49 protein-coding genes (1 of these 49 running past the window's edge) are annotated in these 57,671 nt (G+C 61.9%); 23 read left to right on the top strand and 26 right to left on the bottom strand.

All coding sequences use genetic code 11. The annotated features are described in order from the left end of the window. Together waaC and PQR54_RS25740 are read left to right on the top strand one after the other, a co-directional pair. Positions 1–757, top strand: the 3' portion of a protein-coding gene (gene waaC / locus PQR54_RS25745; RefSeq protein WP_408250624.1) for a lipopolysaccharide heptosyltransferase I. 248 nt of this gene lie to the left of the window's left edge; the window shows 757 of its 1,005 coding nt (coding positions 249–1,005); its start codon lies off the left edge, out of view; its stop codon occupies positions 755–757. A gap of 702 nt (positions 758–1,459) precedes the next feature. Continuing rightward, positions 1,460–1,594: a hypothetical protein gene (locus tag PQR54_RS25740; RefSeq protein ID WP_012432108.1), complete on the top strand. Its 135-nt coding sequence runs from the start codon at positions 1,460–1,462 to the stop codon at positions 1,592–1,594. Positions 1,595–1,647: 53 nt separating this feature from the next. Here PQR54_RS25740 and PQR54_RS25735 read toward each other — a convergent pair whose 3' ends face one another. From PQR54_RS25735 to PQR54_RS25715, 5 genes are all read right to left on the bottom strand, one after another. Continuing rightward, positions 1,648–1,827, bottom strand: coding sequence for a hypothetical protein (locus PQR54_RS25735; protein WP_408250622.1), 180 nt, complete (start codon positions 1,825–1,827; stop codon positions 1,648–1,650). A gap of 219 nt (positions 1,828–2,046) precedes the next feature. Next, complete coding sequence (locus tag PQR54_RS25730) at positions 2,047–3,354, bottom strand: MFS transporter (protein ID WP_408250620.1); 1,308 nt, start codon at positions 3,352–3,354, stop codon at positions 2,047–2,049. A gap of 514 nt (positions 3,355–3,868) precedes the next feature. After that, a complete protein-coding gene (gene tolA / locus PQR54_RS25725) occupies positions 3,869–4,321 on the bottom strand; it encodes a cell envelope integrity protein TolA (RefSeq protein ID WP_408250618.1) in 453 nt (150 codons plus the stop codon). Between the two features lie 450 nt (positions 4,322–4,771). Further along, positions 4,772–6,178 (bottom strand): argininosuccinate lyase, encoded by a 1,407-nt coding sequence (gene argH, locus PQR54_RS25720; RefSeq protein ID WP_408250616.1) that lies wholly within the window; start codon positions 6,176–6,178, stop codon positions 4,772–4,774. Positions 6,179–6,337: 159 nt separating this feature from the next. Continuing rightward, the gene (locus tag PQR54_RS25715) at positions 6,338–7,150 is read right to left on the bottom strand and encodes a helix-turn-helix transcriptional regulator (RefSeq protein WP_408250614.1); all 813 of its coding nucleotides are present in this window, start codon (positions 7,148–7,150) and stop codon (positions 6,338–6,340) included. 154 nt (positions 7,151–7,304) lie between these two features. Here PQR54_RS25715 and PQR54_RS25710 point away from each other — a divergent pair, with 154 nt between their 5' ends. Continuing rightward, the gene (locus tag PQR54_RS25710) at positions 7,305–8,057 is read left to right on the top strand and encodes a class I SAM-dependent methyltransferase (protein WP_408250612.1); all 753 of its coding nucleotides are present in this window, start codon (positions 7,305–7,307) and stop codon (positions 8,055–8,057) included. Between the two features lie 74 nt (positions 8,058–8,131). On the opposite strand, the gene ppc is transcribed toward PQR54_RS25710, so the two are convergent. Beyond that, entirely contained in the window at positions 8,132–11,341 is a 3,210-nt protein-coding gene (gene ppc / locus PQR54_RS25705) for a phosphoenolpyruvate carboxylase (RefSeq protein WP_408250610.1), read from the bottom strand. A gap of 413 nt (positions 11,342–11,754) precedes the next feature. Between ppc and hemC the strand changes: the two genes are divergently transcribed. From hemC to PQR54_RS25690, 3 genes are read left to right on the top strand one after another with little or no spacing between them, the layout of a single operon-like run. Then, positions 11,755–12,783 carry a hydroxymethylbilane synthase gene (hemC, locus tag PQR54_RS25700; protein ID WP_408250608.1) on the top strand — a complete coding sequence of 343 codons (1,029 nt, stop codon included), beginning with the start codon at positions 11,755–11,757 and terminating at the stop codon, positions 12,781–12,783. After that, positions 12,783–14,801 (top strand): fused uroporphyrinogen-III synthase HemD/membrane protein HemX, encoded by a 2,019-nt coding sequence (hemDX, locus tag PQR54_RS25695; protein WP_408250606.1) that lies wholly within the window; start codon positions 12,783–12,785, stop codon positions 14,799–14,801. Before hemC ends, hemDX begins: the two co-directional genes overlap by 1 nt. Positions 14,802–14,803: 2 nt before the next feature. Next, positions 14,804–15,994, top strand: a complete 1,191-nt coding sequence (locus PQR54_RS25690) for a heme biosynthesis protein HemY (RefSeq protein WP_408250605.1) — start codon at positions 14,804–14,806, stop codon at positions 15,992–15,994. Positions 15,995–16,168: 174 nt separating this feature from the next. Here PQR54_RS25690 and PQR54_RS25685 read toward each other — a convergent pair whose 3' ends face one another. Continuing rightward, on the bottom strand, positions 16,169–16,633 hold the full coding sequence (locus PQR54_RS25685; protein WP_408250604.1) for a hypothetical protein: 465 nt from the start codon (positions 16,631–16,633) through the stop codon (positions 16,169–16,171). A 686-nt stretch (positions 16,634–17,319) separates the two neighbouring features. On the opposite strand from PQR54_RS25685, the gene PQR54_RS25680 reads away from it, so the two are divergent. After that, the gene (locus tag PQR54_RS25680) at positions 17,320–17,889 is read left to right on the top strand and encodes a hypothetical protein (RefSeq protein WP_408250602.1); all 570 of its coding nucleotides are present in this window, start codon (positions 17,320–17,322) and stop codon (positions 17,887–17,889) included. Positions 17,890–19,055: 1,166 nt separating this feature from the next. Here the strand turns inward: PQR54_RS25680 and PQR54_RS25675 are convergent. From PQR54_RS25675 to PQR54_RS25665, 3 genes are all read right to left on the bottom strand, one after another. Continuing rightward, positions 19,056–19,973, bottom strand: a complete 918-nt coding sequence (locus tag PQR54_RS25675) for a hypothetical protein (protein WP_408250600.1) — start codon at positions 19,971–19,973, stop codon at positions 19,056–19,058. A 68-nt stretch (positions 19,974–20,041) separates the two neighbouring features. Continuing rightward, entirely contained in the window at positions 20,042–20,908 is an 867-nt protein-coding gene (locus tag PQR54_RS25670) for an SIR2 family protein (protein ID WP_408250598.1), read from the bottom strand. Then, positions 20,905–21,897, bottom strand: a complete 993-nt coding sequence (locus tag PQR54_RS25665) for a ParA family protein (protein ID WP_408250596.1) — start codon at positions 21,895–21,897, stop codon at positions 20,905–20,907. Before PQR54_RS25665 ends, PQR54_RS25670 begins: the two co-directional genes overlap by 4 nt. A gap of 510 nt (positions 21,898–22,407) precedes the next feature. On the opposite strand from PQR54_RS25665, the gene PQR54_RS25660 reads away from it, so the two are divergent. Continuing rightward, on the top strand, positions 22,408–22,731 hold the full coding sequence (locus tag PQR54_RS25660) for a site-specific integrase (protein ID WP_408250594.1): 324 nt from the start codon (positions 22,408–22,410) through the stop codon (positions 22,729–22,731). A 24-nt stretch (positions 22,732–22,755) separates the two neighbouring features. On the opposite strand, the gene PQR54_RS25655 is transcribed toward PQR54_RS25660, so the two are convergent. From PQR54_RS25655 to PQR54_RS25640, 4 genes are all read right to left on the bottom strand, one after another. Continuing rightward, positions 22,756–24,006, bottom strand: coding sequence for a hypothetical protein (locus tag PQR54_RS25655; RefSeq protein WP_408250592.1), 1,251 nt, complete (start codon positions 24,004–24,006; stop codon positions 22,756–22,758). A 465-nt stretch (positions 24,007–24,471) separates the two neighbouring features. Then, complete coding sequence (locus PQR54_RS25650) at positions 24,472–25,791, bottom strand: MFS transporter (protein ID WP_408250590.1); 1,320 nt, start codon at positions 25,789–25,791, stop codon at positions 24,472–24,474. Between the two features lie 155 nt (positions 25,792–25,946). Further along, the gene (locus PQR54_RS25645) at positions 25,947–26,705 is read right to left on the bottom strand and encodes an SDR family oxidoreductase (protein ID WP_408250588.1); all 759 of its coding nucleotides are present in this window, start codon (positions 26,703–26,705) and stop codon (positions 25,947–25,949) included. Between the two features lie 43 nt (positions 26,706–26,748). Continuing rightward, complete coding sequence (locus tag PQR54_RS25640) at positions 26,749–28,188, bottom strand: aldehyde dehydrogenase family protein (RefSeq protein WP_408250586.1); 1,440 nt, start codon at positions 28,186–28,188, stop codon at positions 26,749–26,751. 253 nt (positions 28,189–28,441) lie between these two features. Here PQR54_RS25640 and ppa point away from each other — a divergent pair, with 253 nt between their 5' ends. After that, positions 28,442–28,969: an inorganic diphosphatase gene (ppa, locus tag PQR54_RS25635; RefSeq protein WP_408250584.1), complete on the top strand. Its 528-nt coding sequence runs from the start codon at positions 28,442–28,444 to the stop codon at positions 28,967–28,969. A gap of 271 nt (positions 28,970–29,240) precedes the next feature. After that, positions 29,241–31,340, top strand: coding sequence for an FUSC family protein (locus tag PQR54_RS25630; RefSeq protein WP_408250583.1), 2,100 nt, complete (start codon positions 29,241–29,243; stop codon positions 31,338–31,340). 42 nt (positions 31,341–31,382) lie between these two features. On the opposite strand, the gene PQR54_RS25625 is transcribed toward PQR54_RS25630, so the two are convergent. Both PQR54_RS25625 and PQR54_RS25620 read right to left on the bottom strand, forming a co-directional pair. Continuing rightward, positions 31,383–31,712, bottom strand: a complete 330-nt coding sequence (locus tag PQR54_RS25625) for a GIY-YIG nuclease family protein (RefSeq protein ID WP_408250581.1) — start codon at positions 31,710–31,712, stop codon at positions 31,383–31,385. Positions 31,713–31,721: 9 nt separating this feature from the next. Beyond that, positions 31,722–32,891, bottom strand: a complete 1,170-nt coding sequence (locus tag PQR54_RS25620; RefSeq protein WP_408250579.1) for a GNAT family N-acetyltransferase — start codon at positions 32,889–32,891, stop codon at positions 31,722–31,724. Between the two features lie 133 nt (positions 32,892–33,024). Here PQR54_RS25620 and PQR54_RS25615 point away from each other — a divergent pair, with 133 nt between their 5' ends. Together PQR54_RS25615 and glnK are read left to right on the top strand one after the other, a co-directional pair. Continuing rightward, the gene (locus tag PQR54_RS25615) at positions 33,025–34,725 is read left to right on the top strand and encodes an NAD+ synthase (protein WP_408250577.1); all 1,701 of its coding nucleotides are present in this window, start codon (positions 33,025–33,027) and stop codon (positions 34,723–34,725) included. Positions 34,726–34,851: 126 nt separating this feature from the next. Further along, entirely contained in the window at positions 34,852–35,190 is a 339-nt protein-coding gene (gene glnK / locus PQR54_RS25610; protein WP_006048444.1) for a P-II family nitrogen regulator, read from the top strand. A gap of 258 nt (positions 35,191–35,448) precedes the next feature. On the opposite strand, the gene PQR54_RS25605 is transcribed toward glnK, so the two are convergent. The 4 genes from PQR54_RS25605 to PQR54_RS25590 all read right to left on the bottom strand — a co-directional run bounded on the left by PQR54_RS25605 (position 35,449) and on the right by PQR54_RS25590 (position 39,428). Beyond that, positions 35,449–36,600 (bottom strand): porin, encoded by a 1,152-nt coding sequence (locus tag PQR54_RS25605; RefSeq protein WP_408250575.1) that lies wholly within the window; start codon positions 36,598–36,600, stop codon positions 35,449–35,451. A gap of 602 nt (positions 36,601–37,202) precedes the next feature. Next, entirely contained in the window at positions 37,203–37,982 is a 780-nt protein-coding gene (locus PQR54_RS25600; protein ID WP_408250573.1) for an ABC transporter ATP-binding protein, read from the bottom strand. A 46-nt stretch (positions 37,983–38,028) separates the two neighbouring features. Continuing rightward, on the bottom strand, positions 38,029–38,742 hold the full coding sequence (locus PQR54_RS25595) for an ABC transporter permease (RefSeq protein WP_408250571.1): 714 nt from the start codon (positions 38,740–38,742) through the stop codon (positions 38,029–38,031). After that, the gene (locus PQR54_RS25590; protein ID WP_012432163.1) at positions 38,739–39,428 is read right to left on the bottom strand and encodes an ABC transporter permease; all 690 of its coding nucleotides are present in this window, start codon (positions 39,426–39,428) and stop codon (positions 38,739–38,741) included. Before PQR54_RS25590 ends, PQR54_RS25595 begins: the two co-directional genes overlap by 4 nt. A 698-nt stretch (positions 39,429–40,126) precedes the next feature. On the opposite strand from PQR54_RS25590, the gene PQR54_RS25585 reads away from it, so the two are divergent. Beyond that, entirely contained in the window at positions 40,127–40,837 is a 711-nt protein-coding gene (locus PQR54_RS25585; RefSeq protein ID WP_408250569.1) for a pirin family protein, read from the top strand. A gap of 200 nt (positions 40,838–41,037) precedes the next feature. On the opposite strand, the gene PQR54_RS25580 is transcribed toward PQR54_RS25585, so the two are convergent. Then, on the bottom strand, positions 41,038–41,568 hold the full coding sequence (locus tag PQR54_RS25580; RefSeq protein WP_408250567.1) for a Spy/CpxP family protein refolding chaperone: 531 nt from the start codon (positions 41,566–41,568) through the stop codon (positions 41,038–41,040). Positions 41,569–41,788: 220 nt separating this feature from the next. On the opposite strand from PQR54_RS25580, the gene PQR54_RS25575 reads away from it, so the two are divergent. After that, positions 41,789–42,514 carry a response regulator gene (locus PQR54_RS25575; protein ID WP_012432166.1) on the top strand — a complete coding sequence of 242 codons (726 nt, stop codon included), beginning with the start codon at positions 41,789–41,791 and terminating at the stop codon, positions 42,512–42,514. Then, positions 42,498–43,817, top strand: coding sequence for an ATP-binding protein (locus tag PQR54_RS25570; protein WP_408250565.1), 1,320 nt, complete (start codon positions 42,498–42,500; stop codon positions 43,815–43,817). The genes PQR54_RS25575 and PQR54_RS25570 overlap by 17 nt, the downstream gene beginning before the upstream one ends. A 91-nt stretch (positions 43,818–43,908) precedes the next feature. Here PQR54_RS25570 and PQR54_RS25565 read toward each other — a convergent pair whose 3' ends face one another. Together PQR54_RS25565 and PQR54_RS25560 are read right to left on the bottom strand one after the other, a co-directional pair. Further along, the gene (locus PQR54_RS25565) at positions 43,909–44,175 is read right to left on the bottom strand and encodes a double-stranded DNA-specific endonuclease (protein WP_074763386.1); all 267 of its coding nucleotides are present in this window, start codon (positions 44,173–44,175) and stop codon (positions 43,909–43,911) included. Between the two features lie 156 nt (positions 44,176–44,331). Then, complete coding sequence (locus PQR54_RS25560) at positions 44,332–46,023, bottom strand: sensor domain-containing diguanylate cyclase (protein WP_408250563.1); 1,692 nt, start codon at positions 46,021–46,023, stop codon at positions 44,332–44,334. 709 nt (positions 46,024–46,732) lie between these two features. Between PQR54_RS25560 and PQR54_RS25555 the strand changes: the two genes are divergently transcribed. Beyond that, entirely contained in the window at positions 46,733–48,484 is a 1,752-nt protein-coding gene (locus tag PQR54_RS25555) for an ABC transporter permease (protein ID WP_408250561.1), read from the top strand. 20 nt (positions 48,485–48,504) lie between these two features. Continuing rightward, positions 48,505–49,851 (top strand): ABC transporter ATP-binding protein, encoded by a 1,347-nt coding sequence (locus tag PQR54_RS25550; protein WP_408250559.1) that lies wholly within the window; start codon positions 48,505–48,507, stop codon positions 49,849–49,851. Between the two features lie 110 nt (positions 49,852–49,961). Here the strand turns inward: PQR54_RS25550 and PQR54_RS25545 are convergent, their stop codons facing one another. The 3 genes from PQR54_RS25545 to PQR54_RS25535 form a co-directional block, all read right to left on the bottom strand. Next, positions 49,962–50,531: a hypothetical protein gene (locus PQR54_RS25545; RefSeq protein ID WP_408250558.1), complete on the bottom strand. Its 570-nt coding sequence runs from the start codon at positions 50,529–50,531 to the stop codon at positions 49,962–49,964. Then, on the bottom strand, positions 50,528–51,106 hold the full coding sequence (locus PQR54_RS25540; RefSeq protein WP_408250556.1) for a hypothetical protein: 579 nt from the start codon (positions 51,104–51,106) through the stop codon (positions 50,528–50,530). The genes PQR54_RS25545 and PQR54_RS25540 overlap by 4 nt, the downstream gene beginning before the upstream one ends. 362 nt (positions 51,107–51,468) lie before the next feature. Next, entirely contained in the window at positions 51,469–52,527 is a 1,059-nt protein-coding gene (locus tag PQR54_RS25535) for a sigma-54 interaction domain-containing protein (RefSeq protein WP_408250555.1), read from the bottom strand. A 371-nt stretch (positions 52,528–52,898) separates the two neighbouring features. Here PQR54_RS25535 and PQR54_RS25530 point away from each other — a divergent pair, with 371 nt between their 5' ends. The 6 genes from PQR54_RS25530 (at position 52,899) to otsA (ending at position 57,637) form a co-directional block, all read left to right on the top strand. Next, entirely contained in the window at positions 52,899–53,216 is a 318-nt protein-coding gene (locus PQR54_RS25530) for an ElaB/YgaM/YqjD family protein (RefSeq protein ID WP_408251024.1), read from the top strand. A gap of 44 nt (positions 53,217–53,260) precedes the next feature. Then, a complete protein-coding gene (locus tag PQR54_RS25525) occupies positions 53,261–53,536 on the top strand; it encodes a hypothetical protein (RefSeq protein WP_408250553.1) in 276 nt (91 codons plus the stop codon). A gap of 305 nt (positions 53,537–53,841) precedes the next feature. Then, a complete protein-coding gene (locus PQR54_RS25520) occupies positions 53,842–55,242 on the top strand; it encodes a sigma-54-dependent transcriptional regulator (protein ID WP_408250551.1) in 1,401 nt (466 codons plus the stop codon). A gap of 106 nt (positions 55,243–55,348) precedes the next feature. Next, positions 55,349–55,624: a hypothetical protein gene (locus PQR54_RS25515; RefSeq protein WP_408250549.1), complete on the top strand. Its 276-nt coding sequence runs from the start codon at positions 55,349–55,351 to the stop codon at positions 55,622–55,624. Between the two features lie 151 nt (positions 55,625–55,775). After that, positions 55,776–55,988 carry a hypothetical protein gene (locus tag PQR54_RS25510; protein WP_012432178.1) on the top strand — a complete coding sequence of 71 codons (213 nt, stop codon included), beginning with the start codon at positions 55,776–55,778 and terminating at the stop codon, positions 55,986–55,988. A 212-nt stretch (positions 55,989–56,200) separates the two neighbouring features. Further along, complete coding sequence (gene otsA / locus PQR54_RS25505) at positions 56,201–57,637, top strand: alpha,alpha-trehalose-phosphate synthase (UDP-forming) (protein WP_012432179.1); 1,437 nt, start codon at positions 56,201–56,203, stop codon at positions 57,635–57,637. Positions 57,638–57,671 lie beyond the last annotated feature (34 nt).

Raw genomic sequence — 57,671 nt, 5'->3', positions numbered from 1 at the left:
TGCCTATCGCTACGATTTCATCCTCGACATTCAGGGCGTGTACAAGAGCGCGATCATTGCGTTTCTGGCGCGCTCGTCGCGGCGTATCGGCTACCGGGCTCCGGATCTCGGAGAGCAGGGCGCCGCGTTCGCTTATACCGGGCGCTTCGGCCCGCGTCCGAAATGCAATGCGTGGCACGGCATGCGCATCAGCGCGGGCGAGGCACTGGGCTACGAGATAGAAGGCCCGGCGGTGTTCAATCTGCGCTTGCCGGAACCGGCCAGTCTCCCGTTCCAGTCGAACGGCGCACCAGTCGCGGCGTTTTTTCACGCCACCTCGAAAGACGACAAGAAATGGCCGGTGGACCATTGGGTGTCGATCGGCCGCGAACTCGCGCAGCGCGGTTTTAAGCTGGTGCTGCCGTGGGGCTCGGAAGGCGAGCGGCTCGAAGCGGAGCAGATCGCATCGCAATTGCCGGGCGCTACCGTCCTGCCGAAAATGAGCGTGACCGAAATCGCGCAGATGATTGACGCGTGCTCGCTCGTGGTCGGCACCGATACGGGCTTCGTCCATCTTGCGCACGCGCTGCAGAAGCGCACCGTGATGATTTTCGTGGCGACGCCGCCGTCGCATTACGGCATCGAGTCGCCATACCGCTCAATCTCCATCGGCGATGGCCAGTCAGTGCCGCCCATCAGCGCTGCCCTCGAGGCGATCGACTACGTTCACTCCGAGGCGCACGACGTGACGGTGCAGCACGGCTCCACGGCTGCCTGAACGCGGCGTCCCGAAGTCTTGCGCAATCGTTTGCTTGAAAAGAAAAGAGGCGCGACGCGCAGTCCGCTCAAACCACTGAGCGCTGCCTCGTAACGCCTCCGAAAACGCCCGTGTCGGGGAACAGCGGGCGGAGAGGAATCGTTGCAATCAATACCTCGGGTACGCACTGAGCGGTGACATCGCGGACACGCTCGGTGTCGACGCGACGACCGCCGCCTGGCGGCCGGCTTCGTCTTCGGTTCATCTGCGGGATAGGGTGCGAATGTCCGCACGGTTTCGTGCAGCACTTCGGCTTCCCCGTAGCCGCCGATTCAAAAGGCGCCGCGCATTACACGCCTGTTAAATCTGTCGCTTTTCGTTGAGTGCCCAATTGGCCATTCATGCATTTTTCGCGTCACCAAAAGCGACGACGCGCTGCACGCATTCGTAGGCACGTTGTCCGGCCGATTCACCTTGCGCCGCGTATGCGCCGCCAGCAAGGCACGCGCCGGACCGGCACGTTCAAACCAGTATAGGCGGTGTTTTCCTCCGATGTGAATCCGGTGCGATCGCGCTTCGAGCGCAGGGTGTTGCGCGCATCGATCATGTAACACCTTGGTGATCTTCCCTTACAAATCGCAACGCTCGCGCAAGGCGCCGTCGTGTTCAATCGAGTCATTCGGGGTTTCGGCTCGAATGAATCTGACTCGATGGAGAATAACGATGAAACGCTTGATCCTCAGCCTGATCGCAGGCACGTTGCTCGCAACGGCACTTGGTGGTTGCATCGTCGCACCCGCGCCGGGCTACTACGGCGGCGGTGGCTATTACCACCACGGCGGCTACTACTACCGGTAATCCAACCGACCGAGGCCGCGGCGTCTGTGATGGCGCTGCGGCAGCCGTGCTCGTCAGGCCAGCAGCATTTCGAACGCGACAACCGCGGCGATGGCAGCGGCATTCGCAGCCAGCGCTTCCACCACGATGCCTTTCCATGTCGCCGGACGAAAGCGCAATGCAAGCAACAGCGAACATAGCAACGCCAGCGCAATGATCATCACGACGTCCGCGTTATGAAGATGAAGGTTCATCCCTGCCTCCCTGCTACCTGAAGGGTTATTTCAGTCGAGTATAGGCATGTCAAAAAGACGCGCAAGGCAGGGAATTTACTCAGGAATGCTCGGCAAGCGGAGGGCGTGAAGCGGCGGGGCGGTGGCCGATGCCGCCCGCCGAGACGTGAGAATCGCACCGGCGGCATCGAGCGAAGAGCGAAGAACGAAAAGTAAAGGCGCCGGAATCGGCGCCTTTCGTTACATCAGCTTTGTATCGCGCGTTTCACGCATGCACAGCACGCCGATCATGCTGACGGCCGCGGCGATCGACACATACGCGCCCACCCACGGCAGCCCGCCGCGCGCGGCGAGCATCTGCGCGATATACGGCGCGACGGAGGCGCCGAGAATCCCACCGAGGTTGTACGCCACACCGGCGCCGGTATAGCGCACGTTGGTGGGGAACAACTCCGGCAGCAGCGCGCCCATCGGCGCGAAGGTCACACCCATCAGGAACAGTTCAATGACGAGGAACAGCAGCACCAGCGAGGTCTGTCCGCTGCCGAGCAGCGGCGCCATCGTGAAGCCCGACAGGATCGCCGCGATGATGCCGACGATCAGCACCGGCTTGCGCCCATAGCGGTCGGCGGCCCAGGCCGACAGCGGCGTGGCGAGCGCCATGAACACCACGGCAATGCACAGCAGGCCGAGGAAAGTCGGCCGCGGAATATGCAGCACGGAAACGCCGTACGACAGCGAAAACGTGGTGGCGTTGTAGAACAGCGTGTAGCAGACCACCATCGCCAGCGCGCCGAGCAGGGTCGGCACCCAGTGTTGCGACAGCAGCGTGGCGATCGGCACCTTCACGCGTTCCTGACGTTCGATCGCCGCCTGGAACGCCGGCGTCTCGGCGATTTTCAGGCGCACGTACAAACCGAGCGCGACCAGCACCGCGCTCACGAGGAACGGCACGCGCCAGCCCCAGCTGCGGAACTGCTCGTCGCTCAACGAAAGCGCCAGCGCGAAGAACAGGCCGTTGGACGCCAGAAAGCCGATCGACGGCCCGAGTTGCGGGAACATGCCGAACCAGCCGCGTTTGCCGGCCGGCGCGTTCTCGGTGGCGAGCAGCGCGGCGCCGCCCCATTCGCCGCCGAGGCCGATGCCCTGACCGAAGCGCAAGATGCACAACAGGATCGGCGCGAGGCTGCCGATCGAGTCGTAGCCCGGCACGAAACCGATCAGCGTGGTGGACACGCCCATTACCAGCAGCGACGCCACCAGCGTCGATTTACGGCCGATCCGGTCGCCGAAGTGGCCGAACAGGAACGAGCCGATCGGCCGCGCCACGAAGGCGATGCCGAACGTGACGAAGGCCGACAAGGCCTGCGCCGTCGCCGAGCCGTGCGGGAAAAACACCGGTCCGATGACGAGCGCCGCGGCGGTCGCATAGACGTAGAAATCGTAGAACTCGATCGCGGTGCCGATAAAGCTCGCGAAGATGATCCGCGAACTCTTGTTCTGCCCGGCCGCGTTGGGCTGGGCCGCGGAAATCGGCGAAGTGGACATGCAGGGTCTCCAATATGTCGTGATGCCGCCGGGTGCCCGGTTCGTGAGCCGGTGGTGCGTGTGGAGGCGGCATCTTTGTTCAAATTTGTGCGCCTCGCTTTGTTCGCGGGCCGGTGGGCGGCTCGTGTGACGCAGGCGACGCAAACAACGAAGCAACAGCTTACAACGGCAGCCGGCGAAGTTCTCCCGCGAAAGCGGCCATACCAGGGCAATAACCAGGCGGGAGGCGTGACGCGTGCGGCGAGCGAGGTAAGGCGGGCGGCCGGTGCGGCGCGAAGCCGAGATGTTTTGGGATCAGGGCGACGGCGGGCCGCATCATGCATCAAGCAGGCGGCGCTCGCGGATGGCGCGGCGGCGCTGCAATCGGGCTCATGCCGCGCCGGCGGGTGAGCAGGCGGCGTGAGCCATGCCGGAAGGCTCCGGCGCAGGGAATCGGAAAATTATAGCGAGCGCGGCCGCGCCGCAGCAAGGCGGCGCCGGGTTTGCCGCGCGCTATGCGCGAAACGAAGCGAGTTCAATCGATGGTCTGCGCTTGCGGCGAGGCGAACTCGCGGAGCTGGAATTTGCCGTTGTCGTTGAACAGCCAGTCTTCGAATAGCTCGAGCTGGCCACGGCCGTTCAGCAATTTGCCGGGTGGTTGCGGCAGCGGCGCGGCGCGCCGCAAGCTGGCGAGCGCGGTGCTTTCGGCTTCGTCGTCGCCGTTGGTGCGATACACCGACGACTCCAGCACATGGCCATTGCCATCCACCGTGAACGAGACCACGACCAGCGAGCGCAGCATCGCTTGCGGCGTGCCGCGCAGCACGTAAGACGGACTGCGTTCGATGATGCGTCTGGCCACGGCTTCGCGGTACTGGTCGAGCGTCGCGCTGTTGATGGCGGCCGCGGGCGTCGGTACGCTCGCGCGTGGCGGAGGTGTGATGGTGCAGCCCGCCATGCCGATGATCAAGCCGACGGCGAGGAGCATGCCGCGCACATGCGCGGGCCCTATGCCGACGCTGCAAACACCGCGTCGGTTGCAAGGGCGAAGGTGACGCGTGCGAGTAGACATGATCAGGGAAAGAGCAAAGACGGGGCCTGATTTGATGGTAGTCAAAATCCGCCACTAAGCAATTAGCGTTCGCCCGCTGTATGCGGTCCAACCGCCTGTAATAGGCTGAAATATGAGCGAATTGGTGCGCGGCGAAAACACGCCTACACTTTGATGGCCTCTTTCGAGAGGCATCGGTGGAAGTCTTTCATTTAGCCCGCTTCGTGCGGGCTTTTTCTTTTGCGGCGCGGTTCACTTGGGCACGTGCAACGCGAAAAACAAAAGGCGAACCCGATAACGAGTTCGCCTTTCTATCCGCAAGCTGCGTGCAGGAGACAAGCATGAGACGAGCGCATAGTGCGCGCTCACCGCATGCCGCGCGTCCGCTTACTTCAACGCTTCACGTGCCGCCTTCACCGCCGCGAGCACCTGTTCCGGCGCCGTGCCGCCCGGATGATTGCGGCTCGCCACCGAGCCTTCCAGCGTCAGATACGAGAACACGTCCTCGCCGATCAGATGCGCGACGTTCGGCAGTTCCTTGCGCATTTCGTCGAGCGTCAGATCCGCCAGATCGCAGCCGCGATCCGCGCAGATGCGCACAGCGAGCGCGACCGCTTCGTGCGCATCGCGGAACGGCAAGCCGCGCTTGACCAGGTAGTCGGCCAGATCAGTTGCCGTGGAGAAGCCTTGCAGCGCGGCGTCGCGCATCGCTTGCGGCTTCACCGAAATACCGGCCACCATTTCAGCGAAGATGCGCAGCGTATCCGCAACCGTATCGACAGTGTCGAACAGCGGCTCCTTGTCTTCCTGATTGTCCTTGTTGTACGCGAGCGGCTGGCCTTTCATCAGCGTGAGCAGCGCGATCAGATGGCCGTTCACGCGGCCGGTCTTGCCGCGCGCGAGTTCGGGCACGTCCGGGTTCTTCTTCTGCGGCATGATCGACGAGCCGGTGCAGAAGCGGTCCGCCAGATCGATGAAGCCGACACGCGGGCTCATCCACAGCACGAGCTCTTCGGAGAAGCGCGAGACGTGCGTCATGACGAGCGCCGAAGCCGCCGTGAATTCGATCGCGAAGTCGCGGTCGGACACCGCGTCGAGCGAGTTCGCGCAGATGCCGTCGAAACCCAGCGTCTTCGCCACCGCGTGACGGTCGATCGGATAGCTGGTGCCGGCGAGCGCGGCCGCGCCGAGCGGCAGACGGTTCACACGCTTGCGGCAGTCGATCATGCGCTCGGCGTCGCGCGAAAACATTTCGACGTAGGCGAGCAGGTGATGGCCGAACGTGACCGGCTGCGCCACTTGCAGATGCGTGAAGCCCGGCATGATGGTCGAGGCGTTCTTCTCCGCCATGTCGAGCAGCGCGGTGCGCAATTCCGTCAGCAGGCCGCCGATCCGGTCGATCTCGCCGCGCAGCCACAAACGGATATCCGTCGCGACCTGGTCGTTACGCGAGCGGCCGGTGTGCAGGCGCTTGCCGGCGTCGCCGATCAGCGCGGTCAGGCGCGCTTCGATGTTCAGGTGCACGTCTTCCAGATCGAGTTGCCACTCGAACTCGCCTCGCTCGATTTCGCCCTTGATCTGCGCCATGCCGCGTTGAATCGCGGCGAGGTCGTCGGCGGCGATGATCTTTTGCGCGGCCAGCATCGAGGCGTGCGCGAGCGACCCTTCGATATCGACGAGCGCCAGACGCTTGTCGAAGAAAACCGACGACGTGTAGCGTTTGACGAGCTCCGACATCGGCTCCGAGAAGCGAGCCGACCAGGCTTCGCCTTTTTTGTGCAGTTGGGACGTCATGGTGTTGGGCAGTTAAGCGGCAGTTGAGCGAGCGGTGAAGAGGCTGACGACGCGAATGCACATGCCGTGCAAAAGTGACGCCGAAGCGAGGAAAGACAGGGATTTTAACACTGGCCGGGAGGCTTAAAGACGCCGTGCGCCGCGCGTGTCTCCCGCCGCCTACTCGCGCACCAGCACCACCAGCTTCAGATCTTCGCGATGCGCGGGTTTGAACGTGATCTGGTCGTACACGATGCGGCCGTCGCGCGGATGGTTGAACTCGCGCCGTCCGCCTTCGCGGCCGCCCACGTCCTGCGAGGCCCAGAAACGCGCGAAGGCGTCGCTCGCGGCGGCGAGCGAGTCGATCAGCGCGCGGGTGGGCGCGTCGTTCAGATGGCGGATCGAGTCGGCGCGGAATTCGGCGGCGAGCCGTCGCGCGCGCGTTTCCCAGTCGACGATCAGCTCGCGCGCGGCCGGTTCCGTGAAGGTGTAGCGCAGCAGATTGCGGTCGTGCGCGCCGTCCAGCCAGCCGACGAACAGGTCCGTGGCGCGCTCGTTCCACGCGAGCGCATTCCACTGGCGGTCGAGCACATAGGCGGGCGCGCTCACGAGCTGCACGGTCTCCAGCAAGGTGGCGGGCGCGTCGGCAGCGGCCGGATCGGGCTCTGCCGGGTCGCGCTGGGCGGCCAGTTCGAACAGATACGCCCGCTCGGCGCGCGACAGTTGCAACGCGACCGCGATCCGCGCGAGCGCTTCGGCGGAAGCGGAGACCGGGCGCCCCTGTTCGATCCACGTGTACCAGGTCGGACTCACGCCGCACAGTTGCGCGACCTCCTCGCGCCGCAATCCGGGCGTACGGCGGCGCGGACCCGGCGGCAAGCCGACCGCTTGCGGCGAGAGCCGCTCACGGTGAGCGCGGATGAAGTCGCCGAGCGCGCGGGCCGGGGTGGCGTCGAGCGGCGGCGGGTTATCGGCGGAAGACGGCGTGGTCATGCTGAGCGGGCGGTAGGTCGATGAAGGGAGGCAGGTAATGCCGATACCAGAATAATCGCTTAACTTGTACTGGTACACAGCGGGCTCTATTGTAGCGGCTGGAACCGCACAACGCGCTTCCAGCGCTGCCCCAAATACATAACCGGAGCCTCCCATGAAGCATCACGATCAGGTCGCCGACGCCTTCGGCTCGACCGCCGCCGCCTATTTGACGAGCCCGACTCATGCCACCGGCGCCGATCTGCGGATGCTGGCCGAATCGATCGCGGCGACGCCGGATGCGACGGTGCTCGACATGGGTTGCGGCGCGGGCCACGCGAGTTTCGCGGTCGCGCCGCACGCGCGAGAAGTGGTCGCCTATGACATCGCGCCGCAAATGCTGGCGACGGTGGAAGGCGCCGCGAAGGAGCGCGGTCTCGCCAATATCCGCACGCAGCAGGGCGCGGCCGAAGTGCTGCCGTTCGCCGATCATTCGTTCGACTGGGTGATCAGCCGGATGAGCGCGCACCACTGGCACGACGTGCCGCTCGCGCTCGCCGAAGTACGGCGAGTGCTGAAGCCGGGCGGCAAGGTGTTGTTCATCGATATCGCAGGCATCGACCATCCACTGCTCGACACGCACATTCAGGCAATCGAGTTGTTGCGCGACGGCTCGCATATTCGCGATTACCGTGCCGACGAGTGGCTCGCGTTGTTTGCCGCTGCCGGGTTCAAGGCATCGATTCGCGAGCGTTGGCGCATCGATATCGAGTTCAGTTCGTGGGTGGCGCGCATGCGCACGCCGGAACCGCGCGTGGTGGCGATCCGTTCGATGTGGGCGAATTCGCCGGATGAAGTCCGTCAATATTTCGATGTGCAGGAAGACGGTTCATTCAAGCTCGACGCGTTGATGATCGAAGCGCAATAAAAAAACCGGGCGCGACGAACAGTGTCGCGCCCGGCTTGTGTGCTGAAAAGGCGTGCAATCAACCGCTTGCGTGTTTAACCCGTATTGCGCAGCCCCGCCGCAATCCCGTTGATGCTCAAATGAATCCCGCGCCGCACGCGCGCGTTGGTGTCGCCCGCGCGGTGACGCTTGAGCAACTCCACCTGCAAGTGATTCAACGGATCGAGATACGGGAAGCGGTTCTTGATCGAACGCGCGAGCAGCGGGTTTTCCGCGAGCCGTTCGCTCTTGCCCGTGATCTCCGACAACACCTTCGACGTGCGCTCCCACTCCGCGACGATTCGCTCGAACACGTGCTTGCGCAGCTTCTTGTCGGACACGAGCGCGGCGTAGCGCGAAGCGACCGCGAGGTCGGTTTTTGCCAGCACCATGTCCATGTTCGACAACAGGTTGGCGAAGAACGGCCACGTCTTGTGCATTTTCTTCAGCAGCGCGAGACGGTTCTTGCGTTCGGCGTCGGTCGGCGCGCTGTCCAGATGCGCGGCCACCGCGCTGCCGAAACCGTACCAGCCGGTCAGCAGCAAACGGCATTGGCCCCACGAGAAGCCCCACGGAATCGCGCGCAGATCTTCGATCTTGCGTTGCTTCGGATCCTGCAACTTGCGCGAAGCCGGACGGCTGCCGATGTTCAACTCGGCGATCTCCGCGATCGGCGTCGACTCGAAGAAATACTCCTTGAAGCCCGGCGTTTCGTAGACCAGCGCGCGGTAGGACGCCATCGCCGCGTCCGACAACTGCTGCATGGTTTCTTCGAAGGCAGGCAGTTGCGCCGGCGCAATGCCGTGCGGCAGCAACGATGCTTCGAGCGTGGCGGCGACCACCGTTTCCAGATTGCGCCGGCCGATCTCCGGATTGCCAAACTTGCTGGCGATCACTTCGCCTTGCTCGGTCAAGCGGATCTGGCCGTCGACGGTGCCCGGCGGCTGCGACAGAATCGCCTGATAGGTCGGACCACCGCCACGGCCGACGGTACCTCCGCGTCCATGGAACAGACGCAGCGTCACGCCGCGTTCGTTGAAGAGCGACACCAGCGCGAGTTCGGCGCGGTACAGCTCCCAGTTCGACGTGAGGAAGCCGCCGTCCTTGTTGCTGTCCGAATAGCCGAGCATGACTTCCTGCTCGTTGCCCTGATGTTCGATCAGCGCATCGACGCCCGGCAGCGCGATCAGATCGCGCATGATATGCGGCGCGTTGCGCAAGTCGGGGATTGTCTCGAACAGCGGGATCACCATCAGGCCCGCTTGCGCCGGATCGTTGGCGTCGCCAAGACGGCCGTGCAGCAGGCCGGTTTCCTTTTGCAGCAACATCACTTCGACCAGATCGCTCACGGTCTCCGTGTGCGAGATGATGTAGTTGCGCACCGCGCGCGCGCCGAATTTCTCACGCGTGATACGCGCTTCTTCGAGCACGCCGAGTTCGCTCTTCACGAGGTCGGAGTATTCCGCGTACGGCAGACGCAGCGGACGCGGCTGCGCCAGTTCGGCCAGCAGCACCTTGAGCTTGTCTTCTTCCGAGAGCGCCGCGTAGTCGTCCTCGACGCCGGCGCGCTTGAGCAGTTCGGCGATCACGGCTTCGTGAATGTCCGAGCTTTGGCGCAAGTCGATGCTCGCCAGATGGAAGCCGAACACTTCGGCGGCGCGCGCGAGCGGCGACAGACGCGGTGCGGCGAGCGGCGCGCCGTGATGCTCGGCGAGCGAATCGATCAGCACGTGCAGGTCGCGCTCGAACTCGGCAGAGTCGGCATACGGCTTGGCGCGAATCGGCGCCGCGCCGCGGCCCGCGCTGCGCACCGGCACGCTGCCTTCGCCGAGGCGCACGCGCGCGCTCGCGGCAAGCCGCGTGTACATGCCGATCAACGCGCGGCGATACGGCTCGTCGGTGCGGTGCGGCGACTGGTCGGGCGAGATGGCGGCGAGTTCCTTCAGCGCGTCGCTGGCGCCGGCCAACAGGTTCGACACCGACAACTCCGCGCCGAGCTTGTGCACCTGCTCCATGTAGTGCTCGAAGATCACCGCGGCCTGGCGCGTGATCGCGTTTTCGAGCGTCTCGGCCGTGACGTTCGGATTGCCGTCGCGGTCGCCGCCGATCCAGCTGCCCATCTGGAAGAACGGCGGCAGGCGCGCGTCGATGCCGTGCTCGGTGAGCGCTTCTTCGATATCGGCGTAGAGCGCCGGGATTTCAGAGAGGAACGTGGCGCGGTAGTACGACAGCGCGTTCTCGATTTCGTCGGCCACGGAGAGGCGCGAATCGCGCAGCATGCGCGTTTGCCACAGCGACGTGACGCGGGCGCGCAGCATCGCTTCGTTGTGCGCGCGCTCGCGGTCGGTCAACTGCTGATCGCGTTCGGCGAGCAGACGCGCGACGTCGTGCTGCGCGTCGAGAATGCTCTTGCGTTGCACTTCGGTCGGGTGCGCGGTGAGCACCGGCACGATTAGCGCGTCGTTGAAGAACTGCTGCAGGACCGGCGTGGCGGCCGCATTGGCTTCGACCAGCCGTTCGAGCGCGTGGGCGATCGTGCCCGGTTGCGAGGTCGAACCGGCCAGCGCGTGAATCCGGTGGCGGCGATTGCGGTGACGGTCTTCGGCAATGTTCGCGAGATGCGAGAAGTAGCTGAACGCGCGCACCACGCTGACCGTTTGCTCCGGGCTCAGCGAGCGCAGTTTCTTGTCGAGCGTTTGCGCGGCGGCGCTGTCGTCTTCGCGGCGAAAGCGCACGGCGTTCTGGCGGATCGTTTCGACGACGTCGAACACCGCGTCGCCTTCCTGTTCGCGCAGCACGTCGCCGAGCAGGCGGCCGAGATAGCGGATGTCCTGGAACAGCGGATGGTCCTTGTCCTCGCGCGTGCGGCCATTGCCCTTCGGCGCGGATCCGGACGCTGGCGATTCCTCCGACACGGCCCGCAGCGCGGGCGCTTGCGGTGCGTCGGCGACGACCTTGATCTTCGCTGAGCCAGCCTTGGCCGGTTTCTGCGCCTTGCCGGCGGATGTGGCCTGCGTCGTCTTGTCCGTCTTGACGGCCTTCACGGCCTTCTCTGTCTTCGCAGGCGTGGAGGTTTTGGCAGCCTTGCCGGCTTTGGCGGCGTGAGCGGCCTGAGCGGGTTTGCCCGCGCGTTTGGCCGATGTGGACTCAGCAGCGGTGGTAGCCGAGGCGGCGGCAGAAGCGGCGGGCTTGGCGGCGTCGGCCGCGCGAGCGTTGGGCGATGCAGTGTTGCGGCGGGCAGGGCGCGCCGATCCGGAAGACGTCACGATGGGTTTCCTCAGGGAAGCCAGGGTCTGTTGAGTGATGAACTGCTACTGCGGAACTGCACTATGAACTGCAACGTGAACTGCATAGTGAACTGCGCGAAACGGTATGCGCCGATGGCGATACGCCTGAGAGAAGACTGTGCGCCTGAACGGTGCCGCGCGTTTGCACGACACTCGCTCGAGGCGCCTGCGGCACCTGAGCCAGGTCAGGCCGCATCGCATCATCCCGCATGAGGCGGCCCGGTGCGCGAACGACCGTGCGTGAACATGCCGGGATGGGGCAGGCGCGCGCCGCGCGAAGCCCGTCTCCTCCATCGATACCGCTTCAGCACGGCGCCTGACTGCGTCTTGAGACGCCAGGCCGCGTGCTAACATTGTTTGTTATTACATCCCGTCATTCGATCAGCAAGCTAATGAACACCGAGACGTTTTCAACGCCACCCCACACGCTTGTGATTGCGTCGCGAGAAAGCCGCCTGGCCATGTGGCAAGCGGAGCATGTGCGATGTGCGCTGCACAAATTATATCCATCTTGTGACGTAAAAATCCTCGGAATGACAACACGTGGCGATCAAATTCTCGATCGCACTTTGTCGAAGGTTGGTGGTAAGGGCCTCTTCGTGAAGGAACTGGAAGCCGCTCTCGCCGATGGCCGCGCGGACCTCGCCGTGCATTCGCTCAAAGACGTGCCGATGGAATTGCCCGCGGGCTTTGCGCTGTCCACCATCATGGAGCGCGAAGATCCGCGCGACGCGCTGGTCTCCAATGATTACGACTCGCTCGCGGCGCTGCCGGCCGGCGCCGTGGTCGGCACCTCCAGCCTGCGCCGCGAGGCCATGCTGCGCATGCGTTATCCGCATCTCGAAGTGCGGCCGTTGCGCGGCAATCTGGACACGCGTCTATCGAAACTCGATCGCGGCGATTACGCGGCGATCATTCTGGCCGCAGCCGGCCTGAAGCGTCTGGGTCTGGGCGAGCGCATCCGCGCGCTGCTCGATCCCGAAGACAGCTTGCCCGCAGCCGGCCAGGGCGCGCTCGGCATCGAGATTCGCGCCGACCGCGCGGACCTCGCGGCATGGCTCGCACCGTTGCATCACGACCACACGGCAGCCGCCGTCGAAGCGGAGCGCATGGTGTCGCGCGCGCTCGGCGGCAGTTGCGAAGTGCCGCTTGCCGCGTATGCGACGTGGCGCGACGGCGCGCTGCATCTGCGCGGCATCGTCGCTACGCCTGACGGGCAGCGCGTGTTGAGCGCGCAGGCATCGGCGCCGGCGCCCAGCGTCGAACGCGCCGTGGCGCTCGGCCAGGAAGTGGCGAGCGCACTCGAACAGCAAGGCGCGATGGACATCGTGCGCGCGCTCAGCACCGCCAGCGGTCCGGCCGCTGCGGAGCAGGGCACGGCGAAAGACGGCGCGGCGGACAGCGCGGCGTCCCGCGAGTGATGGCGGCCGACATCCCCGGCAACACATCCCCATCCGTCGACAAGGCGGCGTTCACGGTCGTGATTACGCGACCGGCCGGTCAGTCGAACGAACTGATCGCGCGACTCGCCGCCGCAGGCATCGCCACGCTCGACTTTCCGCTGATCGACATCGCACCCGTCACCGACGACGCGCCGTTGCGCGCCGCGTTGGCCTCGCTGGAACGCTATGCGCTCGTCGTGTTCGTGTCGCCGAATGCCGTCGATCAGGCGTTTGCCCATAGCGACTCGATCTGGCCACATGCGTTGCCGATCGGCGTGGTCGGGCCGGGCAGCGTGCAGGCGTTGGCGCGGCATGGCGTCGCCGCGCCGGCGTACAACGTGATCAGCCCGCCGTCCGGTTCGGATGAAGACACCGCGCGCTTCGATTCCGAAGGTCTGTTCGCCGCGATCGATACGGCGCTCGGCGCGACCAGCCTCGAAGGCAAGCGCGTGCTGATCGTGCGCGGCGACGGCGGCCGCGAATGGCTCGCCGAGCGTCTGCGCGAAGCCGGCGCCGAAGTCGACACGGTCGCGGCGTACCGGCGCCTCGTGCCGGAACCGTCGATCGGCGCCTGGGCGCGCGTGCACGAGTTGCTCGCGGGCGTGCCCCACGCGTGGCTGCTCACCAGTTCCGAAGGCGTGCGCAACCTGAACGAACTGGCGCACGACCACCTCACCGCCGACGAGATCGCGCAACTCAAACGCGCCGCGCTCGTCACGCCGCATCCCCGTATCGCGCAGACCGCGCGGGCATTGGGTTTTGATAGCATGACGGTGTCCGGCGCGGGCGATGAGCGCATTGCCCGCGCCTTGATTGCCGCCGTCCCGCCCGTCGTCCAACCGGTATCGTCCAACCCGGCTCATTCACCGGCTAAATCACGCATGACTGAAACGAACGCATCCACGAACGCTTCACCCCAGCCGGCCGCGACCACTGCGTTGCCGCCGAATCAACCCTTCACGCCCTACGAAGCGCAAAAGCGCCATAGCGCGAGCGGACCGCTGCTGTGGTTTGTCGTCGTGATCATTGCTTGTGCCGCGGGCGTGGGCGGCTATGCGCTCAATCGCAAGGTGGAGCGCACGCAGCAGCAGATCGTGCAGCGCCAGCAAGCCAACGACACGCAGACCAACGAACTGCGCATCAAGACGGAGCAGGCGCTCGCCACGGTGCATCAGTCGGACTCGCAGGTTGCGCAACTCGAAGGCAAGCTCGCCGATGCGCAGACCTCGCAGCAGGCGCTGCAACAGCAATACGCGGATCTCGCGCGCAATCGCGACGACTGGACGCTCGCCGAAGTCGGCCAGATGCTCTCCGCCGCCAGCCAGCAGTTGCAGCTCACGGGCAACACGCAGCTCGCGCTGTTCGCGCTGCAAAGCGCCGACACGCGTCTCGCCGCCTCGGACAGCCCGCAGGCGGTGACCGTGCGCAAGGCCATCGCGCAGGACATCGACAAGCTGAAGGCCGCGCCTTCCACCGATCTCACGGGCATGGCCATCAAGCTCGACAACGCGATCGACCAGGTGGACAACCTGCCGCTTTCGGGCGAAGCGCCGATCGCCCACGCCACGCCGCAAGCCGCGACCTGGGCCGACACGGCCAAGGTGGCCGCGGCCACCGGCGAGCCGCGCTGGAAGGTGTGGTGGCGTGAAGTGAGCACGGGCATCGGCCAGCAGTTGACGAGCCTCGTGCAGGTGCGCCGGATCGACAACGCCGACGCGATGCTCGTCACGCCCGATCAGGGCTACTTCGTGCGCGAGAATCTCAAGCTGCGGTTGCTGTCGGCGCGTCTCGCCTTGCTCTCGCGCAACGAGACCACGCTGAAGTCCGACTTGCAGGCGGCGGGCAATGCATTGACGCGTTACTTCGACAATTCGTCGAAGAAAACGCAGACCGTCGTGGATCTCGTCAAGCAGGTGCAAGCGGGCTCCGCCGCGGTTGAACTGCCGAATCTGAACACGAGCCTGCAGGCCGTCAATCAATACCGGAGCCGAGGTTAATCATGGCGATCCGGGGACTTCTATGGCTTGCGTTGCTGTTCGTCATCGCGGTGGTGCTGGCGGTGGTCGGGCGCTTCGACATGGGACAGGTGCTGCTGATCTATCCGCCGTACCGCGTCGATATATCGCTGAATCTGTTCGTGGTCGGGTTGGTGGTGCTGTTCATCCTGATGTATGCGCTGCTGCGCATCTTCCGCAATATCTGGCGCATGCCGCAGCGCGTGGCCGCTTATCGCGCGCGCTCGCGGGTTGCGAAAGCGCATGCGGCGCTGCGTGATGCGATTGGCAATCTGTACGCCGGACGTTTTTCGCGTGCTGAGAAAGCCGCCAAGGATGCGCTCGCGAATGGCGATAACAAGGGCGCGGCCGGGTTGATCGCGGCTACGGCGGCGCATCGTATGCATGAATATGCGCGGCGCGACGAGTGGCTTTCGCAGATCAATGAGGCTGACTGGCAGGATGCACGCCTGATGGCGACCGCCGACATGCGCGCTGATGGCCGTGACGCGGATGGCGCATTGACCGCGCTGACGCAGATGCAATCACAGGGCGGGCGGCGGATTCACGCGCAGCAGATCATGTTGCGCGCGCAGCAGCAGTTGAAGAACTGGGGCGAAGTGCTCAAGCTCGTCAAGACGCTGGAAAAGCGTGAGGCGATTCATCCGGCGGTGGCGGTGCGTCTGCGCCAGCTCGCGGCGGAAAATCTGCTGCGTGACCGGCGTCACAATGCCGATGCGCTGCTGGAGTTGTGGAATTCGTTGTCGGTTACTGAGCGTCATTCGCCGCGGCTTGCGGATCTTGCTGCGGAATTGCTGGTGGCGCTGAATCGGCCGCAGGAAGCGCGCAAGATCGTCGAGGAAGCGCTTGCGCAGAACTGGGATGCGCGGTTGTTGCGTCGTTATCCGGATACGACTGCTGGTGACGCGTTGCCGTTGATTCAGAAGGCTGAGGCGTGGCAGAAGGATCGGCCGGAAGATGCGGACTTGATGTTCGCGTTGGGGCGCTTGTGTCTGCATCAGCAGTTGTGGGGTAAGGCGCAGTCGTTCCTTGAGCGCGCGCTGAAGCTCGCGGATAACGAGACGCTGAAGATTCGCTCGCATCGTGCGTTGGCTCGGTTGCATGAGCAGCTTGGTGATGCGGATAAGGCTAGCCAGCATTATCGCGAGAGTGCGTTGGCGATGAATATTGTTTGAGGGTTTTTGGGGCGGCGCTTGGGGGAGGTTGAGGGCGCTGCTTTGAGAGCTCGGAACGGCTGGTTTTAGTTCATGAGTTGATGGGTTGATGGCCGCAGCGGATGCTGCGGCCATTTGTTTTTGTGCGGGCGGTTAACCTGCTATGCGCGCTCGATTTGATCGCTTGGTGCGGTCTTAGTGCGGCGCGGTGGACGGCTGTTGCACGGTCGCGGACGGCGACTCGATCACGCTTTTCGTGGAGGGCTTTTTGCGGGGCGACGCTTTTGTTGCTTCGATCGACGCCTCTGCTCGCTGCGACGCTTTAGTCAGCAAGTTCGTCGCATGCTGCGCCGTGAGGCGCCTGCGCGCGACGCCCTTCGCGTCGAGTGCAATCACCTGGAACAACTCGCGGTCGTATTCGAGATCCTGCTGATACTGCTCGGCCGTGTCCACCAGCAATTCGAGCAGCGTCTGACGACGCTTTCTTTCGTCGTGGGTAATCGCAGGATTTCTAACTATCGATGACGCCAGTGTGATCAACGTGTCCAGTTGACCCAGCTGCCGGTCGCATAAATCGAACGCGGAAAGGGCAAGCTTTTCGTACTGGAGGGCGTCGACTGGCGGACGCGAAGTTGGTTGAGTTTTGACGGGCCTGGTCATGGTGCGATCTCCTTGTTGCTGGGTTGGATCGCCCGGACACGCATCTTTGGGGGGAGGGGTGAGCGGGCACGAAGTGAGGTTGACAGACCGGCGTTGAAGCCAAAACCGGCGAGCCTTGCGGCTCCCCCACCAAGGCCCGCCCATAGAAAATGGACGTGCAGAGGTAGACGCACGACCTGCCTGGGCAGGTGTGCGGGCTTCAACGTTCAGGCTGTCAAACCTGATCGCTGGATGTTTCCCAGCGACGTCGTAATTATAAGGGAGTGGGGCTGTCTCGGATTTAGTCTTGGGGGACAAATGGTGGGATTGGCTGAAGGGATAAGGGCAATTGAGACCGAAGAGTAGTTGGTCCAGCCGTTACAGGAACTACACGCCCGGCAAGACCGACAAGCGTCAGCAGCAGATTGACAAGAGCGTTCGACGATATCTCGCGCGATTGAAACCGCGTACCGCACCAGTCCGACGGATGTGATCTGTTCAATGTGAAGACCGGGAAACGGAGCGGATTGTGGCATTAACGCCTCAAGCGTGAAACGTTTTCATGCGCTTTGAATTCAGAAATTTCTCTGCCAACAAACAGATTTTGCTTTGTCAGTTTCAAGGCATTTCTTTGTTCGCCATTTAAAATTTAACCATAGACTCTGTTGGCTGGAATTTGAAATCGGGAAGAGTTAATCGAAAATTCAATGAATATCTTCAATGCGATATCTGGGCTTTTATACCGGGCGGATGCAATTCTGTCTGGTCGACAAAAAGACGACAGATTGATCCTGGAAATGGCGATCGTATTTACGCTATTTTCTCCTTTGCTTTCATATATCGCGACGAAGCCTTATCAGGGAGATTTGCCTCCGGTTGCGCCGATCGTAAAAGAAATTGGAATATTCGCTACAAAGAACTGTCCCGCGAGATCGTCAGAAAGAAATTTCTGCGCATTTCGGTCCAGTACCGGAGAACTGCTTCCGGTCGAATATGTAAAAGAGTATTCCGGAATACGGGGGTTCGTGAAAGCGCATGGTGATAACGTTAAATTAGAGATGCAAGGTTTCTATCTTTTAAACGGCAAAGGTAAATACTGGCTCACAAACGTATCAACTTTATCAGGCGAGGAATTGCTATCGGAGGTTGATTCATATTCAAAGTTAAAAAGTATGCGCAGCATGGATTTTCTGTTGTCGCGCTTATACATAGTCGCTGTCGTGTTGTGGATTATGTCTATACGCAGTGCGTTGCGTTTTGATATGAGGAGATTTTAAAACATGGCTTCAGTTACAACGTCTCGGGCAGTATCTTCATTTGTTAATTTTCTGATCAACGGAACAGTAAGTTCCGGCGATGCCGCAAATAACGTTTCGGGCGCATTGGATCAGAATCAGGCGGGCCCATTGGTCAAATTCAGTGCAGCGGTAAGTGCCACCGCGAGTGTGACTTGCCTGTGGACCGACTATCGACTCAGGCGTGATGCTTCGAAGCCAATGGCGAGGACAGATGCACCCCATCGCACCACTCCGACGAGTTGATCGTAACGCCGTTAATCTACCGCAGGATCTAACCACTAAGGCCAACGAATCTCGAATTCGCCGCTGTACCGTAGGCCGTGACTCTGCGCTGCTGTTCGCGATGAAGTATCACAGCTCGGCGAAGATCGTAGTCATGTGTTTGTCGCCGCGCCTATATCCCGGGCGCTCGCCAACGAACCGCTCTCCGGTCATCGATAAGTTACGGATTTTGGCTATTTCGCACAGATCCCAAGCGTGCCCTGGTGTGACGTGCCCACCTTGTGTCTGGAAGCACCGGAGGACGTTATTTCCGGCGAGAGATACTCCCGCTGCATGGGGCTCGACCACACGCGCCAAGCCATCGTAAGTGAACGACAAAACCTCGCGATTTTGAATCGCGCGAACAATAGTTTGAAGCACGACAGTCCCCTCCGGAAGGCGATGGAGTCAACACTGAGCAACCGAGTCGATTCTCGTTGGCTCAGATCCGAGCACTACTTGCTCAACAGAGTAGTCTTGCCAGTCATAGTTACCGTTTATTCATATGATTTATAGGGCGGTAAACCCGATGCTGGCTGCCCCTTCGCAACGTCGCGACTGCATATCTACCACCGAGTTGACGTCGAGAGCACGCCGCCGGCTGACTCGGTCCTTTGATGTTCAAGCTTCGGACGTTCACTGAGCCTACTCGAATGTCCCTAGATGGCCGAGTATTGCCTCATTGCAGTGGACGTGCGACGCTCGAAACTCGCGAGCAGGCGACCGGATCCAGGCGACCCAGCGCAGACCTTCGGGACGTTGCATGGGAATGACTGCTACGCCCCGCAGAGCGGCCCCCAAGGCGATGGGCGCGCACGTCGGGAGATCCATTAGCGTTAGCTAATCCTCATAAACTGCCTTCCACGAGCGCACTTGAATCCTTGTTAATTGTTCTTTCCGATGTAGGGAATTCTGAACGATCTTGAAACACCGTCGCCGACGAACGAGACCGAAATCTTCGCCCCCGGCGGGGACTTTGCCTTCTCGAAGTTTCCGAAACCAACGGAGACACGACAGATCGTATCCGTGATCTTTACGGTGGGAAACGGTTGGCTTATTTCGTCTGGGAAGAAGATCGGGGGAATGTCGCCGACGCGTTTGACCAAGTTTGCGAGACTCGCGTTTTCAGGAAGTGACGTGACCACACCTTTACCTGTCGCGCGGTATATTGCGTGCGCCAACCGCGCTGCGACAAAAAATATGCCATTCACATGAAGACGAAAATCTCTTCCCAAAGAATAAGCAGTCTCGCCGCGTGGATGGTGAATATCGGGGTCTGGCCCAATCACGCCATTCAAATCAACGCCCTCGACATAATATCCGAATGAAGTGCCAAGCACAGAGTCGCTGTGAACGAGCCGCAAGCGACCCTGTTCGTGCTTTATTTTGTTAACGATTTTTCCAACTCTGTCGCGATATGGTCTAATTTCGCTTTTAAAAGCGTTGTAGATTTCCTTATATTCTGTCGATTTTTCATCTTTGAAAAAACACTTCAACACGCTATTGCAGTCATCAATGTGCTCCATCAATGCGTCCAGCAAACCGTCAAGGGTTGCAAGGAACTCGTTCCGTTTTGCTGACGCTTGGGTGCTGCGATCATTCATAGGCGGCAACTCGCCTATTTCGTCGATGCATCGGTCGAAGTGCCCTATCACGGTTGCCAACGAAAGGTTATAAACGCCTATCGGTGGGCGCAGGCGTAGGCGAGCGTGGAAGGTCTCTGTTTCTCTCGAAGCTTCGAGTGCAAGCGTTGCCTGAGTATTAACCCGCCTCGGTGCGGGAAATTTGATATCGAGAATCATGTAATCGAGAATGCCATTCTAGAAGTAGGCTTACACGGTGGGGTCGATCCGCGCATGGAGCTATCGGCCTACCATTTCTGGTCGCTTCCGATTTGAGTTCTGAGCAAATCAACCCGCTGCACGAGTTCTGAAAGCGAACTCGTAAGCTCGGCGTGACCGTTATCGGTCGAATATGACAGGAACTTGATTCTCATCGACTCTGAAGCTACTGCGAGCACTTCCGGGTCCACTTCATTTTCTGGAATTGTCATGTAGTGAAGTGGCATCCTTCCATGGGCGAATTGCACATCCTCAAACAGCAGCCTTATGTCCGGATCGTCAACGCCACAACCCAGGAAGAGAAACGTATGCGTCAGAACCAGCGACTTCAGGATCTCATAAAACAGTACATATTTCGTTCGTGCTTCGGCATAGTCCTTGCGCGTAAATATGAGCTGCGTTGGCGTATTTGCAGTGCCGTGCGTCTTGAGAAGAAGACGAGTTTCGCCGCCCGATATGTATCGAATTATATCCGGGCTGGTGTGATCTTTAATCACTAGCGAACCATTAGAGACGCTGGAAGCGTAGGTATCATAAATTACGTCGAAATTCGGCGATGCGACAATAGAAGAATCCAAATTGTATATGTGTTCGTGAATATCAGCTTTCTGATAGCCAGGTTGTTGATACTCCGCCTGCACGAGCGCCCCAAACGCATCGGGCGTAAGCCTGCGTTTTATGATTTCACAAGCCGTTAAGAAATCTCTCTGCCTGATTAACGCTTCAAGAACGGGCGGATTCTCGAGGCTGTCCGATGCTTTTCGTAGAAATTCCTCCCATGATGCGGGTCGTCTTCCGGCCGCATTTGTCGAATTCTTGGAAACGCCAGAGCCAACCACAATGACGCTGCGCCTTCTCGCAACCGCTCGAATGATTTCCTCGTCCCATGCGATCATGCTTCGATTCTCGCAATGAATTTCGAAGCGATTGCGTGATAAAAATTCCCAGCTTCTTGCACACGGTTGTAGTGAGACCCGACAATTCCGTCTTTAGCCCCGAGAGAAAAAATTGGGGCGTGAGCCTGTTGAGACAAGGGAACGACACTGCTTAAGGTTGGCACTTCACCTAAGTTCACCAAATCTTGCTGCACATCAAAAAATGCACATAATGAGGCCAATTCATCGTTCTGCCGGTGAATGATGTTCTCAAATGCTTCGACCGCTTGTCGAACTCCTTCTTTCTTCTTCGCCGTGTATTGCTGCATGACGAAGCCGGCGAACTTGAGATCCCATTTAACCGGCACGCCATTGATTAAAAAATCGCCTCCTTCAGCTTCTTTATAACGCTCCAATGCGCTATTTAACGAATTTTTCCAATTTCCAAAAGAACTTAGTATATTTGCAACAGCCATTAAGCTGAAGATATCAACCGACAGCGGCATAACAAAATAGTCGACAGCCAACAGCGCCGAGCGATTGAGTGCGCCGAGCGACGGTCCCATGTCTACGAGCACGAAGTCGTATTGGCCAAGTCGACCAATCAACTCCTTCAGCGCGTAGGTCGTCTGAAATCCACGCGGTTCTCCGTTGCGCGTCGCAGCCCAGTCGGTGGCGAGAAGGTCTTCGCGAATAGACAACTTCGGATCTCCGACGATGACATCGACTCCAAAACGCGCGCTGGGGACAATCGTTGGGATCTCAGGGGCATATCCCACGCCGCGCCGAACCGGTTCATAAAAGGAGTCAATGCTGTTGTATGTCCCATCAAGCAAAATTTCTTCGAGCTTGTTTTCCGGCAGCAGATAGGCCGACGCATTGCACTGAGGATCGGCGTCAAGTACGAGGACTTTCTTCTTTTCATTGACGGCCAGAGATGCCGCCAAGTTGCAGAGGAGCGTAGTTTTTCCGACACCACCCTTATTGTTAAAAAAGGCCACACTGATCATTGCTCCCCCGTGACTAGTTGATAAGAATCCGTACGGCGTAACGGCGTAAGATAGATCCGGGGTTAGCACCCGTAGAATTTGCTTGGATCCTGTGGACGTTGCTGCGCCGTAGACTGTCCTGACTCCCCCGCTATTCTAATTGCAATTGCATACCCGTAGCCTATCCTAGCCCCCGTTCTGACAAGCCCCCGGCTCAGAGAACCAGACCGCCCGGCGACGCAACTTGTGTGACCTAAACGGGCGTCGGCTTTGGCCGAAAATCCGAGAAGCAGAATAGTGGATCGAACGTCTCTTAACTGGGTGGAAGCTGCACTTCGAATGTCTGACCGAGTCGCAGGCCGATTGGCCGTTGATGGCCGACTACCGTCCGACGCGGTTGGCAGAAACCGACCAGTCACCGCTATTTGAAATGGCTCTCACTATGTGACGGCATCCGCGCGACAAACGGACGCTGGAAGCGATCCTGGAGCATTGATATCTCGTTCGCGTGCAATCGGGGCACGCGTCAGTGTGTTCGCCCGGTGTAAGTCGACTGGCGTAGTAAGCAAGTACCTGATCTACCACATCCGGCCGAACGTCAACGCGCCGAAAGGCTCGGCGGTCGAGATCAAGACCTTCGCGTCCCGGTTTAAGGAAGCGCGTGATCTGGCCGGAATCATCTGCAAGGACGCGCCCACCTTTCACGAAATGGGAAGCCTGACGAAGCGGCTTTACATGGAACAGGGCAACGTCGACACCAAGGCTTCGCTCGGCCATATGACCGAGGCGATCGCCGATCTGTACGCCACTTCGCGCGGGCTGGAGCCACTCAGGGTCGAGATAAGCCGAAGCTAGTCCGCGCGCTGCAAGAAAGGAATGTTATTGACTCTCATCCGACGTGTCACCGGCCATGAAATCCCCGCCAATGAGTATGCTGTCCCATTGCGGAAGATCACCATGGTCAATAATTCGCTTGATGGCAGTTGCACAAAAAATCAATCCATCTTTAAGCTCTTTTTCAATCAGCTCGACATCAGACGGCTTCTTCACTGAAAGCTTTCCTGAATGTACAGCTTCGGATCGATACTTGTAGAGCCGCTTTAGCTGTTTCACAATTCGTGCTCGATCCTCGACATCTTTTCCCAGCAACCACGCACCGCGAACACTAAAGAAAAGTGTGTTATTCGATGAATCCGTTAGCAATAGCGACTCTAGCGCAATACCTAAGTCCACCGCCCTGCTGACGCTTTGTTGACGCCGAACTGCTTCGTTCAAACGCAGAAGAGGAATGGACAGAGCTTCTCGTGTGGTCGCCGACAGCTCAAAGAAGCGATAGATAATTGGCACCAGTTCCCGAATTTGCTCCACGCTTACCGCAATGTTGCTGGAAACCTTCGTCTCCTCTTGCGGCACTGACCACATCCATCCGGTCTGCTCTTTCATGAGTTGCCCATCTTCCAGTTCCGTATAAGACTTGAAAATGGCTGGTGAGCACGGGCCCGCTAGCGTCAACAGCGCCGTAAGGATTTCGATAAGCCTATGTTCATCTGAGGAAAGGTCTGGCAGATCACTCAAGTCGTCAAAAAATTTCGGGCGAGCCTCAAACACTCTAAATAATGCGCAACCCGGTTTCCGAAACTCGGTCATTTCGACAGCCATGTGCCGCGTCATCCCAGTTTGCTGAGATACAGTCGCGAGATAACTTTGAAGCGTGCTAGACGGCACTCTGTCCAGCGGTGCGATAAACACTCCGTTGAACAGTTCAACCGTCTCAGTCACCTCGATACCTCTGAGGAGTGCCACTTCGATCGAACGATTGCAGTCCGTCGACAGGAACGCGTAGAGCTCATCGACGGCGGACTGTGCTCCGTGAGAAAGAGCCCAGTCAACTAGCGCGTTCCCGATTTGTACGGGTGCCAATGTCCCGCCGCCTCGCCCTGACCAATTCAAAAGGCGCCCAGAGAATTCCCTAATCTCCGGCTCGGCTTCGAGTAAGCCCACAAATTCGTTGGGTACGTTATAGATTGTCCTTCCGTACGGCGCATCCAAAAAAGGGGCGAACTGTTTCAGATTGTCCCGGTTAGTTGCCAGCAGATTTTCAAGTGCTTCGGTTAGAGTCGCTCTAGACATGATTCATTAGCAGAAGAGTCTTGATGGACCGATCAGTACCGGCGCAAAGCAGCGCACCATTTTGCCACGCGAGTTGGCGGATTGGAGAGGCAATCAAACTGATTGGTCAATACACAGAAAATTGACGAGCGACGCGTTTTTAACAAATATTGAACGACCCCTGCTGGGCAAGGCTTTGCGGGCGACGGGAAATATCGAAGTGGTAAACGCCGACATGCACTTCGGACCTGCGGCTAATGCAATCGTGGGAAATATGGTTGCTTTCAGTGGGAATCCTGACGTCTGAATGACAGTTCTCCGGCACTGACAGAAGACCGCTTCTGGCGGACTACCGCCGCGTGTCTCCCGCAGCAATCAGGCGACACTTGCCGAATCCGCCTTATTCAGCGCAAAGTAGTCGCTTATTAGCACACAAACGAATAAGCCTCAGCAGTGAATCACCGCCAAGGCCCGCACTTCAACCTCTCACTTATTAACCATCTTCGCCGGCACACTAATAGCCAGCAACCCGCCGAGCACCATAAACGCCGCGAGCATATACATGCCGGAATCGTTCGCGGCCGTCGCCTGTTTGAGCCAGCCCACCGCATATGGGCTGAGGAAACCCGCCAGATTCCCAATCGAATTAATCATCGCAATCCCAGCAGCCGCCCCAGTCCCCGCCAAAATCGCCGTAGGCAAACTCCAAAACAGCGGCAGCGTAGTAAGAATCCCCATCGTCGCAAGCGTCAGCGACGCCATCGCCAACACGGTGTTATGCGTCCACACCACAGAAAGCACCAACCCAATCGCCCCCGCAAACGCAGGCAACGCAATATGCCACCGCCGCTCCCGCTTCCGGTCCGCGCTACGCGACACAAACACCATCGCCACCACAGCCCCCGCAAACGGAATCGCCGACAGCAGACCAATCATGAACGCATCCGTCACCCCAGTCGCCTTAATAATGGTCGGCAACCAGAAGCTCACCCCATACAACCCCATCACAAACGAGAAGTATGTGAGGCTCAGCATCAACACCCGCCCACTCGTGAGCACCTCGCGAATCGGCATGTCATGCTTAGTCGCTTCTTCCGCAGAAACATGCCGCTCAAGCAACTGCTGCTCTTCCTTGGTAAGCCACTTCGCCTTCGAGATCCGATCGTCCAGCATGGCAAAAACCATGATCCCGACGATCACCGAAGGAATCCCTTCGAGCAGAAACAGCCACTGCCAGCCATGCCATCCGTTCAAGCCGTTAAACGTCTTCAGGATATAACCCGACACCGGCCCACCGATCACACCCGACAACGCAATCGCCGTCATAAACCAAGTAGTCATGCGCCCACGCCGATGCGACGGATACCAGTACGTGAGATAAAGAATGATCCCAGGAAAGAACCCCGCCTCAGCCAGACCAAGCAGAAAGCGCATCACATAAAACATCGTCGGCGTAGTCACGAACATGGTCAGCATGGAGATCACGCCCCACGACACCATGATCCGCGCAATCCACACCCGTGCGCCGACCTTATGCAAAATCACATTGCTCGGAATCTCAAAGATGAAATAGCCGACAAAGAAAATCCCCGCGCCAAAACCATACACCGCATCGCTCAGCCCGAGATCGCTGGTCATTTGCAGCTTGGCAAAACCGACGTTGACGCGATCCAGATACGCGACCACGTAACAGAGCATCAGAAGCGGCGCGAGCCGCCAGGTGACCTTGCGGTAGGTGGCCTCTTCGAAAGTGGAAGGGGGCGCACCCGCGCCGGGATGGTGGAGCGGATTTGCGGGACTAGCCATGGTGTCTCCTCTTTTCTTGTGGAATTGAAGTACCGCCGTCGATCGATTCTATCCGCGCTGCGTCGTCTGCATGACGAATCGATACCCGGGGAAAACACTGACTGCGGCGAGGGCCGCTGCGCACGAAACCCTCGCGGACCAGCTACGGCGCGGCGCTACACGCAGCGCCCGCCGTCCACTTCCAGACACACGCCGGTGATGAACTCCGCCTCGTCCGAAGCCAGATAAAGCGCGGCATTTGCGATGTCCTGCGGCGTCGAGAAGCGCCCGAGCGGAATGCCGGCGAGAAAGCGCTGGCGATTCTCCGGCGTATCTTCCACGCCCATGAATTCGGACAGCAGCGCCGTCTCGCCGATCACCGGATTCACGCAGTTCACCCGAATCCGGTCCGGACCCAGCTCGACCGCCAGCGACTTGCTCGCGATAATCACCGCGCCTTTGCTGCCGTTGTACCAGACGAGCCCGGGGCGCGGCCGCACACCCGCCGTGGACGCAATATTGATGAAGCAGCCGCCGCCTTGCTCGCGGAAATACGGCACGAATTCCTGCACGCTCCAGTAGATGCTTTTCACGTTCACCGCATAGACGCGGTCGAATTCGGCTTCCGTGACTTCCATCACCGGTTTGTTGCGATGCGTGGTGCCCGCGTTGTTGACGACGATCTGCACGCTGCCGAAGTCTTCCAGCGCGGCCTCGCGCAGCTTCTGCCAATCTTCACGTTGAGCGACGTTGCCCGCCACCGCGATCGCCTTGCCGCCGGCCAGCGCGATTTCGCTTGCCACGCGCTCAGCGGCCGGGCCGTTCAGATCGTTGACCACCACGTTCGCGCCTTCGCGCGCGTAGGTCTTCGCAATGCCTTCGCCGAAACCCGAGCCGCCACCCGTGACGATGGCCGTTTTACCTGTCAACCGCATGATGTCTCCGCTGTTTGTTGTGGATGGTGATGCACGTGCCTGACTAACCGTGTTTGATCGCGATGGTCTTGAGCACCGTGAAGCCGTACAGCGCTTCGAAGCCCTTTTCGCGTCCGTGGCCCGAATGCTTGACGCCGCCGAACGGCAATTCGACGCCGCCGCCCGCGCCATAGTTGTTGATGAAGACCTGGCCTGAGCGCAAACGCCGCGCGAGCCGCATCTGCCGTGCGCCATCGCGTGTCCAGATGCCGGCGACGAGACCGAACGGCGTGCCATTGGCGAGCTTCGAAGCTTCGTCCTCGTCGCTGAAGGACATGGCGGCGAGCACCGGGCCGAACACTTCGTCGCGAGCAAGGCGGTGGCTCGCGGGCACGTCGCGCAGCAGCGTCGGCGCCTGATAGAAGCCGCTTTCCGGCGCTTCCGGAACCACCTCGCCGTGCGCCGCCATGGCGATGCCGTCGTGTTGCGCGTCGTTGAGGAAATCCCACACGCGGCGCTGTTGCTTCGCGCTGATCAGCGGTCCGCAGTCGAGATCGGCCTGCGAAGGGCCCACGCGCAACGCATGAAACGCGCTGCTCAGCCGGTCGAGCAAGGGCTCGTAAATGGCCCGGTCGATCAGCACGCGGCTACCCGCCGAGCAGGTCTGCCCGGCGTTTTGCACGATCGCCGACACCAGCACGGGCAGCGCGGCGTCGAGGTCCGCATCGGCGAAAACGATTTGCGGCGACTTGCCGCCGAGTTCCAGCGTGACCGGCACGTGATTTTCGGCGGCCATCTGCGTGACTAGCTTGCCGGTTTCCGGCGAGCCAGTGAACGAAATGTGATCGATGCCCGGATGACGCGCGAGCGCCGCGCCCGCTTCATGGCCATAACCGGTGACGATATTCAGCGCGCCGGCCGGCAAACCCGCCTCGGCAGCGAGTTCGGCGACGCGCAACACGGAGAGACACGCATCCTCTGCCGGTTTGACGACGCATGCGTTGCCGGTGGCGAGCGCCGCGCCCACGCTGCGCCCAAAAATCTGCATGGGGTAATTCCACGGCACGATATGGCCGGTCACGCCGTGCGGCTCGCGGATCGTCAGCACCGTGTAGCCGGTCTGGTAAGGCAGCGTTTCGCCGTGCAGCTTGTCCGCCGCGCCGGCGTAAAACTCGAAATAACGGGCGAGGGCGGCCGAATCGGCGCGCGCCTGCTTGAGCGGCTTGCCGGTGTCGCGTGCTTCGAGTTGGGCGAGTTCTTCCTGGCGCGCGGCGACCAGCATGGACAGCCGGTACAGGATGCGGCCGCGTTCGGCGGCGCTGGCTTGACCCCAGGGGCCTTCGAACGCGCGGCGCGCGGCGTGCACGGCGGCGTCGATATCCGCCGCGGTGCCGCGCGCGAGTTGGGTGAAGGGCTGGCCGTCCGAGGGATCGAGTACGGCGATCGTCTCGCCGCCTGATGCAGCGGACCATTCGCCGCCGATGAAATGCCGGGCTTCTTCCATGCATGCTCCTTGAGGTGTCACGAGCACCGCGCTGCGGTGACGTGGTGTTCACAAACGAGAGGCACAATCGAGAGACGCCAGACGATTATCGCCCCGATCCAACGAGGGATGCCATTGGGTGATTGGCTATAATGGCGCATTCAGCACTGTCCGGCCGCAGCGCCGCTGCTCGAGGCGAGTTTCACGTTGCATCCCGTTCGAGCAAGCGCGCCGCACGCCGTGTTCCGAATTCCATCCCGACCAGAGAGCGCTCATGAGCTTCAATAACGTCCCCGCAGGCAAAGACCTTCCGCAAGATTTCAACGTCATCATCGAAATCCCGGCGCAAAGCGATCCGGTGAAGTACGAAGCCGACAAGGAAACGGGCCTGCTCCACGTCGATCGTTTCATCAGCACGGGCATGCGCTATCCGGCGAACTACGGCTACATTCCGCAAACGCTGTCGGGCGACGGCGACCCGGTCGACGTGCTGGTCATCACGCCGTTCCCGCTGCTGGCCGGCTCAGTGGTGCGTGCCCGCGCACTCGGCATGCTGCAAATGACCGACGAATCCGGCGTGGACGCGAAGCTGGTCGCGGTTCCGCACGACAAGGTCTGCCCGATGACCGCCAACCTGAAGTCGATCGACGACGTTCCTTCGTACCTGAAAGACCAGATCAAGCACTTCTTCGAGCAATACAAGGCGCTCGAGAAGGGCAAGTGGGTGAAGGTCGAGGGCTGGGCGGACATCGAAGCCGCGCACAAGGAAATCACGGACGGCGCGGCGAACTACAAGAAGTAAGCTGCGTCACACCTGGTGAATAGAAAAAACCGCGCGAGCCTGCAAAGGCCGCGCGGTTTTTTCATGGCTGGTCGAAACACGAGGCCGGTGCCGCCGCGTAGTCTTGGAGTGTGGGCATATAGACGCAGTGCATCGACAGGATGAACCGAAGCCATTTTTATATCTACGTGTAAACCCGTATTATTGGCCGCCTGCATGCGCTTGCCTGCCGTCGGCCGGCGCGCTGTCCTGACGCAGCGCCAACCCGCGTTCCCTGGAGCCCATCTTTCGGATGCTGAATCGCAAGTCCAACCCGTCGTCTTCGTCGCAACGCTGGTCGAACTGGCTGTATGCGGTCGCCAGCGCGATCTACCGCAAGCGGCCGGTATGGATGGTGTCGTTTTCGACCAGCGAGGCCAGTTTGTCGGAAGGCCTGCGAGCAGCTTGCGCGTCGACGGCCATGCTCGCGCTCGGCAATGTGCTGCACGAGCCGACCTTCGCGTGGGCGGCGATCGGCGCGTTCTGGACCTGCCTCGCCGACGCGGGCGGCTCCAACCGCGCCCGCTTTGCATCGATGATGGGCTTCGCGGTGTTGTCCACGCTGTGCGGCGGCCTGACGGCTTACGCATCCGGAGCGGGGGCCGTGTTCGCCGCGCTCGCGGTGCTGGTGTTCACGACACTCGGCGCATTCGGCAGGATCTGGGGCGCAGCCACGTCGCAGGTGACGATTCTCGCGGCCACCGCATGCGTCGTGATGGTCGACCGGCCGATGCACAGCGTTCGGCAAGGCATGGCGTTTCTCGGCATCTACCTCGTCGGATGTCTGTTTGCCGTGGCGCTAAGTCTGACGCTCTGGCGCATTCATCCGTTCGGCACGAGCCGCTCGTCTTTGCGCGCCGTGTACCTGCGTCTCGCCGATATCGCGGTGGACAGCGCCCGCTTGCTCGAACGGCGCGCGGCACGGGGCGAGTGGGCCACGCATGCCGCGAAATTTCGCGCCGATGCCCGCGCCGCGCTGGAGCGCTCGCGCAAAGTGCTGGCGCGCGTACCTGCATCGAGAACGGGCGGCCGCGAAACCTACGACACGCTGCTCGGCTTGCTGACCGACAGCGAAGCGTTGTTCGCGTACCTGATCGCCGTCTCCGGCGCCTGTGAACGGGTGCCCGACCACGCGTGGCGCGCGAAACGCGCGGCCCGTCTGCTGACGGTCATGGGCGACGTGCTGCGCAGCATCGGCGCGGCCGCCAACGATGCACAGTGGGCGCGTCTCGCCGATTTGCAACTGCGTTTGCGGCGTTTTGCGCGGCGGCTCGAAACCGCCTTGATGGAACCGGTGACGCTGAAGTCCGACTTCGAACTGGTCGACTTCACGCCGGTGCGCGCAGAGCCCGAAGGCTGGCGCGACAGCGCCGCGCGGCTCTTCACACGCAACTGGTCCACGTTCAAGGCCAACCTCTCGGTCGAGTCTGTCGGCTTGCGGCACGCTGCCCGCGTCGGCGTGACGACCACCACCGGCTTTCTCGTGATCCGCGCGCTCGGTCTGCCGTTCGGCTACTGGGCCACCATGGCGACGCTGCTGATCCTGCAACCGTCGATTGCCGCGACCTGGCCGCGCAGTATCGAGCGGGCGGCGGGCAGCATTGTCGGCGGCGTGCTGGCGGCGGCGATCGGTTACGCGATCCATTCGCCGCTCGGCATTTCGCTCGCGGTGTTTCCGCTGGTGATGGCGACCATGGCGCTGCGTCCCGTTAGCTATAGCCTCTTCGTGCTGTTTCTCACGCCGACCTTCGTGCTGGTCGCCGACTTCGCGACGCCGGGCGCCAGCGAATTCGCCTATGCGCTCACGCGGCTCGGCAACAACGTGCTCGGTTGCGTATTGGCGCTGCTGGCCACGTTCTATCTCTGGCCGACGCGCGAAAAGATCGACTATCGCGCGTATTTGAGCGAGGCGGTGCGCGCCAATCTTGCCTATCTGAGAGCCGCGCTGGAATCGCCTCGCCGCAGCGAGAAAGAGATGGAGCGCCTGCGCCGCGCCGCGGGTCTGGGCAGCAATAACGCAGAGGAAGCGATCGGCCGGATGCGCCTTGAAAAACTCGAGGACACGATGGTCGATACGGTGACGCTGACGGTGCTGAGCCTGTTGCGAAGAATGGCCGGCACCGCGACGCAACTGCGTCTGAGTACGAACCGGCGCGACATGCACGATGAACTCGGCGCGTGGATCGCGACCGTGAGCACGGACATCGACGCCGCGTTGAGTCGCACCTTGCGGCCAGTGCGCCTTGGGCTCCCCGCACGAGAAGGGCTAACTTCACTGGAAGCCGATGCGGTGGGCGAGCTTGCGCTGATGCATCGGCTGCTCAATGAGCGGATGCGCGAGGCGAGGGGATAGCTAAGCGGTGGCGCAAACAAGAAGGCCTAAGCCGAAGCGCTTTCAGGACGCGCCGGTGTTTTCCTCAGCTTGTTCTTCGACGACAACCGCTTCTGGCTCAGGCAAAGGCATTACCGATTCGAGCGTGCGCAGCCCCGCCGCAAGCGCCCGCTTCTCGGAAGGCGACAAGCGCTTGACCCAATACTCCGCGCGCGAAGCAGTAGACCGATCCGTCAATTCGAACGACGCCAGCACCTGCACCGGCTTGCGCGATCGCGTATAACGCGCGCCCTCGCCACTCACGTGTTTGTCGAAGCGCGCCTGCACATCGACGGCGATGCCCGTATAGACGCTGCCGTCCGAGCATTCGAGCAGATAAAGAAACCACGCCATAAACGCGCTTCAGCCTTTGAACGGATTGTGTTCGCGCAGCTCATCCACATACGCGTGGATGCTGTTCTTTTCGTTGTCGAGAAAGTGGCCGACCGCATCGGCGAAAGCGGGATGCGCGAGCCAGTGCGCCGAACGCGTGACCGTGGGCAGAAAGCCGCGCGCCATCTTGTGCTCGCCTTGTGCGCCGCCTTCGAACGCGCCGAGCTTTTCCTCGATGCAGAATTCGAGCGGCTGATAGTACGCCGTTTCGAAGTGCAAACACGGCACGTGTTCCAGCGCGCCCCAATAGCGGCCATACAGTGTGCCGCCGGTTTTCGCGTCGCGCTGATACACCACGAGCGAACTCGCGATCGGCTTGCCTTCGTATTCGGCGATCACGAGCAGCAGGTTCTCCGGCATCGACGCGCCGATCCTGCGGAAGAAATCGAGGTTCAGATACGGACTCGAAAAGTGCTCGCGGTACGTCTGCCGATAGCACTTGCTGAAGAAACGCCAGTCCGCGTCCTGAATGTCCTCGCCGCGAATCCGGCGCATCGTCACGCCGGCCTCGTGCACTTTACGACGCTCGGCGCGGATGTTCTTGCGCTTCTTCTGTTCGAGCGTGGAGAGGAAATCGTCGAAGTCGCGATAGCCGTCGTTGAGCCAGTGGAACTGCACGCCTTCGCGTTGCATCATGCCCATTTCGGTGAGCGCTTTCGCTTCCGTTTCGGTGGGGAAGAGTACGTGCAGCGACGACACGTCGGCCTGCTCGGCGAACGCCATCAGCGTAGCGGCCAGGTGTCTGAGCGCATGCGTATCCGCCGACAACAACCGGTTGCCTTGCACCGGCGTGAACGGCACCGCGCACAACAGCTTCGGGTAATACGGCAAACCGTTGCGCTTGTAGGCGTCGGCCCATGCCCAGTCGAACACGTACTCCCCGTACGAGTGACCTTTCAGATACACGGGCGCGGCGGCCACGAGCTTATCCGTGCGCGGGTCCGTCAGCGTGACGAATTGCGGCGCCCAGCCGGTATCGGCGACCGCGCAACGGGTCGCATGCAAGGCGCTCAAGAACTCATGCCGCAAAAACGGCGTGGGCTGCGACTGCTGCGCAAGAAGGGCATTCCATTCGGCGGCGTCTACCTCGGAGGGCGACGCCAGAATGCCCGTGCGATAATCAAAGCGTTCCTGGTTCAATCTGTGTGACTGTTCCCAATGAGCGGCGCGGCGCTCTGCGCGCCACGCCGTTCGTTTATCCGATTTGTCCATTCCGTCGAGCTAACCAGCCGCGGTACTCGCAAGCCACGTCGGCTTGCCTGTCGATCCTGCCATGAAGACCCGAATCGCTCTTGCTCAAATCAATGTCACCGTCGGCGACTTCGCCGGCAACGTTGCGAAAATCGTCGCTGCCGCGCGCGCCGCGCACAACGATGGTGCGAAGCTGCTGATCGCGCCTGAACTCGCGCTGTCCGGCTATCCGCCCGAAGATCTGCTGCTGCGTCCCGCGTTCTATGCCGCGAGCGCGGCGGCGCTGGCCGACCTCGCCACGCAACTCAAGCCGTTCGCCGGCTTGCATGTGATCGTCGGCCATCCGCTGCGCGACATCACGCACAACACGGCGCACGGCCATGGTAATGCAAACGCGCCGATCGAGCGCGGCGTGCCGCCGGTCGATACCTTCAACGCGGCCTCGCTGATCGTCGACGGAGAAGTGCGCGGCACGTATCGCAAGCAGGATTTGCCCAACACCGAGGTGTTCGACGAGAAGCGCTATTTCGCATCGGACCCGCAGCCGTTCGTGTTCGAACTCGATGGCGTGAAGTACGGCGTGGTGATTTGCGAGGACGCGTGGCATGCATCAGCTGCGCAAATGGCGAAGGCGGCGGGCGCGCAAGTGGTGCTGATTCCGAACGGCTCGCCGTATCACCTGAACAAGGAAGCGGTGCGTTTCGACATTCTGCGCGCGCGGATTCGCGAGACCGGCTTGCCGATGGTCTACGTCAACATGGTCGGCGCGCAGGACGAACTGGTGTTCGACGGCGGCTCGTTCGTGCTCGACGCGCAAGGCGAACTGGTCGCGAAGATGGCGCAGTTCGAGGAAGCGACTGCGATCGTCGAATTCGAAGGCGGCAAGCCGCTGCCCGGGCCGATCGCGCCGGAGCAGTCGATCGAGGCGCAGGTTTATGCCGCGCTCGTGATGGGCGTGCGCGACTACATCAACAAGAACGGCTTCCCGGGCGCGCTGATCGGCCTGTCGGGCGGCGTGGATTCGGCGCTGGTGCTGGCCGTCGCATGCGACGCGCTCGGCGCGGACCGCGTGCGCGCGGTGATGATGCCGTCGCGCTACACCGCGGACATTTCCACTACGGACGCCGCCGACATGGCGCGCCGCGTCGGCGTGCGCTACGACGAAATCGCGATCGCGCCGATGTTCGACGCGTTCCGCAGCTCGCTGGCGGAAGAATTCGCCGGCCGCGCCGAAGACGCCACTGAGGAAAACATTCAGGCGCGCATTCGCGGCACCTTGCTGATGGCGCTGTCGAACAAGTTCGGCTCGATCGTGCTGACCACCGGCAACAAGAGCGAAATGGCCGTGGGCTATTGCACGTTGTACGGCGACATGGCCGGTGGCTTCGCGGTCATCAAGGACATTGCGAAAACGCTCGTCTACCGCTTGTGCCACTACCGCAACCAGGCGACCACTTTCGACAAGCAGGACGTCATTCCCGAACGGATTCTGACGCGCGCGCCGTCGGCGGAACTGCGCGAGAACCAGACCGATCAGGACAGCCTGCCGGAATACGACGTACTCGACGCGATCATGCGCATGTACATGGAAGAGGACCGCTCGCTCGCCGAAATCATTGCGGCGGGCTATGCGGTCGACGACGTCAAACGCGTCACGCGCCTCATCAAGATCAACGAATACAAGCGGCGTCAGGCGCCGATCGGCATTCGCGTCACGCATCGCGCGTTCGGGCGCGACTGGCGTTATCCGATCACCTCGCGCTACACCGAACCGGTGGAGTGAGCTTTAAGCGAACCGCTGGGGACTTACCCGAAGCGCGCGCCGGAATGCCGCAACGCATCCGGCGCGGCGTAGAATAAAAATCATCCATTTCCCTTTCACTCTTTTAGACCCGAGACGAGGTTCGCCATGAAGCGCATCACTGCAGTCATCAAACCGTTCAAACTCGACGAAGTGCGCGAGGCGCTCGCTGAAGTCGGCCTCACCGGGCTGACCGTGACCGAGGTCAAAGGCTTCGGCCGGCAAAAAGGCCATACCGAGCTCTATCGTGGTGCAGAGTATGTGGTCGACTTTCTGCCGAAAGTGAAGATCGAAGTCGTGGTGGCGGACAACCAGTGCGATCAGGTGATCGATGCGATCATCGGCGCGGCGCGTACCGGCAAGATCGGCGACGGCAAGATATTCGTCGCGGACGTGGAGCGCGTAATCCGCATTCGTACCGGTGAAGAAAACGAAGCAGCGGTTTGACGCAGCTGCGTTCGTTGTCTTAAAGCAGGAATCGAGCGGCGGAATTTGCCAACCGTAGTCAGCTACACGACATCAGCCATGAATGCACCGCGCCGGTGCGCTCAGGCAGTGGCAAAACCGTGCTCAAAAATAAAAAACGGTGCGATACCCTTTCGGACATCGCACCGATACGCGCCTCTCGCAGCAGCGTGAAAAAGATTCTCTTGAAGAACTCTTGACTACACCCCGAAGGAAATTCCTTCGGGGAACACCGTTCAATTAGAACGAGTGTTGAATACCTGCGTACACGCCAGTCTGGCTGTGACCCGGCAGCGGGTTGTCCGTGCTGGTTGCCGTACCTGCGTTGTTTGCATTCAGGCCGTAGTTAGCCGTCTTGCTGTTTTGCGTCGTCGCGACCTGGAGGTCCAACAGCGTGCGCTTGGACAGGTTGTACGAGCCGCCGACCGTGTAGATCGTCGCGTTGCCTGCGCCATTGTTGCCGTTCACGTGGTAGACCGCTGCAATCAGCGCCGCTGCCGGCGTTGCTTGCCACGTCACACCGCCCCATTCGTGATCCAGAGTCGTCGGCTGGCCCGGCAGAACGTTCTGTGCACCTGCCGAACGGACAGCCTGGTAAGCAGCCTGAATCTTGAACTGGCCGAGGAACACGTTCACGAGAGCCGAGTATTCACGCGATGCCGCGAATACGCCGTTGCCGACGTTGGCCGTATTGACCGCGCTTGCGTTCGGGCCGTACAGGGTACCGTTAGCCGGATTGCGGATTTCGTCGTAAATACCGCGAACCTGGAACAGCGAGTTCGTGTAGGTGACTTGCGCGCCAGCTTCGCGACCTTGAGCGGTCGTGCCGTTGCCGTTCCAGCTCGTTGCATTCGACAGCGCGTATTGACCGTAGAAGTCAAAGCCTGCGATCTTCGGCGACTGGTAAGCGAAGTTGTTGCTCGATTGCGGCCAGTTGCGGCCACGCACCAGCGACGCCGACGACCAGTTCGATTGACCGAACGGGTCGAAGTCCCACACGCCGTTCGAGATGTACAGCATGCGACCCATCGTGAACGTACCGTACTGGTCGTTCGACAGGCCGACAGTTGCCCAACGATTGAAGAGACCGCCGCCGCCAGGGCCTGCACCCGTCATGGTGTTGAAGGAGCCTTCCAACTGGAACAGGACCTTGTTGCCGCCACCGATGTCCTCAACGCCCTTCAAGCCCCACAGGCTGGTACCCCAGTCGCCGCTTTCCGCGCGCCAACGGTTCGTGCTGCCCGTTGCCGAGCCAGCTGCGTTCGAGCCTTGCGGAACGCCCGTCATGTATTCGATACCGGCGTCAAGGCGGCCGTACAGCGTCACGCTGCTTTGGGCGTGCGCAACAACACCGGCTGTCATCAGCGCAGCGGCGAGCAAAGCTTTCTTCATCTTCTCCTCCATACCCTGTCAAAAAGTGAAACCCAGTACTGCGAATGGTGCTCGGCCGCGATTTGCGCCGAACAGAAATCGGTACCAGGGAGATTAGCGGGTGGATTGGGTCTCCTGCCGTGACGTGTAGCCTTGGGGCTATCTGGTCGTCATGCCGATCCCTCGCCGACCGGTTCTCCTCTGTGCTTTGAAGTGAAACTACTTTTAATGAACTTTGTTTTGCTACTTTGGTTACTAATTTATCAAAAATACCCTGAACTGGGAGAAGAAATTAGTACCTGCCTTGATCGATGTCTCCAAATTGCAATAACAATGTGCGCGACGACCCGTTGCAACGGCTTCGAAAAACGCGGAAACCCTTATGCGACAAGGGAATCACGGATCGGCGGGGGTAACGTTAAGGATTGCCACTATTGACGCTTCAAATGCGGCAGAGTAGGGCGGATATGCGGGGGAGGGAGGCTTGCGGGGAGCGGTTTTCGCGTCGGAAATCGCCGGAATGCGCAGGTGAGCGAAACAAAAAAGGCGCTGGTAAGCGCCTTGTAATACTACTTTGACTACAACCCAAATAGCGGGCTGTGTGTGAGTCTCTTTTTGAGCCTCTATTTGAGGCTGCCGGAGAGGAACTGCTTGAGCCGGTCGCTCTTCGTGTTCCTGAAGACCTCGTCGGGGTGGCCTTCTTCTTCCACGCGGCCTTGATGCAGAAACATCACGTGATTCGACACGTTGCGCGCGAAAGCCATTTCATGCGTGACGACGATCATCGTGCGGCCTTCTTCGGCGAGCGTCTGCATGACCTTGAGCACTTCGCCGACCAGCTCGGGGTCGAGCGCAGAAGTGGGTTCATCGAACAACATCACGTCCGGATGCATGGCCAGCGCGCGCGCGATCGCCACGCGCTGCTGCTGGCCGCCCGACAGATGCGACGGATACTGTTTCTCAAGGCGCGGCGCGAGCCCCACCTTTTCCAGATATTCACGCGCGCGGTCTTCGGCTTCCTTGCGCTTCAGACCCAGCACGTTGACCGGCGCCTCGATGATGTTCTCGAGCACGTTCATGTGCGACCACAGGTTGAAATGCTGGAACACCATCGAGAGACGGGTGCGCACGCGCTGCAACTGCTTCGGGTCCGACACGCGCAGCGCGCCGTTCTTGCCGATCTGCGTGCGCACTTCTTCACCGTCGACGAAGATTCGTCCCGAGTTCGGCTGCTCGAGAAAGTTGATACAGCGAAGCATCGTGCTCTTGCCCGAACCGGACGAGCCGATCACGCTGATCACGTCGCCGGCGTTGGCCTTGAGCGACACGCCTTTGAGCACTTCATTGTCGCCGTACTGTTTGTGGAGCTCGTCGACGAAGAGCTTCTGCTTCTTGGTGTTCATCAGGATCCTTGGGCGTGCTTACTTGCTGAGGGCGCGGTGCCTCGGGTTACTTGCCTTGCGGCCGCAGGTAAGCGAGCCAGCGGCGCTCGGCGCGCCGGAACAGCCACACGAGCGCGAAAGAAATGCACAGATAGAGCAGAGCGGCGATGCCGAACGCGTTGAACGACTGATACGTCGCCGAGTTCACATCGCGCGCGATCTTGAGGATGTCCGGCACGGTCGCGGTGAACGCGACGGTGGTGGCGTGCAGCATCAGGATCACTTCATTGCTGTAGTAGGGCAGTGCGCGGCGCAGGGCCGACGGCAGAATCACGCGCCGGTACAGCGTGAACGACGACATGCCGTACGCGCGCGCCGCTTCGATCTCGCCGTACGGCGTCGCCTTGATCGCGCCGGCGAAAATCTCGGTGGTGTAAGCGCAGGTGTTCAGCGTGAAAGCGAGCAGCGTGCAATGCATGCCGTCGCGGAAGAACGCATTGGTGAGTTCGTGATTGCGAATGACTTCGAGGCTGTACAAGCCGGTGTAGCAGAGCAGCAGTTGCACATACAACGGTGTGCCGCGGAAGATGTACGTATACAGCCACACGAGACGCGAGAGCCACTTCTTCTTCGACACGCGCGCCACCGCGAGCGGAATCGACAGGCAGAAGCCGAATCCGATCGACACCACCAGCAGCCACAACGTGATTGCGACGCCGGTGATGCGATAGCCGTCGGTATAGAGATAATTGCGCCAGTATTCCTGAATGATCTCGATCATAGATCCGCCTTTCGTACGCCGGTCGAGTAACGCTTTTCGAGGTACATCAGCACGAAGTTGGACACTGTGGTGATGACGAGATAGATCGCCCCTGCGAACAGGGTGAAGAAGAAGAACCGCAACGTGCCCTTGCCCGCGTCCTGCGACGCTTTGACCACGTCGGCGAGACCGATGATCGACACCAGCGCGGTGGCCTTCACCATCACCTGCCAGTTATTGCCGATGCCGGGCAGCGCGAAGCGCATCATCTGCGGGAACATCACGCGGGTGAACACCTGCCAGCCGGTCATGCCGTAAGCGGCGCCCGCTTCGAGCTGGCCGCGCGGCACCGCGAGAAACGCGCCGCGGAAGGTCTCGGTGAAGTACGCGCCGTAAATGAAGCCGAGCACCGCGACGCCGGCCACGAAGGGGTCGATGTCGATCTGGTCCCAGCCGAGCAGATCGGTCAGGTTGTTCAGCCAGATCTGGATGCTATAGAACAGCAGCAGCATCAGCACCAGATCGGGCACACCGCGCACGAGCGTCGTGTAGACCGTGCCGACGCCGTAGGAGAAACGGTTTTTCGACAGTTTCGCCGCCGCGCCGAGCAGGCCCAGCACGAAAGCGAACGCCAGCGACAACACCGCCAGTTTGACGGTTTGCCAGGTGCCGTTGAGGAGCAGCGGGCCGTAGCCTTGAAGGAACATAGGGGGTCCTTGACGATGTGTTTGCGACACACCGCGAAAGACGCGGCCAACTCTGCGCCGCGTTTGCCGCGAGCCTGGGGCTCGCTGTGACCTGCGGCGCACAGCGCACCGCTGTGCAAATCATGACTGCATGGCCGTTGCCGGTCTTGCAGCGCGCTTTTCGACTCTCGTTGTGACTGCAGGTGAATCTACTGCCGACTGTATTACGAAGCCTCGCGAAAGCCCATGCGGGCGAGCCCCGAGTTTCGTGGGTGCTGCGTGTGTTTCCTCGATTCAGCGTCTGGACTCGATTGGCCGTCGCTATTCTAGGCGGTCAAAATTGTCGCGCCGCCCAAGGTTTCGGCTTCGGAGCGGGACGCGATCATTCGATGCATCGAGCGGGTCCGGCGCGGGTCTGAAACCGGCAGCCAACCTGTCGGCGCCTGTCATGGCGAACCCGCCGGCGCGCCTTCCGCGCCCACACAATCTCGAAAAGGGCGGTATTTTACCCGAACAGGGGCGACGCGCCAGTGTGGGATGCCGACGGTGCCAAACTGATGCGCGCAGGCGTTGTGCGAGCGCGACGCCGCGGCGCGATTTTTCCAGCGCCCCTGATTGCGCGGATTTATGGAACGATCCGGTGCACCCATGCGGATTGTGTAGTGCAGGCCGCGCCCATACATTCCCGGCATCGCTATTTACTCACCAGGAGTCTTTCCATGTTCGAGATTCGCCGCTCCGAAGACCGCGGTCACGCCAACCACGGCTGGCTCGACTCGTATCACAGCTTCTCGTTTGCCGACTATCGCGATCCCCAGCATGTGCATTTCGGCCCGCTGCGGGTCATCAACGAAGACCGTATCGCCGGCGGCGAGGGCTTTGGCACGCACGGCCATCGAGACATGGAAATCGTTACCTATGTGCTCGAAGGCGCGCTGGCCCACCGCGACAGCATGGGCAACGGCTCGACGATCCGTCCCGGCGACGTGCAGCGCATGAGCGCCGGCACCGGCGTGCAGCACAGTGAGTTCAACGCGTCGCAGGACGAATCCGCGCACCTGCTGCAGATCTGGGTGATTCCGCAACGCGCGGGCGACCAGCCGAGCTACGAGGAAAAACGCTTCGACGCCGCCGACAAGCGCGGCCGCCTGCGTGTGGTCGCTTCGCCCGACGGCCGCGACGGTTCGGTGACGATCCATGCGGACGCGTCGATCTACGCGGCGCTGATCGACGGCGAAGAAACGGCGACGTTCGCACAGCCCAAAGGACGTCTGACGTATGTGCATGTCGCGCGCGGCGCGTTGACGGTGAACGGCAAAGCGCTCCGCGCAGGCGACGCCGCCAAGCTTAGCGACACGGATACCGTGACGCTTGAGAAGGGCGAGAACGCCGAAGTGCTGCTGTTCGATCTGGGGCAGCTCAACGGCTAAGCCGTGATTGCTTGGTTGCGCTTTCACCGAAGGAATAGTTGAAGTCGCAACGAGCACGCCTCACGCATGCGTCACGGCAGTCCGCGCGCATCGTGTCGCGCCGTAGAAAAAAACGCCACGGATGGCAAGCCTCCGTGGCGTTTTTGCATTCAGCGGCACAGACGGCCGCGCAAGCCGCCTGTGCATCTACGCCGAGCCGCTTACTGATTGGCCGCCGGCGCCGATGCCGCGCCCTTGCGATGCTCCCAGTGCTCGCGCATCTTTTCATGACGCGACTCCATCTTCGCAAAGCGCTGCTTGAGCGCCGTGCTGACGGTGGTCTTTTGCTGGTCGTTCAGGCCGTTGTAGAACTTGAGCCACGTATCCGAAGTTTGCTGGCGCAGTTGTGCGTCTTTCTGTTCGACCTGCTGATGCGCGGCCGCCATGGCGTTCAGATCCAGGATCGGCTGCTGCTGCGCGGCCTTGAACTGGTTCTTGATCTGCTCATGGTTGGCGCGCATGGCTTCGTGGTTCTGCTTCATGGTGTCGAGCGCGGCCTGCCACTGCTTTTCCTGATCCGCGTTCAGCTTCAGCTGATCGTGGAGTTGCGTCAGTTCCTTCATGAAGTGGCCGTGCCAGCCGCCAGGGCCGCCATGGCCGGCGTTGGGTTGTGCGGCATAGGCAGCGCCCGCGCCGATGGCGAGAGCAGTGGCGGCAACGGCGAGAACGCGCGAGATCTTTTTGGTAGACATGTGAGACTCCCTGTAATGGACTAGCCGACGATGCAACCGGTTAAAGTGGACGGCGTGCATTCGGTAAGACACAGCGTAGAGAACTGCGCAGATCGCTGTGTTACGTGGCAGGATGCGGCTATTACGGGGGATTACGCACACCTTTCACCGTAACACCCGGTAACCCTTGGGGCCGGTTTGAAATCGAAAACCCTTCCTGCTGCGCGTTAAACTTCATCCCATGGCTACTCAAATACTTGTTGTCGACGACGACGTCGAATTGCGCGATCTGCTCCGCGACTATCTGGCCCGCCAGGGCATCGAGGTTTCGGTGCTGCACGACGCTGGCTCGCTCGAGCGCCGGCTCGAACGCGAGCGCCCGGACCTGATCGTGCTCGACCTGATGATGCCGGGCGTCGACGGGCTCACCGCGTTGCGCAAGCTGCGCGCGTCGGGCGACGACATCCCCGTGATCATGCTCACGGCGCGGGCGGACGACGTCGATCGCATCGTCGGGCTGGAACTCGGCGCGGACGACTACCTCGGCAAGCCGTTCAATCCGCGCGAGTTGCTGGCGCGCGTGCAGGCCGTGTTGCGTCGCCGTCGCACGCTGCCGTCGGCGGCGGCGCCGGAACAGCGCGAGCCGTTCAACTTCGGCCGCTTCACGCTGGACTTCCAGTCGCGCACGCTGCATCTGGAAGACAAGCCGCTCACGTTGTCGGGCAGCGAATTCGCGTTGCTGAAGATTTTCGTCAATCACCCCATGCGCACGCTCACGCGCGAGCGTCTGCTCGAACTGCTGCACGGTCCGGAATACGACGGCACCGATCGCGGCATCGACGTGCAGGTCTGGCGTCTGCGCCGCATTCTCGAAACCGACCCGTCCACGCCGCGCTTCATTCAAACGGTGCGCGGCCGCGGCTACGTGTTCGTGCCCGACGGCGAACAGCATGCGCCGGCCCATTGATTCGCTGTTCGGGCGGCTGGCGCTGCTAGTCGTCGCCGTGCTGCTGCTGTCGCATTTCGCGTGGTACGCGCTCATGCGCCTCGAGCGCAGTCAACTGCAAACGCGCTACGCGGTCGAAGAAGCCGTGTTCCTGGTCGACGCGGTGCGTCAGCACGTCGCCCGAACGCCGGATCAGCCCTTGCCGTCGCGCGTCAAACTGGTCGATCCGGCGAGCCCCGAAGTGCCGCCCGAGGTCGCGGACATGCCGCCGCCGCTCGAACGTTTCGTCGAAGACGCGCGCGACCGCATGCCGTCCGGCACGCAGGTGCGTGTCGGCCAGCCGGGCCGCCCGCCCACGCTATGGGTGCGCGCGCCCTCCGACAAAAGCTGGATCGTCGTGCCGGTGCAGCCGCTGCGCACGCCGCGCTCGCTCGACCGCACGGTGCTGTGGCTCGCCATTATTTTCTCGTTCGCGGTGATGGCGGCGCTGTTCGCCGCGTGGGCGCTGCAGCAGCCGTTGCGCTCGCTTGCGCAGGCGGTGGCGCGTTTCGGCCGCGGTCAGCCGGTGCCGCCGGTGCCGGAGCGCGGGCCGCGCGAGTTGCGTCAACTCACGCACGGCTTCAATCAGATGGTGCAGGAAGTGGCGCGCACGGAGAACGACCGCGCCGTGATGCTGGCGGGCGTGGCGCACGATCTGAAAACGCCGCTCGCGCGTTTGCGCCTACGCGCCGAAATGATGGACGAAGTGAAGATGCGCGACGGCGTGGTGCGCGACGTCGATTCCATGACGCATATCGTCGAACAGTTTCTGGTGTTCGCCCACGACGGCGCCGATCGCAGCGAGGCGGTCGAAGTGGACGCGCAGTGCGAGCGGGTCGTGCGCAGCTATCGCGCGGTGGCCTCCGGTACGCCCACTGTGCAGACCGAACTCAACGCGGGGCCGGGGTTCCTGTTGCCGGCCGCCACACTCGACCGGATTCTGTCGAACCTGCTCGACAACGCGCATGCCTACGGCGCGCCCCCGATCGTCGTGGCCACGGCGCGTACCGCGCAAGGCTTCACTTTGTCGGTAAGCGACAGCGGCAGCGGCATCGCGGCTCAGGATCTGATCAACGCCAGCCGGCCGTTCGTACGGCTCGATCCGGCGCGCGGCGGCAACGGCCATAGCGGCCTCGGGCTCGCCATTGTCGAGCGGCTGGTACGGCGTGCGGGCGGGGAGTGGGAGATCGGCAACCACGGCGGCCGTGGTTTGCGAGTCTTGATGAGCTTTCCGCTCGAAGTCTTGCCGCGGGTCGCGGCGGCGTCAGAGAGCGCTTGGGGTTGATAGATAGATGCGCGGCGCGGGCTTCGGCAGCCTGTGCCGCGTCTTGAGATCCGAACGCAAGATCCGGAAGACGCGGCCGGCAGCCGGCGCGCTAGTCAGAAAACAACGTATTCAGCGCATTCGCCGCGTCGCTATCCACCGTATTCCACGTCACCGTTTCGGCTTCGAAAATATAGTGCGTGGTGTATTTGCCGAGACGCGCCAGGATCTCTTCCTGAATCAGTTCCGGCGCGACGGCCAGTTTCAGATACCACGCGGTAGATGACAGGCGCGTCTGGAACGCGCCGTATTCAGCCAGCAGATGGTCGAACGCGTCAGCATCCTGATCGCGGCAGACGATGACCAAATTTCCCTTCATGCGAATCTCCCGTTAAAGCGGTAGCGGCAACCCCGATATCAGGGTCGATGATACCTGCTTCGTCAGGGATGCCCGAGGGCGGTTCTTGCCTTGCGTCAGCTTGCGGACTGTTTTGCGCACGGTTCGAGACGCCGGTGTTGGCGTCTGCCGGGCGTATTACCAGACGTTGGCCACCGTGCGAGCAGGCGGCGCGGTGTCGTCGGGCGGCAAGGCCTCGGTGCGGTCGCGGCCGCCCGATTTCGCCGCGTAGAGCGCCATGTCGGCGCGGCTCATGATCCGCTCGGGCAGATCGTCGGGCGAGAGTTCGGTAATGCCGATGCTCACGCTCAAGCCCACCGATGGCGGCAACTTCGGCGAAGGGATGGCTTTCAGGCGCAGCCGCAAGCGTTCGACGACTTCGTGGCCGCCGGCGAGATCCGTGGCCGGCAGCAGCAGACCGAACTCTTCGCCGCCCAGGCGGCCGATCGCGTCGGCGCCGCGCAGTTCGGCGCGGCAGGTGTCGACGAAATGTTCGAGCGCGCGGTCGCCGGCCGCGTGGCCGAAGCGGTCGTTGATCTGCTTGAAGTGGTCGAGGTCGGCGATCGCCATGCACAACGGTTCGTTGCCCGCATGCGCGCGTTCGATCTCATGGCGCAGCAGGTCGAGGAAGTAGCGCCGCGACAGCGCGCCGGTCAGCGCGTCGTGGCGCGCCTCGGCCGACAGCAGCGTGTTGGCGGATTGCAATTGTTCCGCGAGATCGCGCGTGGCGCGATGGTGGCGCCGCTCGCGCACATACGACACGGTGATCACCCACGCCAGCGCGACCGTGCCGGCCAGCGTCAGAAACACCAGCAAATGATCGCGCTTGTGATTGCGCAGCAGTTCCGGCCAGGCCACGAGCGGATCGACCAGATGCGCCGACAATCCCGAGTTCAGGCCGCCGCGCGTCTGATAGAGCGACGGCACGGGCCGGTCGGACATGCCGAACAGTTGCCCGGCCACGGCGGACGGCACCCACGGCGCCTGTTCCCGTACTTGCGAGTCCACGCTGATATGGATGTCGGGCATCGTGTCGCGCAGATAAATAGTCTTGCGCTCGGCCGGCGTCATTTGCGTGACGCGCGAGTTCGGCAGTGCGCGGCCTTCGAGTTCGCTGTTGTGCGCCATGATGATGACGCCGTTGTCGTCGGCGACGAAGGTGCCGGCGTGCGCGACCCAGTGGCGCAGCCGCGCGATGCCGACCTTGGCGACGACCACGCCGACCAGCAGGCCGTCCGCATAAGCCGGCGCGGCGATGAAGATACCGGGCTCGCCGCTCGAGCGGCCGACGCCATAGGCCTCGGAGAACGCACCGAGCAGCGCGTTCGTCAGATAGCCGCGCACGCGCATGTCGGTGCCGACGAAAGAGCGCTCGGCCGCGAGCGGATTATTGATGGAGTTGCTCGAGGCGACGCAGACGCCGTTGGCGTTGACGAGCCAGATCTGGTCGAGCCCGGAGAAGCCTTGCGCGTCGTGCAGGAAATTGCTCACGGCGGTCATCCGCGCGTCTTTCAGCAAGGCGGCGCGCAGCACGGGTTCCGTCACTTCACTCTTCACGGCATAATTCTGGGATTGCACCAGAGCACGCTGGACCACGTCCATTTCGGCCATGGTGGCGGGGATGGCGCGAGACATCGCAAGGTCGCTGGCGATCACCTCCGCCATGTTGTCCACGATCGAGGTGGACATTTGCCGCTGCGCACGCAGGGCTGCGTCCAGCTCTTGCTGTACCATCCGGTCCGCAACCATGCCGGCCACGAACCAGCAAACCAGGACGATCAGCATGAAGCTGACCGGCCCGGTTGCCTGGCGCAAGGTTGTCCTGTTCATCGACCCTCTGATCCGTCTGGCTGTGACATGCAACTAGCTCAATCGTGGCAGCGCGCTCGCGCAGATTCACCGCTGTGGAAGCGGTCGGCAATACGCCGTCGCTGTGGCCCGGGATAAACCGATAACAGGCGTCGTCTCCTGATTTTAACCGTCATGGGGCCAGACGCCACCGTTATTGCGGGAATGCGAACTGCGTCCACCGCGCCCATCAGGTTCTTAACGGCAGCCCGGCCGGATTCTTGACGGTTGTTCGGGTTTGTCCGGTGAGTTTCTGGCTATCGCGGCAGCCGCAGCGGGGATCGACGATGCGGCTGCCGCGCCACGATAAAAGATCGGCGGCACGCCCGGCGCATACTGACCCAAGGGCGTTGAAAGCGGGTTCTCCGCTATTTATCGCTATTTGCCGCGAAAGGTTGTGCCTGAAACATAGGATGGTGTAGTGTCGTGCCGTCCAAAACAAGGAAAGCTCGCCAGCCCTTACGGGCGGCGCCTGCGGCGACAGGAGTCTGGCTTGACGGTTGCGGTCCTGGGCGCTTCGTCCACGACACACCCGTCACCGGTTCAAGTGTCTCCAACGCTAACGATTTACCGCGCCCACGCGTTTTGCCATGCCTGATTTCCGCTTTCCGGACCGATCTTCAGACCGCCGCGCCGAAGCCGCGGCCTCCTTGCTGTTCTTGAACGCCTGGTTCGACGGGGAGGGTATCTGATGGACTTCAGCTTCAATCTGAAGCGCACCGCCAATGCATCGGCATGGCGGGTGCTGCCCAATCGTTGGGACTTCGTCGCCTTCCCGCTGATCATCTGTGTGATCGCCATGGCGGCGATCGGCTTTCACGAGACCTTGGCGCCCATGTCGACGCTCAAGACTCAAGCCATCTCGCTCGACCCGGCGAACCTGCCTGAATATGCGATGCGCACCACGCTGCGCATGCTCGCGGCCATGGTCGCCTCGCTGATCTTCACATTGGTATACGGCACGTTGGCCGCCAAGAGCCGGCGCGCCGGTCTTGTGCTGGTGCCGATTCTCGACATCCTGCAGTCGGTGCCGGTGCTGGGCTACATTTCGTTTACGGTCACCTTCTTTCTGGCGCTGTTCCCGGGCCGCGTGCTCGGCGCCGAACTCGCAGCGATCTTCGCGATCTTCACGAGCCAGGCGTGGAACATGACGTTCAGCTTCTATCAGTCGCTGCGCACGGTGCCGCGCGATCTGGACGAAGTCTCGCGCGGCTTTCACCTGACTTCATGGCAGCGCTTCTGGAAGCTGGAAGTCCCGTTCTCGATGCCGGGCCTCATCTGGAACATGATGATGTCGATGTCGGGCGGCTGGTTCTTCGTGGTCGCCTCCGAGGCGATCACGGTCGGCAACAGAACGATCATCCTGCCGGGCATCGGCGCCTATCTCGCGCAGGCGATCTCGGACAAGAACCTGCACGCGATCGGCTGGGTGATCCTCGCCATGACGGTCGTGATTCTCGCCTACGACCAGTTCCTGTTCCGTCCGCTCGTCGCGTGGGCCGACAAGTTCCGCATGGAAAACACCAGTTCGGGTGACGCGCCGGAATCGTGGCTGCTCGATCTGATTCGCCGCACCCGCCTGATCCACCGCTTGCTGGTGCCGCTCGGCTGGATGTTCGCCAAGGCCGCGCGCGTGCCGTTCCGGCTGCCGGCGTTCCAGGGGCCGCGCTTCCAGATCCCGCAGATGCAGAAGAGTTCGCGCGTCGGCGATATCGTGTGGGCAACGCTGGTGCTGCTCGCGACCGTCTATGTGGTGTATCGCGTCGTGATCTATGTGCGCACCGGCGTGTCGCTGGATGAAGTCTGGCACGTGTTCGTGCTCGGGCTGATCACGCTGCTGCGGGTGGTGGTGCTGATCGCGATCGCCTCTGTGATCTGGGTGCCGGTCGGCGTGCTGATCGGCTTGCGCCCGGCGCTTGCCGAGAAGTTTCAGCCGCTCGCGCAGTTTCTCGCCGCGTTCCCGGCCAATCTGCTGTTCCCGGTGTTCGTGATCGCGATCGTGCGCTTCCATCTGAACCCGGACATCTGGCTCTCGCCGCTGATCGTGCTCGGCACGCAGTGGTATATCCTGTTCAACGTGATTGCCGGCGCGACGTCGTATCCGAACGACTATCGCGAGGCGGCCAAGAACTTCCACATCCGCGGCTGGCAATGGTGGCGCCAGGCGATTCTGCCGGGCATTTTCCCGTACTACGTCACGGGCGCGATCACGGCGTCGGGCGGCGCGTGGAATGCCAGCATCGTCGCGGAATTCGTGCAGTGGGGCGATACCAAGGTGGCCGCGCACGGATTGGGCTCCTATATCGCGCAGTCCACCGCCGCGGGCGACTATCCGAAGATCATCGTGGGCATTGCCGTGATGTCCCTGTTCGTGACCCTGTTCAACCGCCTGCTGTGGCGTCCGATGTACGCCTACGCCGAAGCCAAGCTCCGGCTCGATTGAAGAAATGAAGGCAAAACGCGATGCAAAATCCTAAAGCTGCTATGACCGCCGCGCCGATCCAGACGCCGCCGAAGCCGCCGCGCCTCGGCGAAGAGATCCTGCGCGTCAAGGACGTGTGCCGAGGGTTCAACAAGTCGCAGGGCGAACTGCTCGTCCTCGACGACGCGAACCTGTCGCTGCGCGAAGGCGAGATCGTCGGATTGCTGGGCCGTTCGGGCTCGGGCAAGTCGACGCTGTTGCGCATTATCGCCGGTCTGATCGAGCCGACCGACGGCGAAGTCACCTATATGGGCAAGCCGCTCGACGGCCCCGCCAAGGGTGTCGCGATGGTGTTCCAGACGTTCGCGCTGTTCCCGTGGCTGACCGTGCTGCAAAACGTGGAAGCCGGTCTCGAAGCGCAAGGCGTCGGCGCGAGCGAACGGCGCACGCGCGCGCTGGCGGCGATCGACCTGATCGGTCTGGACGGTTTCGAAAACGCCTACCCGCGCGAGCTGTCGGGCGGCATGCGCCAGCGCGTCGGCTTTGCACGCGCGCTGGTGGTCGACCCCACGCTGCTGCTGATGGACGAGCCGTTTTCCGCGCTCGACGTGCTGACCGCCGAAACGCTGCGTACCGACCTGCTCGATCTGTGGACGCAAGGCCGCATGCCGATCAAGGCCGTGCTGATCGTCACGCACAACATCGAGGAGGCGGTGTTCATGTGCGACCGCATTCTGGTGTTGTCGTCGAACCCGGGACGCGTGATCGCCGAGATCAAGGTGCCGTTCAAGCATCCGCGCAACCGCCTCGATCCGGCGTTCCGCAAGCTGGTGGACGACATCTACGCGAAGATGACCGCGCGTCAGACCGACGAAAAGACCAAGAAGGGCCTCGAGCTGCACAGCTGGCTGCCGCATGTGTCGACCAACCTGATGGCCGGTTTGATCGAAACGCTGGCCGCCGCGCCGTACCACGGCCGCGCGGACATGCCGGAAATCGCGCGCTCGCTGCACCTGGAGGTCGACGATCTGTTCCCGGTGGCCGAAGTGCTGCAGCATCTCGGTTTCGCGGATATCCGCGAAGGCGACATTTTCCTGACGCCGCCGGCGCGTGTGTTCGCCGAGTTCGGCACGCAGGAACGCAAGATGATGTTCGCCGAACATCTGCTGCGGCACGTGCCGCTCGCCGCGCGAATCAAGAAGGTGCTCAACGAACGGCCGGGGCATCGCGCGCCGCGCGTGCGCTTCGAGCAGGAGCTGGAGGATTTTCTGTCGGACAGCGCCGCGGAAGAGACGCTCGACGCGGTCATCAACTGGGGCCGTTATGGCGAGATCTTCTCGTACAACGACCAGACGGAAATCTTCAGCTTGGAAGACGTAGAGTCTTAAGCGCGTGGCAGTTGGGTGAGAGTTGCGCGTGTGCGTTGATTAAGACGCGCAAAGCCAGCGCAAAGCAAAAACGGCAGGGGCGACCCTGCCGTTTTTTCATTGCCGTGCAGTTATTGCAGACTGCCCCAGCGCGTGACGGCCGGTTCCGCGGACGCCCACTTCCAGCCCTTGTCCTGCTGACACGCGCTCGCCGTGTACCAGTCCTCATGCGCGTTCGGGCCGTCGCCGTCCTGCACCGAGAAGACGAATTCCTTGCAGAGCGCGAGGGCCGAACCGAACGCGCGCGTCACGCGCACCTGGCCGTGGCCATTCTCGATCGGCAACGTGTGCTTGACCGCCCACGGGCGCGTCTCGCCAACCGGCATGGCGCCCGCCAACGCGGCGATCATGTTCTGCTGATCGGTGTGCATGGTGCGCATGTAGCGGCCGACGGCCTCGTCGGTCGCGGCCTGCACAGCGATGCCGACGCCGATGCCGATGGCCGGATTGGATGTCACCAGCCCGGACGCGACGCCCGCAGCCGCGCCGCTCGCCGCGCCGACCGACGAGCAGCCGCTCGTCAGCACGCTTGCGCCGACGCACAGCGCGCCGGCCAGCACGAGCCGCAGCCGGTTGCCGGACCAGACAGCGAGGCGAGGGCGGCGCGCCGTGAGGGCAGCCGTGTGCGAACGCGCCGTCATTGCAACGCGCCCCAACGTTCGGTGGCGGGTTCGGCAGATGCCCACTTCCAGTTGTCGCCGTCGCGGCAAATCGATGCCACGTAAAACGCGCTGCTTGCCGGCACGTTCTTGGTGGCCGCCTGATCGACGGAGAAGACGATTTCCTTGCAGTCGAGCGCGCCCGCGCTGATCGTGCGGCTGACGGTGACGCGGCCATGCTCGTCGTCTTCGATCGGCATCGAATGGGTCACGCTCCACGGCGCGATTGCGCCGACCTCGAGCGGACCGGCAATTTTGGCGATGCCGTCCTGCGTATTCGTGTGAACCACGCGCTCCGAATACTGCACGCCGGCGCGTGCCGCGGCCACTGCGCCGAGACCGATGCCGGTCGCAACGGCCGCGTTGCTGGTGACTTTCGCCGCGAGCGCGGCGCCTGCGATACCGGCGCCGGCGGTGGCGCCTTCCGAATAGAGCGAGCTACAGCCGCTCAGCGCCGACGAGATCGCCACAGCAAGAACAACGAGTGCCGTTGCATTGGGACGTCCACGCCCGGCTGTTCGTTTTGCCCATTCGGCCCACACCATACTTTTTTGCATTTCCCTGTCTCTGCTCCTGCAAGTGCCTTTCGTTCGTGCTCGAATAACCGCCGTGCGAACGAGTAACACGCGTTCCCCACCTAGCAATGCGTGTGCCGCATTTTGCAGGATGCTATTTGTAATTGGCAGAGGGAAAATGCAAGCAATTGCAAAAGATGATGCGAGATAAAGGGGTTTCTGTTGGGCAGAGCCCAATTTTGATTGGCGGTGCGAACGGATTCGATCGACGGTTCAAGGCGCACGAAGCGAGTTTTTTTGCAGCGGCCGGGTAGCCGCTGAAGCCCGCATGCGCCCGATCATTGAAGCACGCGACGCAAGCACTCCCGCAGCTCCCTCGCATGAGTGCCGCGCGCGGCATGAGTTTATTGCTCGGGTTCGTCTTCGGCGCTTTCGTCGCCGTAAGCGCTCAAGCGGTTGTACAAGGTTTTGAGACTCACGCCGAGCGCTTTGGCCGCGCGCCGTTTGTCGCCGCCGCAATATTTGAGCGTGCCGAGAATGATCTGCTTTTGCGCGTCGGCGAGCGGCGTGCCGATCCACACGCTCATCGCGTCGCCCTGCGTCATCGGCTTTTTCACGCGCGACGCAAGATGCGGATGCGGCAACTCCACGATCTTCTCCGCGAGAATGAACGCGCGATATACCGCGTTCTTCAACTCGCGCACGTTGCCCGGCCATGACCAGGTGCGCAGCGTTTCGATCGAGCGCTTGCTGAAACTTTTGCTCGTGCCTTCCTGCTGATTCAGCAGCGCGAGGAAGTGTTGCGCGAGCAGTTCGCGGTCGTTCTCGCGCTCGCGCAGCGGCGGCGCGCGCAGCGGAAAAACCGCGAGCCGGTACATGAGGTCTTCACGCAGGCCGTTTTCCTTGACCGCGATTGCGGGGTCGCGATTGGTCGCGGCGATCACGCGCACGTTGCCGCTGATCAGGTCGTTGCCGCCGACGCGATAGAACGTGCCGGTTTCCAGCGCACGCAGCAGCTTGACCTGGCGCACCGGCGCCATCTCGGTAATTTCGTCGAGGAAGAGCGTGCCGCCGTTCGCGTGTTCAAAGTAGCCGACGCGGCCCTGGACCGCGCCCGTGAAGCTGCCTTTCTCGTGGCCGAACAGTTCGGCTTCGATGAGTTCGTCGGGAATCGCGCCGCAATTCACGGCGACGAACGGTGCATCCTTGCGGTTGCTTTGATCGTGAATCGTGCGGGCAATCAGCTCCTTGCCCGTGCCCGATTCGCCGATGATCAGCGCGGTCGCGTCAGTACCCGCGACGCGCTCGATCTGTTGATACAGATCAAGCATCACCGGCGACGAGCCATACAGCAAGCCGTACGATTTGAGTCCCACGATGCCGTCCGCGACGCGCTGCTTCGCCATTGCCGAAGCATTACCTCCGCCGGAGACGGTGGGCGAGGCGAGGTCGATTGACGCCATAAACGGGGGTCCTGTGCAAATGAGTTTGTTGTTACGGCGCGCAGGCCTGGAACGAGATTAACCAGCAAGGCCGCTATCTCTCAAACATCGATTTAACCACTTTGGCACCGTTTTCGGCAAACGATCTACAGGTTGAAAAGTACAATTGCGCACGTTCGGTCGAAAGTGCCTGGCTTGGCGTTTGCTTGCGGCGCGCAAGGCAAACTTACCGGGCACGGCGTTTGCAATTCCGATCCGACACGCGTGTGCTTTTTCGTGCGATTGCATAGCATATGTTGCATGACAGCAGCGATCGCCGTTCGCCAATTTGCAGCGTTATGCGCACTCGCCGGAATGCTCACGCCACGCCGAACTCAGACCAGGAGTGAATGATGACTGACACCACGCAACAGCTTGCACTCGGCGGCCAGAAGATTGTCGAGGATCTGCGGGTGCTGCTGAAGGACTCGGAAGAAATGCTGCGGCTTGCCGCCAACGTGCCGGGCGAGGGCGTCGGCGCCTTGCGCGACAAACTCGGCACGCATGTCGAAACCCTGCAATCGGCACTCGGCGATGCGCAGCAGAACGCGCAGCGGCGCTATCGCGCCGCCACCGTCAATACCGAACGCTACGTGCGGCAGAACCCGTGGCGTTCGATTGGCATTGCGGCGGGCGTCGGCTTTGTACTCGGCGTGTTGACCGCGCGCTGAGGCGCATCCCAGATTCAATCCGCTTCATATCAAAGGAGTTCACGATGGCACGACCCAAAATCGGCATCTTCAGCGCACTGATGGCGCTCGGCGGCTTTCTGGCAGTGCGCTACGTGCAGCAGCGCAACCGCGCCGCGCAAGTCCCCGTGACGCGCGAGTTGGGCCGTTGGGAAAACGAGGGCGGCGCGGTCGCGGCACCGTCTGCGCCGACGACCAATCAGGCGACCGCCGCGGGCGATACGAGCCCGAGCGCGCATGGCGCCAACGGCTCCGCTTACCCGAACGGCAACGGCGGCGCTTGGCCATTTCCACGTAGTTGAGCAGTTTGTCTGCGCGGCATCGCCGGCCCGCCGCAGTGACGGGCGGCGGCCGGCATGCCTTGCTAATATGTCTCCGTAAAGCCGTATAATAGGTAAATAAACAACAATGACGGTTTGGGCGGGTGGGTTTGCCCTCATATTGTTGCAAGATTGAATCAAGTCGTTGGCTTGGCGCATTCGGTTAGCGTTGGTGGGTGCTCACATTGGAGCCCGCGGCAACGGCGAAGCGCAGGTCGGCGGCACGCATTTCAACATGCGCGTTTGCATGTTTTCCCATACCCACGCTTGCAGGCTTTCGAGACGCGATGCCACATGTACTGATTGTCGATGACGATGCCGGTACCCGCGAGGCACTTTCCGCCATCATCGGGGAAGACGGCCTGACCACCGCCACCGCGGGCGATTTGCGCGAAGCGCGCATTCAACTGGTCCGGCAGATGCCGGACGTCGTTTTTACGGACCTGAAGCTGCCAGACGGCAGCGGGGTCGACCTGTTCGAAGATCTGGATCCGCGCTCCGGCGTGGAAGTGATCGTGATTACCGGCCATGCCACGGTGGAGTCCGCCGTCAACGCGCTGAAGATGGGCGCCACCGACTATCTGGTGAAGCCGATCAACATGCAGCGCGTGAAGGCGATTCTTTCGCGCCTGCCGCGCGCCGGCGACCTGAAGGCGGAAATCGGCACGTTGCGCGGCGAGTTGCGCCGCATGGGGCGCTTTGGCCTGATGCTCGGCAATTCGCCGGCCATGCAGGAGGTCTACGACCAGATCGGCCGCGTCGCGCCAACGGCGGCCTCGGTCATGCTGGTGGGCGAGTCGGGCACCGGCAAGGAAGTCGCCGCGCAGACGCTGCACCAGCTCAGCTTGCGCCGCAAGCACGCGTTTCTCGCGGTGAATTGCGGCGCGATCTCGCCGAACCTGATCGAATCGGAAATGTTCGGCCACGAGCGCGGCTCGTTCACCGGCGCGGATCGTCAGCACAAGGGCTATTTCGAGCGCGCGAACGGCGGCACGCTGTTCCTCGACGAAATCACCGAGATGCCGATCGAGTTGCAGGTGAAGCTGCTGCGCGTGCTGGAAACCGGCATGTTCATGCGGGTCGGCACGACCAAGGAAATCGAAACAGACGTGCGCCTGATTGCGGCGACCAACCGCGATCCCGAGCAGGCCGTGCTGGAAGGCAAGCTGCGGCTCGACCTGTACCACCGCTTGAACGTGTTCCCGATCAGCCTCCCGCCGTTGCGCGAGCGTGGCAAGGACGTGGAACTGCTGGCCCAGGCGTTTCTCGACGAACTCAACGAACGCCACAGCACGAAGAAGCATTTCCCCCCGGCCGTGAAGGACATGCTGATGTCCTATCCGTGGCCGGGCAATGTGCGCGAGCTGAAGAACTACGTGCAGCGCGCGCACATCATGTCGGGTACGGACTCGGACAGCACGGCAACGGTGCCGCTGCAGATCACGCTGTCGAAGCCCGCGGCCGGCACGGCGATCACGATTCCATTCGGCACGTCGCTCGCCGAAGCGGACCGTCAGCTGATCCTGGCCACGCTCGAGCAGTGCGGCGGCGTGAAGACGCGAGCCGCCGAGATTCTCGGCATCAGCCTGAAGACGCTGTATAACCGCCTCGTCGAGTACGGTAACGACGCGCGTGAAGACGGCGATGCCGCTGATGAGTCGCGCGCACTGGGCGGTGCGGACGCTTAAACGCCGCCCCCACCGCTGACAAGATAGACGCCATCCAGCCGGGGGCGCATCCGTACGGCACAGGCCTTGCTGCGATCCGATGGAAACGCAAACGAGGATAAATAACATGCCGGACTACGCTGCCGCTCCCGCGCTTCCCCTGCCGATCTACGCTCACCGTCCAGAGCCGATCGAGCCGCCGTCACCGCCTCCGGTTGCGCCGCCGAGTCCCGGCGAGCCCGACACCATCCCCGTTCCAGGTCCCAGTCCCGATCCGAGTCCGCAACCGATCGAACCCATCGAGCCGGTCGCTCCGCCCATTGGCGATCCGCCGCCGCAGCCCACACAAACGCCACAAGCCGGTCAGCGCCAGCCGTCCCAGACGCTACGCATGCAACTCTGACGCGTTCTTGCGTTGCGCCACAGTCTGGCGCAGCGAATTTATGTACTTGTTACAAAGCCGGCGCATCTTTTACCGGCAATTTACCGTGGCGACCCCTAGACTATATGGGTGCCGCGAACCCAGCGGCGGGCTTCCCCTGGAGGCGTGGATCATGAGACATCCAGCACTGCGACGTTCAGCGCGCCATTCGAAGCGCGATTCCCGGCCGGGCGGCAGCAAAGACAGCCCGCCGGAGCAGCACGATCCGGCAGGGCAGAACCGCATTGCGCCCGATGCGCCGCCGGACGGCGAGCACAACCAGGGCGGCGTGCGTCAGGAAGGCCTGGAATACCAGCGCGACCTCGGCTCGGAGCAGGATGCCTGAGCCGATGTGACGGCCGGTAAGTCGCCTTCCGGTTTTGTCATACAAAGCAGAAAAAACTTCTTCGCGGTGAGATGGCGCCGCGTGTTTCTGCTCGTTCGTCACATTTACATACATTTTTATTTCAAGTATCTCTAAAAACGGCACGCGACTTGCATGCACCTTTTCGGCACATATCCGTATGCAACGAAACAACTGAACTAGGTGGAGCACCAATGAGCAGACTGATCGTGGTATCGAATCGTGTCGCGCCGACTCAGGAAGGCCGTCCCGCAGCGGGTGGCCTCGCTATCGGCGTGCTGGACGCGCTGAAGGAAAGCGGCGGGGTCTGGTTCGGCTGGAGCGGCGAGACGGTGAGCGAGCCGAGCGCTCCGGTGATCGAAAAACAAGGCAATGTGACGTACGCGACGGTGGGTCTCACCAAGCGCGACTACGACCAGTACTACCGCGGTTTTTCCAATGCGACGCTGTGGCCGACTTTCCACTATCGCAATGACCTGTCGCGCTACGACCGGCAGGAATACGCGGGCTACCAGCGCGTCAACGCGACGCTGGCAAAGCAGCTCAAGGCGCTGCTCAAACCCGACGACATCATCTGGGTTCACGACTATCACCTGCTGCCGTTCGCCCGCTGCCTGCGCGAACTCGGCGTGAAGAATCCGATCGGCTTCTTCCTGCATATTCCGTTTCCGGTGCCGGAAGTGCTGCGCACGATTCCGCCGCACGAAGAACTGGTCAAGGCCATGTGCAGCTACGACGTGATCGGCTTCCAGACCGATGCGGATCGCCAGTCGTTCGTCGACTTTATCGAGCGCGGCCAGCACGGCACCTCGAGCGAGGACGGCATGGTGCACGCGTATAACCGCTTCCTGAAAGTGGGCGCGTATCCGATCGGGATCTATCCGGACGCAATCGCCAAAGCCGCCGAGCAGTTCACCGACCGCAAGCCGGTGCGCAGCCTGCGCGACGGCATGCGCGGACGCAAGCTGATCATGAGCGTCGACCGCCTCGATTATTCGAAGGGTCTGGTGGAGCGCTTCCAGGCGTTCGAGCGGCTGCTGCTGAACGCACCGGGCTGGCACGGGCGCGTGTCGCTGGTGCAGATCGCGCCGCCGACGCGCGCGGACGTGTCCACCTACCAGCGGATTCGTCAGACGCTCGAGGGCGAAGCGGGCCGCATCAATGGCCGGTTTGCGCAACTCGACTGGACGCCGATCCAATACCTGAACCGCAAATACGAGCGCAATCTGCTGATGGCGCTATTCCGTCAATCGCAGGTCGGCTATGTGACGCCGTTGCGCGACGGCATGAATCTCGTCGCGAAGGAGTATGTTGCTTCGCAGGACCCAGCCGATCCGGGCGTGCTGGTGCTGTCGCAATTTGCCGGCGCCGCCGAGCAACTGCCGGGCGCGCTGGTCGTCAATCCGTTCGATCTGTCGCAGATGGCCGAGGCGCTGGAACGCGCGCTTTCGATGCCGCTCGCCGAGCGTCAGGCGCGCCACGCCGACATGATGGCGCCGATGCGCGAGAACAATTTGTCCGTCTGGCGCGATACCTTCCTGGCGGATCTGCGCAATGTCGCCACGGCATCTTCGGTGACGGCCAAAGCGGTAAAGCTCGCTGACGTGACCGCGTCGTCGTTGCGGGATTGACGGACGCGCGGCTAGCTTTGCAGCCGCGCGTGCT

Source organism: Paraburkholderia phytofirmans, from assembly GCF_046028095.1.
GTDB classification, from domain to species: Bacteria; Pseudomonadota; Gammaproteobacteria; order Burkholderiales; family Burkholderiaceae; genus Paraburkholderia; species Paraburkholderia phytofirmans_A.
The sequence above is the reverse complement of the archived record's forward strand: the minus strand, read 5'-3'. Positions and strand labels throughout refer to the sequence as shown.

Bases quoted from the DNA above. Each gene is read 5' to 3' on its own strand.
- PQR54_RS25575 (WP_012432166.1), top strand. From the start codon at position 41,789: ATGGCTACTCAAATACTTGTTGTCGACGACGACGTCGAATTGCGCGAT.
- PQR54_RS25520 (WP_408250551.1), top strand. From the start codon at position 53,842: ATGCCACATGTACTGATTGTCGATGACGATGCCGGTACCCGCGAGGCA.
- PQR54_RS25600 (WP_408250573.1), bottom strand. From the start codon at position 37,982: ATGAACACCAAGAAGCAGAAGCTCTTCGTCGACGAGCTCCACAAACAG.
- PQR54_RS25560 (WP_408250563.1), bottom strand. From the start codon at position 46,023: ATGAACAGGACAACCTTGCGCCAGGCAACCGGGCCGGTCAGCTTCATG.
- PQR54_RS25510 (WP_012432178.1), top strand. From the start codon at position 55,776: ATGAGACATCCAGCACTGCGACGTTCAGCGCGCCATTCGAAGCGCGAT.
- PQR54_RS25665 (WP_408250596.1), bottom strand. From the start codon at position 21,897: ATGATCAGTGTGGCCTTTTTTAACAATAAGGGTGGTGTCGGAAAAACT.
- PQR54_RS25715 (WP_408250614.1), bottom strand. From the start codon at position 7,150: ATGACCACGCCGTCTTCCGCCGATAACCCGCCGCCGCTCGACGCCACC.
- PQR54_RS25640 (WP_408250586.1), bottom strand. From the start codon at position 28,188: ATGGAAGAAGCCCGGCATTTCATCGGCGGCGAATGGTCCGCTGCATCA.
- PQR54_RS25585 (WP_408250569.1), top strand. From the start codon at position 40,127: ATGTTCGAGATTCGCCGCTCCGAAGACCGCGGTCACGCCAACCACGGC.
- PQR54_RS25570 (WP_408250565.1), top strand. From the start codon at position 42,498: ATGCGCCGGCCCATTGATTCGCTGTTCGGGCGGCTGGCGCTGCTAGTC.
- hemC (WP_408250608.1), top strand. From the start codon at position 11,755: ATGAACACCGAGACGTTTTCAACGCCACCCCACACGCTTGTGATTGCG.
- PQR54_RS25605 (WP_408250575.1), bottom strand. From the start codon at position 36,600: ATGAAGAAAGCTTTGCTCGCCGCTGCGCTGATGACAGCCGGTGTTGTT.
- PQR54_RS25580 (WP_408250567.1), bottom strand. From the start codon at position 41,568: ATGTCTACCAAAAAGATCTCGCGCGTTCTCGCCGTTGCCGCCACTGCT.
- PQR54_RS25650 (WP_408250590.1), bottom strand. From the start codon at position 25,791: ATGGCTAGTCCCGCAAATCCGCTCCACCATCCCGGCGCGGGTGCGCCC.
- PQR54_RS25645 (WP_408250588.1), bottom strand. From the start codon at position 26,705: ATGCGGTTGACAGGTAAAACGGCCATCGTCACGGGTGGCGGCTCGGGT.
- PQR54_RS25730 (WP_408250620.1), bottom strand. From the start codon at position 3,354: ATGTCCACTTCGCCGATTTCCGCGGCCCAGCCCAACGCGGCCGGGCAG.
- PQR54_RS25615 (WP_408250577.1), top strand. From the start codon at position 33,025: ATGAAGACCCGAATCGCTCTTGCTCAAATCAATGTCACCGTCGGCGAC.
- PQR54_RS25735 (WP_408250622.1), bottom strand. From the start codon at position 1,827: ATGAACCTTCATCTTCATAACGCGGACGTCGTGATGATCATTGCGCTG.
- PQR54_RS25670 (WP_408250598.1), bottom strand. From the start codon at position 20,908: ATGATCGCATGGGACGAGGAAATCATTCGAGCGGTTGCGAGAAGGCGC.
- PQR54_RS25545 (WP_408250558.1), bottom strand. From the start codon at position 50,531: ATGACGGCGCGTTCGCACACGGCTGCCCTCACGGCGCGCCGCCCTCGC.
- PQR54_RS25525 (WP_408250553.1), top strand. From the start codon at position 53,261: ATGGCACGACCCAAAATCGGCATCTTCAGCGCACTGATGGCGCTCGGC.
- PQR54_RS25590 (WP_012432163.1), bottom strand. From the start codon at position 39,428: ATGTTCCTTCAAGGCTACGGCCCGCTGCTCCTCAACGGCACCTGGCAA.
- PQR54_RS25690 (WP_408250605.1), top strand. From the start codon at position 14,804: ATGGCGATCCGGGGACTTCTATGGCTTGCGTTGCTGTTCGTCATCGCG.
- otsA (WP_012432179.1), top strand. From the start codon at position 56,201: ATGAGCAGACTGATCGTGGTATCGAATCGTGTCGCGCCGACTCAGGAA.
- hemDX (WP_408250606.1), top strand. From the start codon at position 12,783: ATGGCGGCCGACATCCCCGGCAACACATCCCCATCCGTCGACAAGGCG.
- tolA (WP_408250618.1), bottom strand. From the start codon at position 4,321: ATGCTCCTCGCCGTCGGCTTGATCATCGGCATGGCGGGCTGCACCATC.
- PQR54_RS25540 (WP_408250556.1), bottom strand. From the start codon at position 51,106: ATGCAAAAAAGTATGGTGTGGGCCGAATGGGCAAAACGAACAGCCGGG.
- PQR54_RS25550 (WP_408250559.1), top strand. From the start codon at position 48,505: ATGCAAAATCCTAAAGCTGCTATGACCGCCGCGCCGATCCAGACGCCG.
- glnK (WP_006048444.1), top strand. From the start codon at position 34,852: ATGAAGCGCATCACTGCAGTCATCAAACCGTTCAAACTCGACGAAGTG.
- PQR54_RS25595 (WP_408250571.1), bottom strand. From the start codon at position 38,742: ATGATCGAGATCATTCAGGAATACTGGCGCAATTATCTCTATACCGAC.
- PQR54_RS25515 (WP_408250549.1), top strand. From the start codon at position 55,349: ATGCCGGACTACGCTGCCGCTCCCGCGCTTCCCCTGCCGATCTACGCT.
- PQR54_RS25710 (WP_408250612.1), top strand. From the start codon at position 7,305: ATGAAGCATCACGATCAGGTCGCCGACGCCTTCGGCTCGACCGCCGCC.
- PQR54_RS25680 (WP_408250602.1), top strand. From the start codon at position 17,320: ATGAATATCTTCAATGCGATATCTGGGCTTTTATACCGGGCGGATGCA.
- PQR54_RS25530 (WP_408251024.1), top strand. From the start codon at position 52,899: ATGACTGACACCACGCAACAGCTTGCACTCGGCGGCCAGAAGATTGTC.
- PQR54_RS25675 (WP_408250600.1), bottom strand. From the start codon at position 19,973: ATGATTCTCGATATCAAATTTCCCGCACCGAGGCGGGTTAATACTCAG.
- argH (WP_408250616.1), bottom strand. From the start codon at position 6,178: ATGACGTCCCAACTGCACAAAAAAGGCGAAGCCTGGTCGGCTCGCTTC.
- PQR54_RS25740 (WP_012432108.1), top strand. From the start codon at position 1,460: ATGAAACGCTTGATCCTCAGCCTGATCGCAGGCACGTTGCTCGCAACG.
- PQR54_RS25655 (WP_408250592.1), bottom strand. From the start codon at position 24,006: ATGTCTAGAGCGACTCTAACCGAAGCACTTGAAAATCTGCTGGCAACT.
- PQR54_RS25535 (WP_408250555.1), bottom strand. From the start codon at position 52,527: ATGGCGTCAATCGACCTCGCCTCGCCCACCGTCTCCGGCGGAGGTAAT.
- PQR54_RS25555 (WP_408250561.1), top strand. From the start codon at position 46,733: ATGGACTTCAGCTTCAATCTGAAGCGCACCGCCAATGCATCGGCATGG.
- ppa (WP_408250584.1), top strand. From the start codon at position 28,442: ATGAGCTTCAATAACGTCCCCGCAGGCAAAGACCTTCCGCAAGATTTC.
- PQR54_RS25685 (WP_408250604.1), bottom strand. From the start codon at position 16,633: ATGACCAGGCCCGTCAAAACTCAACCAACTTCGCGTCCGCCAGTCGAC.
- PQR54_RS25565 (WP_074763386.1), bottom strand. From the start codon at position 44,175: ATGAAGGGAAATTTGGTCATCGTCTGCCGCGATCAGGATGCTGACGCG.
- PQR54_RS25625 (WP_408250581.1), bottom strand. From the start codon at position 31,712: ATGGCGTGGTTTCTTTATCTGCTCGAATGCTCGGACGGCAGCGTCTAT.
- PQR54_RS25630 (WP_408250583.1), top strand. From the start codon at position 29,241: ATGCTGAATCGCAAGTCCAACCCGTCGTCTTCGTCGCAACGCTGGTCG.